Here is a 42556-nt window from a genome sequence, read left to right on the forward strand (position 1 = left end):
ACGGCGCTGGCAATGCGACCAGACCGGCTTGCGGTGTTCGGCTACGCGCACGTTCCTTCCTTCAAGAAGAATCAGCGCCTGATCGACGAGGCAGCGCTGCCAGACAGCCATGCCCGTGCAGAACAAGCAGCCGCGATGGCCAATACACTGACTGCAGCGGGCTACCGCCAGATCGGACTCGACCATTTCGCCTTGCCGCACGATGAGCTCGCGCTGGCGCAGAAAGCCGGTCGCCTGCGGCGGAATTCACTCGGTTACTCGGCCGACACCTGCAATAAAGTGATCGGCTTCGGACCGTCGGCGATCGGCCGGCTTGGCGAGGGCTACGTCCACAACGAAGTTACAGCGGGGTCCTACAGCGGCCAAATCAACGCCGGCCGTCTGGCGACGTCAAAGGGCTACTGTCTCAGCCTTGAAGACCGCGTCCGGGCCGCGATCATTGAGCGGCTAATGTGCGATTTCGAGGTGGACGTGCCGGCAATTTGCGTTGCTCATGGATTTGACCCGGTCGGTTTGCTCGGTTCAGGCGAACGCTTGGCAATGCTGGCTGAGGATGGGATCGTCGAAATGGAAAAGGGATTCCTCCGCGTGAGGCCGGAGCATCGTTTTCTCACCCGGGCTGTGGCAGCCGCATTCGATTGTTTCTTCGCGCCCCCCTCTGTTCATACCAGCCAACGCAATGATTGGATGAAATGAATCACGTTTTGCTGCACGCGCCAGGAAGCCTGAGGAATGCGGTCGCTCACCTGGCACACTCACAACCAGCTCCAAATCGATCAACGACGCCGTGCGAAGCTGTGGGGCGGAGAGCCGCCTGACCGCGCCGCAAAGACAAGCTGGACGCACTACTGCCGGGAAATGGACGCCCCGACAACAACGCTCCTCGCTAAAAGCAGCATGACCATACATCTCGACAAGCTTCATAGCCACGGACCTCGATGGGGACGACGATTGGGTGCGCGACGCCGCCAACCAACTGGAGATCGAGAACGGATCATCTTATGTCGTCGGAGATGATGACATCGTTTAGCGACTTCCGTATCGAAAACCCTCATCGAGCCCGTCCGGGTGGACAAGGACATCTGACCCTTGGCTCCGCCGGTGGCCGCCGAAATCATTCGTGATACGGCGCAAAGGATATTCGAGCGCCACAACTACAACCAGATCCGGCGGGATCACCGTCTTCGAAAAGATCGTTCCCTGTAAGAGCTTCGCGCGACGTGGATTGAAGCGAACGCCTAGAATTCGCCCGCCGACGCTGCGATACCGATCGGCCGTGAACGCCGGGGCTGTGGAGTCGAGCGACACATTAGCCACGATTCACGCAGCGACAGCCGACCTCCCGCTCAGTCAACTACCAAACCTAGCAATTGATGGAGACGACGGACACATGCCAGTCAGTGGCGGTGAAATTCGCTCGGGCCACATAAGAAGTCGCCGCGCGATATAGATTTCATCGATCAATGGAGCTGATGGATGTTTTGCCTCGTCGTCCCCAGGTATCAAACTGTCTCCAATCGTGCCCTCCATCTTCCCATGAGAGCCACTCGAGGGTTTGTGGCGGCGAGCTTACGGGCCGCCAAGGATGTTAGCCCCTTCTGCCTGCCTGTGCTTCAACCCATCGACCGAGCTGCGAGCGGCGTTTCTTGGATCTGGCGTGTTGTTCTGCGAGCTCCGCTATTGCCGCTGCTCTCTGTTGAAAACAATTTTCCTTCGTTTTGGCAGAGGGTTTGTCGCAAGGTCTATGGCCTCCGTGTATCGGCCACCAATCTCTTGCTAGCGAACGCGCACACCGAGCAGCCCGCTAATGTCGACACCCTCCAGCAGAAGCTCGCCTTGATTAGCGATCGAGCGACTGGGTTGTTTTGCGCTGTGTACGCACACGTAGGCCAAGCGGCGCCGCTGTGGTGATAGCGCGCAAGGTTGAGCGGTCTCGCTGACAAAGAGAGGCCGCCTGGTGTCAAGCGTCTCCCACCGCATTGGGGACAAAATTTGACATCCGCTTTAGGCCGTCAGGTGGAAGTGCACTTTATTCAAATCGACGGGCGCGAAAATCACCATGCATCGTTGCGTTATAACGCCGCTATCCACGCAAGCATATCTGGCTGGCGTCGTTGCTTTCATGTCTGGACCAACTGCGAAGCCACGAGGTCGTATTGTCCTTTGTCTGATAGCTAGTCTCGCCAGCAGTTCGGCGGCGCCGAGTCGCGAGATCTCTGGCCCAAGAAGCCCCAGCCCCGATGAGCTCGATGAGGCAACAAGCAGAACAATTTCGGATCCGGCCATGACATTCCGAAGCGGGCGGCCCAAGGGAGCAGCGCGCCTTTCTAGGAGCTCTTTGCCAAAAACAGCTACGACCACAATAAAGCGCGACGTTGCCGTGGCGACGGCCAAGAGCAGAATTGAAAATCCGATCGACCCATTCGCAAAATTCGAGAAGCTTCGCGAAAGAGGTGGCGCTTTCACTGCTCCTGGTCCTGCGGACACGATAGATCAGGATACAGCTTCTGTCAGATCCCAATTTTCGGATCTCGGGATTGGATTTGCTGGCTGGACGCTAAACACGTTTGTCGACAATGAACTCGGCAACGCCGCCAGAAGCACCATCGCCAATCAGCAATATGTCGGCCAGAATCCGACATTCAGTACCGTCAACTCTATGATCGTGACTTATGACCTCGCTCGGTTTGGAATTCCCGATGGTCAGATCGTGGTCGGAGCCGAGCATCAACACTGGACATGGCAGAGCGCTGGGCCAGATCGGCTGGGCCTCAATGCAGTTTCTTACTATCAAACGTTATTCGACAGAAGGATCGAACTCAAAGTGGGCTACCTCAGGAACCAACATGAGTTTGCGGGCGCTGGAGACAAAGTGTTCGGACCCTCATCGAAAATGCTGTTCCAAGCTGGCATGAGCAACAATTGGGCGCCAACGCCGGCTCTTAATCTGAAGTACAATTTTGATGATCGCCTATATAACAAGCTCTCAATCCAGCGCTCGGTCAGTCCAGCAGGACAATATGCGCATGTAAGCGAGAATCCCACTGGCTTGAACTGGAGCACGCGCGACGCAGGCATTCTTTTGCTTGATGAGCTTTCCTACAGGAACAAGCCTACTCCGGGTGTAATGGAGACTTGGCTGCGGGCTGGCGCGGGCTTCAACAACAGCCGCTACACGGACCTGCAGCATCCGACAGAAGCGACGACCAAGGCCAACGGCGTCTACTATGTAGGTGCGGACAGGCAATTCTGGCAGTCTGCCGTCCACGGCTCGGCATCTCGCGGAGTCTATGGCGGGCTCTCTGCAATGTATGCTCCGCCTGACCTAAATAGAGCTAGTCAATACTACGAGATTCGCCTTTATGCGAAGGGCCTATTGGACAGCCGGCCCACAGATCAGATGAGTCTTGTTGTCAGCAATACCATCTGGAGCCATGTCGCGGTGGACGCTGCACTGGCAAAAGAACCGCTGGCGCACCGTGACAGTACTGCTATTTCAGGACTGTACACGGCGCATCTGGCGCCGGGGATATATACAACCGTAGGACTGACCTACATCAATCACCCGACAAGCATTACCTACACACCGCAAACCGGACACGCCCTGAATATGTTAGTATCTACGTCGGTATTCTTCTAAGGGCTCAGGACTGGGCGTGAATTCACCGGCATGTAGTCGAAATCACAATCGTTCCCTTTCAACGGCTTGGGCCGGTCATCGCGGCGTTTTGCTATCTCTGTGCTCCTGGCGCGAGGCCGGGTACCGCGTGAATTTAGGCATGTCCAAGGTAGCCTGCTGTTGGGAATGGTAGCTTGGAGCCTTTGCTGATTCGGTCTACGAGCGATAGACCGGCGCCGTATCGCGCAAAAGTCGTATCCTCTTGCGGAGCGACATTGTTTCACGTTAGCTGCTCCTGCAGCTCGTCAGACTCGCGTCCGAGCTCTTACTCTGCCATGACAACGCCGAAATCGTGCCCTCGGAGATTCCCGCGACGAGACTTGGTAAGTGGAACCGCGACACAGATGCCAAACTTCAGCCAGCTCCGGCAATCGCGCTCTGTCTGTCCGACGGTCGTGCCGTCGTCCGAAAGGCGATGCGCAAGGTCGGCGGAAACGCACCCCCTTCCGTGGGAAAGTCAACCGGACGCGGCCGGATGACTCGCGCCACTCGGCGCTGAATAATTTTCGGCCGGGCGAGATGAGCTTGAGCATCTTACTTCAGCAAGTAGGTCGCCTCCCGGGTCTGCGCGCGCGTTAGCTCCTCCCATCCGATTGCGCGTGGCGTTCTGCTCGGCTTAACTTCTCTTCGCAAACATCTATTCGCGCGAACATGCGACAAGGCCAGTGCAATTATGTGAATTTGCCGCGCACTGCTAGGCAACTTTCGTGGACGGGTGCTTCGTCATCTTGAGGCGCGTCACACTGCATCGACCATCGACACTGACGGGCGCGTCACCATCGAGTGTGGCACGATGTACGACGCGATGCTGGTCACCGTAATCGTTAAGGGCATAATGCTGTGTTGCGCGATTGTCCCAAATCGCGACATCGCCTTCTTTCCAGGTCCAGCGCACGGTATTTTCGGGCGCCGTGATATAGGACTGGAATAGTTGAAACAGCTTCTGGCTGTCGCGTTTTGGGATATCAATAAACCTTTGCACCAGATCGCCGAGCACCAGCGCGCGCTCGCCGGTCTCGGGATGTACACGGACCACCGGATGCTCCGTCTCATAGATTGTTTTGGTAAAGACCTCATCAAAATGCTTCTGATCGATGTCGCGAACACGGCAGGTCCCGGCGTAGTCGAAGGCGTTGCTGTGAACGGTCCAGAGTTCGTCGGCAAGCCGTTGGAGCGGCCGCGGCAGATCGAGGTAGGCCGCCACAGCATTCGACCAAATCGTATCGCCGCCGGACGATGGGATCACAATAGCTCGCAGCACCGCAGCTTTGGGATAAGCCGCTAGAAAGGTTCCATCGGCGTGCCATACATCGGCTCGGCTACCTCCACGCGCGGAATCAAGCTCGAGGATCGAGGTCGTTCCATTGATCGTACCGAGTGTGGGATGCGGCACCAGCTTTCCCAAACAAGCGGCAAAGCGCTCCTGCTCCGCGTCATCAAGATGCCGCTGATCGCGGAAGAAGATCACTTTATGTTCGAGCAGCAGGCTATTGATTGCAGCGACGGTTTGGCTCGGCAAATCACCCGAAAGTTTGATATCTCTGATTTCAACACCGATGCGCGCGGCGCGCTTGACGATGTCGGTCGCTGGAATGACACGCTCGGTCGAAGCCGTTTCTTTCATTGCAATTTTTTCCAAGTTTTGCGGATTGTTCAAGCAGACGAGGGTGCATCTCACTCGCTTTCGATGACGAACCTCGCGCTGCGGGTACTCTTGAGCAAGCACCATGCCAGTCGGACACGAGCTGTGAACGTCAGGTTGATGATCCGAACAGCTTGCCAGGAGCTCGATGGCACCTCCAATCCTCTTGCAATCCGAACCCGCAAATACACCAGAGGTGAAAACTCTGAGGCTAGCGCCCCGGTTCGGGGCGAAAGGCACGCAACACCGAGAGGAATTGTACCGCTCGGTACCCGAACAGAAACGCGCCATACGGCCTTCGTGCAACTTTGAGCAGCGAGCCGTGCGTGCCGTTCTCGTCCAGTATGGCACCTGCCCAACTGTTTGCAGCAATCGGCCAAATACGGGCCGCGTCTGCGAACGAGCCATCACCGGCTCTGAAGGTGTCCGGGACCTGCCCTCGCCGCGATCACTACCGGCTTCATCCGCTGGAAATGGAAGAGGAATAGATGACCTTGGAAGAGACCCAAACGATTGAACTACGGTTCCATCCAGGCGAAAGCCATTGACCCGCGGCACTGGGATCGCGATGTTCTCGATGCACCGACGTCCGAGGGCGGTGAGGCAGATGCTCGGCATTGTCCCGGTGGCTTTGCCTAAGACGGCAAAGATATGTCCACTACCGGTCGTTATAGGTGTTTCAATGTTGTCGAAGTAATTACCCTCGACGAGTGCTTGCACAGATGATCCAGCAACCACTGCATGGAAAACTCCGCAGCTGTGTTGCGCATTCGTGTTGTGGGAAGTAATTGTTAACGAGATGGATAATGGCCTGCGCACCGTCAATGTGCGGCGCCCGCCCCGAGATCTCATGAAAATAGTTATTTGCGATAGTGATCGTCTCCGGGACACCAAGAAACAGGAGGTTCCAATAGTGTTTCCCGTTAGAATAGGAGGAATAGATATCGCTGCCATCGAAGTCGTTCCAGGAAAGCGTAATATTCGTCGTGGGGAAAAAGCCGCCGACAATCATCTGACGCCCGATATTGTGAAATCGGTTGTGATCGATCCACACCAGGTCGGCTCGTGCAATTGCAATAGCATCACCGGCAAATATCACGCCTTCATTGATATCACTGATGGTCAGGTTGCGAATAACGACGTTGCTGACCCCACCCCTTCACTTTGATTGTAGCGGCCGAGCCAATGCCGATCACCGTTTTGTTTGAGCCAATTTCCAGCGGGCGCTTGCCGGCCCTGTCGAATGCGACCGACGTCTTCTCCTTGCCATCGCAATGCGCGTCGTTTCCATCGATAAGAAGAAGGGACTCACGCTTGTAAGGTGCCGAACAGGCACGGCCGTATTGGGACCCCTGCCCTTCGCCTCGCCCCTCCGTACCGGTAAAGTCTATGGTTCCGATTGCCTGGATCTCGCGCGAACTATCGTCATTGCACTGGCCGAAGCTGTACCACCGACATAACTCATAATTCAGAGCCTGGTTGATCTGACTTGAACTATCTCGCCTCCCAGCCCGCCCGTCGCTGCAGAGCCAAAGCCCATGATGGCCTCCGATCGCACATCGTTCGGTCCGAGGAGGGACGAGACGCCGAGGACGGCAGCAAGTCCGCAGAGCACGCGCAACGAACGCTTGATGTGCTCCATCGTGTGTTTCATAGGCATATGATGCTCTCTCTTACCTCCGCAATTCCGCACGACAACCTGAATTTTCGAGCCGAAATGCTGAACTAGACGGGGCCATCAGCATGCGGCGTTAACGCCATTAGATCGTCGTCAATAAGGCAGGCTGGTAACATCGGAAGCATGCTAAACAACGGTCGAGGTGTGCAGCCGCAGGCACCGTGCCAGATGGAATCGACCTGGGTAGCCATTGAGCGGCTCACGAGTGATGAAAACAGCGGTCGATGCTTCGAGAACGCGGTCAGAATGAAAGCAACATCTTATCCCACGTTTCACCGTAACGCGCACGGCTCGAAAGGCAACGGCGGGACCAGCTTGCAACCGCGCTCTTTGATTTGCGCCTTCGACGCTTGATGGGCTAGCTGCCCTAAGGCCCTGGAATGCAACTATCAAACCTGGCTGTTCCTGTGATCCCGAATGAGGCGTACCGCAGTTCAAATCATGAGACGCCCGGCTTCCGTCGGGCTGTCTGGGAGCTTCACTGATGTACACGCCGTCCTGCTTCCAAGTTCTCGATATCGCCGGCCTTCAACAAACAATGCGCGAGGCACGGACAGCGACACTGGTCACCGCCACTCACGAGGGGCTTGTTGGAACGTTGCTGCCCGTAGTACTCGACGAGAGCGCAGGCTCGATGGGCACGATTTACGCGCACGTGGCGCGTGCTAATCCGCAGTGGAAGCTGACACCAACCGGAGAGGCGATGGCAATTTTCGCTGGGGCGGAGGCCTATATCAGCCCTTCATGGTACGTGACCAAGCACGAGAGAGGCGAGGCCGTACCAACGTGGAACTATGTCGCTGTGCATGCCTACGGACAAGTTGAGTTCTTCGAGGATTCCGATCGGCTCCGCGAGGTAGTCACGCGGCTGACCGATGTACATGAGCGCTCAAGCAAAGACCGCTGGGCGGTCTCGGACGCACCTGCCGATTTCATCAAAGCGGAGCTCGAGGGGATTATCGGCCTGCGATTGCAAATTACACGGCTAGATGGCTCACGGAAGATGAGCCAGAACCGCAATGCCGCGGATCGCGCCGGCGTCATCGAGGGCTTATCCAAGAGCAACCGTGAGGAAGACCGTCGTGCGGCTCACCTCATTCCGAAAGGATGACGAACCCGAGCGAGGTATTGTAAACGAACCGGTGTCACGTGGACTTCCTCCACTTCCTCGACTGCTGTCCTTCTGCACAACCACGCGCGGGCGGCGGGTTTCTGCTCGCGGCAGGTGCTTTACACAGCACAGGAACGCGCGGCGTCCGCGAGCGGGACCGCGAACGCCCAAGCCGCTAGGCCAACTCCAGCTTTTATGGCGTGCAAGTCTCAAGAGATTTGCAAGGAGCCCTCCAAGCGTCTGGAATCTGACATTGCGGTCAGATTGCAGACTCTCTGACACTTCACGACAATCTGCGGTCGCGCACACTCCCGACGGGCAGCAAGAAACGCGAATGTCTCACATTTGCAAGGTCGCGCAGCTCACTTCTGTCACAATGATCGGGGCTCCCGGACCACCTGCTCGACCTCGAATTCGGCCTAAGACGTCCAAGAGACCTGTTTCGCCTGCTCGACGCCCTCCGGCGCAACGGGTATGCTGAACTGAAAGAAGGCCCCGTGAGGATCATTGGCGCCCGCCCAGATCCGGCCCCCATGCGCCTCAATAATGGAATGGCAAATGGCCAGCCCCATGCCCATGCCTTCTGACTTGGTGGTGTAGAACGCCTCGAACATACGATCTGCGCTGTTTGGATCGAGTCCTGGACCTGTATCCCGAAAGCTGACCAATACATTATTCGAGCCATCTGTGCGCGTCGTGATCAGTAATTCGCGTTCGCCTTCGTTGATCTCGCTCATAGCCTCGATGGCATTCGTGATCAGATTGAGAATCACCTGCCGTACCTGAACGCGATCTGCCCGAACGAGCGGCAAAGCCTCAGGCCTTCGGGTTTGCACCCACACGTCATTTTGTGCAAGTTCCGCGCGGACTAGGGCCAACACCTCTAAGATCAATTCGTCAATTGCAAGAAGCTCGGTTTGCATGGGCGCTTTGTTCATAAGAGCGCGGATCCGACGGATCACGTTTCCTGCGCGCATACTGTCACGAACAATCAAACCGAAGGTCTGCCGAACCTCTTCCAGATTTGGCGGTTGAGCACCGAGCCAATTTAGCCCCGCCCCCGCATTACTGCTGATCGCGGCAATCGGCTGGTTCACCTCATGCGCGATCGAGGCGGCCAGATGTCCCATTGTCGTGATCCGATTGGCATGTGCAAGGCCCATCAGGGTCTCGCGATAGCGCCGTTCGCTTTCGCGGGCCTCCGCTTCCGCTCTCTTTCGTTCTGTCAGGTCCAGGACGAAGCCAACACCTTGGTCCTCTCGCGCATCGAACACGGCGAGGCCAATGAGCACTGGCACGCGACTGCCATCCTTCCGAACATACTCTTTCTCGAACTGCTGAACAGCTCCGGTCCTTTTTGCTTCTGTGTGAGCATCCATTGTGCGCTCGTGCCATTCCGGAGGCGTCAGATCGAGACCGTTCACTCGGCCTGCGAGGAGATCTTCTTGCTCGTATCCAACCATCGTGAGGAAGGCTTGATTTGCTTCGATGATCTCGCCCCCTTCGTGAATGATAAAGATTCCGATGATGTTAGCGTCGAGCAAGCGCCGGATTTTCGCCTCCCGTTGCTGAACTTCGCTGTACAACCGGCTGTTTTCGAGCGCTGTTGCAGCTTGAGAGGCAAGCATTTTCTGCATTGATGTTCGGGCAGCCGAGAATATGCGCGGGGCGAGATTATTCTCCAGATAAAGTACGCCGATCAGCTTGCCCTGCGTGATGAGTGGCAGGCAAAGAATAGAACGCGCTTTGCGCTCGCGGATATAAGGATCTTCGGCAAATGAAGGCTGGACGACAGCGTCTTCGAGAACCACGTTTTCGCGGACACGTAGCACGAAATGCAGCACGGATTCGGGAAGAGCCATCGGAGTTACGGGCTGTTCATCCACCTTTATAACGAGCGCATCTGCTACCGTTTTGCCTTCCGCTTCGATCCGTGGCTCGTCGCCATGCAGCAGAATCAACACACCTCTTTCGGCGCCGGCCTGCTCAATGGTAGTCCGCATAAGCTTGTCAATTAGCTTCTGAAGCACAATCTCGCCGGAAATCGCCTGCGACACTTTGATCACCGTCGCCAGATCAAGTTGCTCAACCGGAGCTCCGATCGTCATGCCATTCACGGCAAGCGGGGGCTCCTGATGCATGAGATGCGGATGCAGCTCCTCGAGTTGACGCACCTTACCATCCGCTCCCCAACGAAGGTAGCCGCGCCGCGCGTCCTGCAGGTAAACCCGGGAGATCCTGGCAAAACCGCGTGCAGCATAAAAGCGCGCTGCAAGTTCACAAGCGATCCCCTCGTGGTGGGGGAAACCGTTACGTCCTGCGGTTTGGATTGAGTGTTCGTACAGTCGCATTGCGTCTGCATCCCGGCATTCTAACCTCGCAATTTCAGCGCCGACCAAGGCAGCCCGATTCTCGAAGTTGTCGGGGCAATTCGTCGCCCATGTCTGCAGTTGCCTGTAATGAGCATCAATGACATCTCGGTGTGGCTGTTGTTCGCCTTCGCCCAGCCTGTCGCAATAACACGAGTGAGACAGCGCACCATAAAAGTGAAACTCCGCGGTCAAGGGCTCTGTTGGTATGGTCCATAGTTTGGGCTCGGCCTTCGAGCGAGCCTCAACAGCCGCAGCATAATCGCCGGATAGGAAGCGCGCCTGAAGTTTGCGGATCCAGTAAACGGTTTCGCTAGGTGACTCCGGACTTCCTGCCAACGATCGTTCAACGTCTAGCTCGTCAAATTGTTGGTCGTCGAAGCAACCGAGCGAGCGCGTGAGGCCGCGCATGGTTCTGACGATTGCGAGCTGAGCGGCTACCGCCTCAGCAGCAAATTGTACCTTTCTGTTCCGGATCGTAGCAGCGCTTTTCTCTAACTCGTTCTGTACCTCTTTCAGGTGATCTCCGGCCATCATCATACTTCCGGTTAGATGGACCGAACTGTACGCCTCATAGATGACATCACCGCTACTGACCGCGGCTTCGAGGGCTCGCCGGATCAAAACTCGGCCGTCTCTAAGCGGCTTCGTCCACGGGATCACGGTGGCTCCGACGGCCAAATAGACGTGAGCCCGAAAACGAGAGAACTCGCCGCGATCAGCCAGATCGCAAGCAAGACGACCAAATTTATCGGCCGCTTGGTAGTCACCGAAGCGTCCGGCCGAGATTCGGCCTAACCATGCGTAATGGGCGCAGGAAGCATCAGTGTTGCCGTATTCGAGGCTGATGCTGACCGCTCGGCAGATCACTAAAGCGGATAAATTGGCGTCTGTGAAACCTGCAGCCGGAAGAATCCGCGTCAACACGGCGAGCGTGGCAAGCTTGGCCTGGTCTGTCATTCGAGGCAAACCAGCAAGATCCTCGATTGCGTTGGGCAGCTGTGACCACATCCGCTGATATTCGGCCAGCATTTCATGGTCCGTCGGACGCTGCGACCACTCGATCCCGACGTCGCGAAGATATTCGAGACCTATGAGCACTGCCCGGCCGTGCTGACCCAGCGTCAAGTAAATATCGACCCGCAAACATGCGACCGTTGCTCGTTGTGGCCCGTTCAAAGCTCGCTTCGACAGTGCGGACAAGAGACGCTCTGCAATCTCCAGCTGGCCTACCAAGAATTCGCATTCGGCCCGGCTGGTCTCGAGTGCGAACGCGAGCTCGCGGCGCCTTTGCCAAAAATTGGGCGCGAGCAGCGCAGCACCGACGGTGAAATATGCTAGCGCCGAGGCGTAGGCCGCCGAGGCCTTGGCACGCTGCCCTGCGATCAAGTTCAACTCGGCGAGCTGCTCTCGCTCCTGACCGGAAGCGATGAGCGCGACGCCTCGATTGAGCTGACTGACAATGTCGAAGATGGCCTCTTCGCGTTTGTGCGCAGGGATGTGTGCCGCGAGCATCCGACCGATCCGCAGATGGGAAGGAGCGCGCGAGGATTCCGGCATCAGCAAGTAGGCCGCCTCTTGAACGCGATCGTGGACAAAGCGGTAGGCTGTCCCATGCCGCACGATCAGTTCCTGCCGGATTGCCGGCCACACGGTCGCGTGCACTTGCTCCTCTGGAATTTCGAGCACAATCGCAAGCTCCGCCGTCCCGGCGATGTTGCCGAAACAGGCCAGCTGTTGCAGCGCTTCCTGCGTTTCCTTGGGCAGCCGGATGAGCTTGCCGAGCATCAGATCGACGACGTTCTCGGTGTACGCTTTTGCGTGAATTCGCTGCAGATCCCAACGCCAGCGCGCCGACACGTGATCGAACGTCAACAGCTGCTCTCCGGCTAGTTCAGACAAGAATTGAACGGCGAAGAACGGATTGCCCATCGTCTTCTGATGCACCAACTTCGCAAGCGGGGCAGCGCGTTTTGGTCCGCAGCGAAGGGTATGCGCGACCAACTGCCCGACGTCGTCTGCGCTGAGCGGCGATAGCGTGATCTCCTGTAGATTTAGGCCGGCTCTCCCGATGGACTCGAGCTTGCGTTTGAGCGGATGATCTGCATCAACTTCGTTGCTGCGGTAAGCTCCAATAAGCAGCAGGTGCAGATCCGGCTGGGTCAGCAGATCCTCGATCAGGTCGAGTGTGGCGGCGTCATACCACTGCAAATCATCGAGGAAGAGCACCAATGGATGGGTTCGCCGGGCGAACACGCCAATAAAGCGACGAAACACGAGCTGGAAACGGATTTGCGCTTGGCGGGCTGGAAGCTCAGCAACCGCGGGCTGCTCGCCGATAACAAGGCTCAAATCGGGGATCAATTCGACCATCAGCCGTCCATTCCCACCGAGCGCCTCCCGGAACGCCTGCCGCCAAGTCGCGAGTTCGCCCTCACTTTTGCTGAGAAGAGGACGCACAAGGCTCTGAAAGGTCTGCACTAGTGTCGCATATGGCACATCGCGCTTCACTTGGTCGAATTTGCCTGATGCCAAGAGCCCGCGATAGGGCACGAGTACTTTGTGTAGCTCCTGGACGAGCGAAGACTTACCGATGCCGGAATAACCGGCAACCAGCACCAACCTCGGCGCGCCGCTCTTCACCGCTCGATCGAAAGAGCCAAGCAAGGTCTCGATCTCGCGGGCTCTCCCATAGAGCTTCTCGGGGACGATCAACCGATCAGGTGTGTCGTCTGCGCCAAGTTCAAAAGGCTCGATGCGACCATGGTTGGCCCATGCTGCCAGACAGTGTTGCAGATCGTGTTCAAGGCCAGCGGCAGTCTGGTAGCGTTCCTCGGCGGTTTTCGCGAGGAGTTTCATCGCAATTTGAGAGATTGGCTCCGGGACATTTTGCGATTTCTCGAGGGGCGGTGTTGCTTTTCTTGCAATATGACAATGAATCCACTCCAACGGGTCTGAGCCCGTGAACGGCAGCGCGCCGGTCAGCATCTGGTAGAATATCACCCCAAGTGAATAGAGATCACTGCGAGAGTCGACCGAGCGATTCATTCGTCCGGTCTGCTCGGGCGCCATGTAGGGCAGCGAGCCGGCGATGAACTCGGCAGGCTCAAGCGGCACCCGCTCGCGGGAAAGCCGGGACGCCAGCCCGAATCCGGTGAGTCGCACTTGTTCGTCAGGACAATTGACCAGAATGTGACCGGGTTTCAGGTCCTTGTGGATTAAGCCGCGGCGGTGGAGCTTGCCCACGGACCTCGTGACACCAATAGCAAGGCGCAGGAAGCGCTGAGGCTCCATGCCGACTCCAACTAAGTTTAGCAGCGGCTCGCCGCATGGATCCTCCAGGACCAGCATGGTACGACCAGCTTCCCGGATGAGTTCCAGAGGCCGCACCGCCCATGCCTCATCTAGCTCCTCTCTCAGCTCATACTCGTGGGCGAGGCACTCGATCGTGGCGGGGTGTTCCCCGGTGGGCCGCACGAGAAGCACGACAGCCTTGCTGCCGTTGATTTGCCGCCACGCACGGCAGAACACACGACCTCCGTCCCTCCACAGGGGCTGGATGTCGTTGTCGAGATTTGAGCCGAACACATTTCGGCTGGGAGGGGCGCGCGGCATTTGCCTGACCAGACTAAGAAGACGCGCGCCAAATCTGACACATAAGAGGCGCCATTGTGAAGGAACTTCACAAAATTCGCTGCAGGGTCCCGATCATGGCCGCCAAAGAGAGCCCGCAGCAAGCACAATATAACGGACGCAAGCTGTATGTTAGAGCCCGATCGTGTCGATCGAGCGCAGCCCTGCGCGCAGCTCGAGCCCGGGCGGCGGCTCCGGACTACGCAGCGCGCCGGCGCGGAAGGAGTCCTTCGCGATAGAGCGACTCAAGCCGAAGGCTTCCCACGCCAAGGACAGCGGCTCGATTGACGTGTGGCCGAAAATGCCGCCACTAACACTGAAGTTGTTTGGCACGTCTACTTTGAAGAGGAACAACTCGCCCGGCTGGAGCGCCCGAAACTGCGTGGTGCCGCTGGGTTGCCACGAAAAGGTTAAAGATAGCTGGAATACCGGGCCGCCCTCTGATTCGTATTTCAAGGCGGCGGCACGGACAAAGCCTGGCAGCAATCCTCTTGAGGCAAATGTAGGGGACGGTTGTCGCCGGTCCAGCGGCGATCGAACCTCTCAACCACGAGCACACGGTTGCCTTCAAACTCCTCAATCGCGATGGCGGCGCTCGGAAGTCCGAGAGCTGCTGTCAGCTGGCAGAAGAACTCATTCTCGACGCTGTAGGAAAGATTGAGGCCGTTCGGTAGTCGGTCAATCCGCGGTTTGAGAATGTCCGTCGTGGCTGTAGTCGCCAGCGGCTTGTACCAACGCCCTTTCCAGAACAAGAGCGCGGTCTTTTCCTGGGCGCCGGCGATCGAGATCCGAAAGTCCTCGTCCTCACCAAGCTCAAGGAGAGCCGATGCAAAGGTCGCCGAGAAGCCGGGCGATTCTCGTCGTCAACGGGTCTGCCGTCAACAGCCGCGGCAGCGCCCGGGTTCGATGCCGTCCGGCAGGAATTGCAATGGGCCGACGCAGTCCCGTCCGACACCAGTGAGTAGGTCGTAAGCGTCGATGCCCTGAGCGTGGACTCGCTCCGCCATACGATGGCGGATGGGCATGCTGTCGGGCAGGAGATTGTCGGAAACGGCGACGACAGCGGCACCGATATAGCGGTCCCTCACGCAGAGCAGAAATAGCGACACGGGCAGCGCATGCTCCCAGGCAAGCCAGGACGGATCGTGCTGAAAGTCGATTGCGCCGACGAATGGTGTTCTGCAATGCGCGTTCACCGGCTTCGGATGAGGAGAGCACAAGGTTCGCTTTGTGGGCAATCTCGGATCGGCACATACTTTGATCCGTCATCTCCTCGACGAAGATGGGTGCGCTGCCTAAAACCCAGCGACGCTCCTTACAAGCTGGGTTCCAGCGAGCCCTTCTTCGATAGCCCTTTCGAACGGAGACGGCTGCGATCCTGAACGACGTGTTCCTTGCCCTGACCAAGGCCGGCCACCAGCCTTGGATTGGCGAACAACCCCGCAATGTCAGCATGACAGTGGGCCGTTAAGACGATCTCGTTCACGCTCGACCACCCGGGGCCAGGACGCAGGCCAACGGACGACTCCAAACACCGCATGAAGCTTCCGAAACCCTCCGACTGGAGATCCCAGCCACTGGAGAACAGCGGAACGCCTTCTCGTCCCAGTCGCGCTGCGACAGATCTAACTTGCCAACTACGAACTCCACCTAGTCGGCTCGAGAGATGCTAACTCGATCAATCTACAAGACATGTACAACGTGACCCTACGTACGATTCAAGCCTTTCCCGTCTGTGTGAAGTAGCAGGGAGTCACCATCTACTTTGGCTGCTAAACGAGTCTCAGTTTTGCCACGCGGGTCACATCATCTGGGACACCATCACCACGGATGTACTGGCGATGTGGGGCGAACCCGGCACACTTCTTCTCAAAGGAGTGCGCCGGGCCGCCTTAATGAGTTGCGTCGGAAGATTGATGAGCTAGTGGGCGGTTGGCGGCTGCTCCAAGCGGACCGCTCGAGCCAGTTTCAGCCCTATACTGCGGCATTGAGGAGCTAAGCTTCGAATCAGCGTGCTCGATACGCACCTATGGTGCCCGCCAATCCCGCGAATGCGCCCTCTCCATTTGAATTACACACATCATCCTCGGATACGAGCAGCGAAGCAATCGGCAGGACGCACGAACGTGGGCGCCCCCGCAGCTCGAGATGATTACATTTCCTACAAAGCACGACCGAAAGGACTTGAATCGCACCATGCGTCAGGTTGTACGAAACCGATGCAAGGTGCTTTCCCAAGCTCGCTAAAGACGCAACTCACAGGCGCTCTGACGACGCAAAAAAAGAATTTATGTGCTGATGCCGCTGCTACTCGTTCTGATGTCCATTTTCTTTACTGCGGGTGCGATAGTCTACGCCTCATGCCGATCTCAACAACGCCGGCGGGATCGGCGCATGCACAGGCACATTGGCCCCAATTCGCTCAGCTCGCGCCCCCGCGTGCAGCTACCCAGGCGGCGGGCATTTTGATCCGGCCGCTTAACGAGAGTCCGCCGACGCCTCATGCGCCTGAACGGGGATGCCAAGCGGCATCCGCCGCCAGCTAGAGCGAGCGCCTCAACTTGGCTGCTGATTGATTTGATCAATGCCGCCGGGCCGTTCCAACGGGACGGCGGACAGACGGAAGCCAGTTCTCGACCACTCGGGCCCTTTTTGCTAGACTTTCGTGATAATGTCTTACGCACGCAAACGGCTGGCCGTTCGCATACCTGGAAGATCTCAGAGATTTGCACTGCGCGAAAGCTCCTGAGAAGGCCGCCACGAGCAACCTTTGGTCGTGGCTCCACGGAACTTCTACCACGATTGCAAAAGTGAGGCTTTTATCGTGACCAAGCGCTCTGAACCGCGGAAGCAAGCCGCAACTGTCGAAGGGCCGGAGGTGAGACCGAGCGTGTTGGTCGTCGACGACGACCTCTCAATGCGCGAATCGCTCGTCAACCTGTTTCGTTCGATCGGTCTAGACGTTGTTGCTTTCGGATCGGCCCAAGAACTGCTCCAGAGCGAGCTTCCTGATGTTCCCAGCTGCCTTGTGCTTGATATCAGACTGCCGGGCTTGAGCGGGCTGGAGCTCCAGATTGAATTAGCCAAACTGAAGGTTCACATTCCCATTATTTTCATCACCGCTCATGGCGATATTCCGATGACCGTCAAAGCGATGAAGAATGGAGCAATCGATTTTCTCGGCAAGCCGTTTCGCGATCAGGAACTGCTCGATGGAGTGGTCGCAGCGATCGAACAGGATCGCAAGAGACGAGCTATAGACAAGGTTGTCACGAAGCTGCAGTCCTTGTTCGAGGCTCTAAGTCCACGAGAGCAGGATGTCTTGAGACTGGTCGCCACGGGCCTCTTGAACAAACAGGTAGCCGCGGAACTCGGGCTTGCCGAGATTACAGTCAAAATCTACCGGGGGCACGTGATGAAGAAGATGGGTGCTCGATCACTAGCCGATTTGATTAGAATGGCGGAGAGGCTGGGAATTGGGACCGACCGTTTCAGAGTACAAACCTAAGTATGATTTTACAATTTCTTCGTACACGCGCACCCTTCAGCTGGCCGCCATGCTTCGGCCAGTGCCTTCGCCCAACCAGGACGGGTGGTCTTGTCTAACACTATTTCCGTTGTCGACGATGATCCTTCAATTCGTGTCGCGCTGAACAACCTCTTGAAATCACAGGGCCACATCGTTCATACGTTTGCTTCGGCCGAGGAATTCCTGGAGTCGTCTCAATTGAACAGCACGTCCTGTGTAATTGCAGACGTGCAGATGCCCACGATGAGCGGCTTTGAACTTTTAGAACAGATGCGGGCCCAAGGCCACGCTGCGCCATTCATTTTGATTACTGCCTTCGCGGATGATCGCACGCGAGCCCGCGCTTTGAGCGCCGGCGTGACCGGCTTTTTCGCTAAACCGTTTCCCGCTCTGGAGTTGATGGCCTGCGTCGATGAAGTACTCCGCGAGCACCGTCCCGGAACAAACGCCTGAAAGCGGGGCAAGCAATCTGGACCAAGCCGCGCCCGCGCGGCGCTCACGATGTCGGTCAACGCGCGATTGCTCGTGCTTACCCCGCGCCAGTGGCGACCATCACCTTTTGATGTAGCCGCACTCCTGTCGCTGTTGTCGCACTTTCGACGTCTGGTTGAAGCACTTGCTAGTCCGGGCCCCTGACAACATGCCTCCCGTATGATCGCGTAATCCGACGAGGCCGAAGCGCTCGTCGCGTTAATCTCGGCCGCGAGCAGGACCCGATCCGCACCGTCCGCGGCGCCGGTTACGCGCTGGATGATCGGTTTGCCAAGGCGGAGCAGGTCTAGGAGATTTGCGGTGTGATGTTGCCAGACGTGATCTAGCGGGCTGCGGCCGCAATCTCCGAGGTCGTCCCGGCGAAGGCCGGGACCCATAACCACCGAACGTGGTTTGGCAAAGAGTCGGAGTGACCCTTTCGCACGACAATTCCGCGCTCGGAGTACTGGTCCCGGCCCCCGTGCGCAAGTGCGCACTAGGCCGGGACGACATTGAACGCAGGAGCGCGCGATCTTGAGTGCGACAACCATTGCTGAGTTCGGCGCGAAAGTGCCACGGATCCGGCGGCCGAGTTTGGGGGAAAAGGAGGCGGCGATCGCGGCCAACATCACGGAGTTTGTCAGACGTTCGCTGCGGAATTCCGAGAAGCCGCAAAGACGTATGTTGGCAGATCGAATGTTGGCGGATCGAACGGTTTGCACCGCCAGATCCGCTAAATTCGGTTCGATCCCAGCAACTCTTCGGACTGAAGCACCGGAAGCTTACGCATCCGTTGGAATGGCAACACAAGTGCCGCTGGCAGATTCGATCTCAAGCCATGCCTTTGCTGCCGAATCCATCCACGCCGACGACTGCCCGGCGATTGTATCGACCAAGCGCAAGGCCAAAACCGGTCGGGCGGCGGGCCTGTCCTTCTAGTCCCTGAGACCGTGGCCTGAGCATGTCGCTTCGGCTCGCGGTATCCTGACGCAAGGTACCGCACGCATGCGCAACGTCTTCCCGCGCGGCTAGGTAAACCTGTTCGCGAAAGATGACTTAACACGGGGGCCGTCGCTGGATGGGGACGAAGCTACTAGAGATGGTAGCTTTGTTCCGCCTGGTTCTCAGGTAACCCGTTGGAGCTGATTTTTAGATGCGCTACGCGCAACCCAAACGATGCCGAGAGGCGCGGAACCCGCGGTCATGGCCTGCCAGTCCTGCACGATGTTGGCCCGCGTTGTTTCATCGGGCAGATTGTCTGGTCGACGCGACGACCGCATGGTTGGAGTACACAGGGGAGCCGAATGAAGACAATTGAAACGCTAGAGTCCAATGTGCGTGCGTACTCACGTTCCTTTCCTGCTGTCTTCAATGGGGCGCGCGGTTCAATTATGTTCACAGAGGGCGGCCGAAAGGTCATAGACTTTCTGTCTGGCGCTGGAACGCTAAACTATGGCCACAACAATCAGCAGATCAAAGCAGCAATCAGCGACTATCTGGAGTCGGACGGGGTCGTCCACGGCTTGGACATGGCCACTCCAGCAAAAGTCGAATTCATGGAGACCTTTAGCTCTGTTATTCTTCGGGAACGGAATCTTTCCTATCGCTTTCAATTCACCGGGCCTACAGGAGCTAACGCCGTTGAAGCAGCTCTAAAGCTCTCGCGTAAAATCACAGGGCGTCACAACGTCATTTCTTTCACGAACGGATATCACGGCCAAAGCTTGGGAGCCACAGCCGCGAGCGGTAACCGCTTTTACCGTAAAGCCAGCGGGATTCCCTTATCCGGCACAACTTTCATGCCCTATGATGGGTATCTTGGCTCCTCGTACAGTCCGGCGGATTACGTTCGAAAGGTGTTAATGGACGAGAGCAGTGGTACTGATCTTCCAGCCGCCATTCTCGTCGAAACCGTGCAAGGAGAGGGAGGCATTAACGTCGCCGGCAAGGAATGGCTGCAGTCAATGCAGGCTTTGGCAAAAGAGGTCGGAGCTATTTTCATAGTTGACGATATCCAAATGGGCTGTGGTCGCACAGGTGAGTTCTTCAGCTTCGAGTTCGCTGCGTTGTCGCCAGACATTGTCGTGATGTCGAAATCGCTCAGTGGTTACGGCTTGCCATTGTCGATGCTCTTGATCAAGGAAGCGATCGACGCATGGGAACCAGGCGAGCATACGGGAACATTTCGCGGAAACAACCTTGCACTCGTTTCTGGCAAGGCGGCATTGGATCTGTATTGGCGCAACCAGACGTTCTCGCAACAGATCCAACGCTTGGGTGCATTTATGCGGCGTCGACTCGATGCTATCGCGCATCAGCACGGAAACGAGTTTGCCGTTCGTGGACGCGGTATGGTATGCGGATTCGATTGCAAAACGAGCGAGATCGCAGAGGCGACGTCACGGAGAGCATTTGTGAAGGGATTGATTATCGAGCGATGCGGACCGACGGATCAGGTTGTCAAGTTCTTGCCTGCACTTACGATCGCCGAAGAAACGTTGGAACAAGGGCTCGATATATTCGAGGAGTCATTGACTGAAACCTTGAAGTTGACCCGACCAAGCTAACCTGCCGGCACACGAGAGACACTGGTCCTAGCGACAGCATCGCCGCCAACGACACTGGCGTCGGCCCTTGCTTCGCGCCGAAACGGTCAGGGGTTGTGAGGCAATAATGTGGAGCTTACGCCTGAACGCCAGCGCTGTTTGTGATCCGCTGAGTCGCTGGTGCGCGAAGAACGCCTTGCTCCCTGCTTGGTCCGCAACACGTGAGTGTGGAGCCCCCTAGGTCCGCCGAAGGCGACCTCGTTGGCGGAGCGGAGTCGAATGGTGTAGTAGGCCTTCAAAGTGCTGCGCGACGAGTTATTGAATGACGATCGCATCTAAGCCAGTCCACAAGTGAGGAGAGTCCGCCCGCCGCTGCGATCTACCGCCTCATCCCCACGCCAAGCTCAGCTGATATTGATCGAGAAGCCTGCCTCGGCGACGTCGCGCACGCGCATCTGACCGTGCTCTTTCACGCACTCCTGCGTTAGATCTGGGCTCCTTGGAGCATTAGGTCATGTTGCTCGAACGCAGTTGGTCATCCGCCCAAGTACGATCAACCAGGCCTCCCCCGGATGCACATAAGCGACGAGCTTCAGCTAGAGATGGTACTCCACACGCGCAGCCCGTTTCACGCCTGGCCTTCATGAGCACGGGTCCATCACACGGGTGCGGACTTTGTCAGGACCGTAGACATTCCGCAGCTGCGATCCAGCCGAGCCGTTTACACCATAAATGCGGCAGCAATCACTGCGGCGGCGGCTTTACGACAAAAGTCGTCACGGCAAGCGCGGTTCAGGCGTGAGTTGCACGAAGCCGAACGAGCAGCTCAATTCAAAAGCGTTGGTCCTCGGCTTTTGCTCCACAACTCGGAGCACCGATATCCGTGTGCCCCCAGCCCGATGCCATAGCCCCAAGTTGGCGTGATCGAGTTCAGCTATCAGACGCCCCGTTAGCTTGATCACCCCGGCGTCGACGGGACCAAATGTCGACTATGCTGGGCGAACCGAAGAAGCCCGACGCATCTGCCGGGTCCGAGATGCGTCGGGCTGAGTGGGAGACTGAGTGCGACAGTCTTCCTCCCAGAGCCGCGTCTGCAACTAGCATGCCGTGCCCGCACTGCTAGCCCAGCGTCTCAAACCAAATATCGGCTCTCTACCGCACAGTTTGCTGGGGCGTACAGAGATGCTCGGCCCACGGCTAGTTCCTCAAGGCCTAACCAGTTGAGCTTGTTGCCCTTCCAAAAACTCCCACCATCACCTTTCGTCTCAACCAAAAATGAGGCAGAAGAAGCGGACAACGGGCCGCCGGCTCATCAACAACAGATATCTAGATGTTTGATAGATTGCAACGCGTGACTGGAATAATGGCCCCGAGCTCGCGCACGACCGGGGCAAGCGATCGAGATCTGAGCTTAGATTTCGCGAAAGGTGCGCTCATTGGCTTGGTAATCGTTGGGCACCTGATCCAGTATGTCATCTATCGAGACGGCGGCTTTTGGTATTCGCCGTACTACAAAGCAATCTATATGTTTCACATGCCACTCTTTATGGCGATAAGCGGCTATCTTTCTTCTCGATCGTTGCTGCAGAAGTCGTTCACTCAGGCCGCCATCGCCCGTGCGACGCAGCTCTTACTGCCCATGCTGTTTTGGTGGGCGCTCATGGAGACAGCTAAGTCAGCGGCATTGTGGCGCGCGACCAGCCTAACTACCGGACTTTTGGAATTTGTAGACGATCTTGCCGGCACATACTGGTTCATCTGGGCCACGTTTGTTTCTTACCTTCTCATCAAGATACTCACCAGGCTGAGCCACCGATCGTTGGTCATATCTGGCTCAGCGATACTGATTGCACTCGTTCCTCTGACGTTCTCCATATCACCCTTGATCAGGTTCACTTACCCGTTCTTCTGCTTGGGATTCTTGTTTGCTCAATCGAACGAACGATGGACGACTACATCGCGATCTCACAAGCCGCTCTTAATTTTAATTCTCTCGGTCTTGACTTGCGTATGTTTTGTAGCCTGGGGCAAGGACACTTATGTCTACAATAATCTTGGACTAATTCACGATTTTCGGTCGGCCAAAGACGTGCTTCTGATGTTTGTTGGCGCTGCAGCTGCCTCAGCAATCGCCATCGAACTCTTGCTGCAATGCTGGCGCTTTAGCCACTCAACCCGAATCGCCCGCTTTATAGCTATGGAGTTGGGCCAGACCACGCTGCTGCTCTACCTTGTCCAGGGTACCGTGTTCCGTCTAATGGATTTCATACAGCTCGGAGAACTTTGGGATCTCACGAGCCGGTTGATCATCGCGGGTCTGCTCGGGGCGGCAATTGTTGCGATCGCGCTAGTGGTCCGTTCGACTGTTCGCGGCGTTCCATATCTGTCTCAGCTCGTCCTTGGAATGCCACCGCGGTCAGGTCTCCCGCGAGTCAAACCCGCAATGAACTAGCTGTATGCATTTGATCGTCCGAGTACGGCAGGATGTTGCGATGGCATCGCCTTGTGCTGCCGCCGGAATAGCGTTCGAAGCCCGATCGGACGGCGTCGGCGTCCACCGGCCGAGCCGGTCGGCATAGAGTAACGTAACATGCGAGTAACCATCGTCCATTTCGGCACCTTATGGCAAGGCAATCTCAACTCGTTCCGGAAGCCGACGACAACTCAGACTCCCTAGCCTTGCGGAGCCGCGCGCGTCTTCAGGCCAGCGCATCGGCAGCGTCATAGACGCCCGCATATATTTCGTGCAGGTCTCCTGGTGTTACACACAATATGGCGGCATCACATAGATCGTATTGCTGCAGCAAGAGATTGCGCACTTTAAAGAAGGCGTGAAGCTTCGGGCCGACGCCTGCCAATGGCCGGTATCCTTCGTCTTCAGATCGAGTGCACTGTGATGGCGCCGCTACGGCGAACGTTTGCAAAGCGCGGATCGCCGCGGAATGGTTCAATTGCCTGCTCTTGCATGGTTGCGAGCGCAGCAATGCGTCTGACCTGTCTTTCCACAGTTCCAGGTTAGCCTTGGCGGCGGCACAGGCCAGCGGATTTGCCGTGGACGAACTCGAGTGAAGGAATGTGCGTACGGTCTTTCGAGTAATGAGCATCGAAAATCCCTGGCCAGCACAGTGTCACAGCGAGCGGCAGCGCCCCTCCCGTGAGGCCCTTGAATAGCACGCTCTATCTGGCACAACATTGGCCTGCTCACAGGTGAGATTGTTCCGGTGCGGCTCCAGCCCGTCATGACCTCGTCGGCAATGAACAGGACGTCCGACGCCTCGCAGATCCGCTTCATCTCACTTAGCACCCAAGTTGGGTACCTCAGCATTCCACCTGCCTCAACACCAGGCTCGACAATAAGGGCTGCGCGATTTTCGTGCCGACATGCTGATTCAAGCACATCAAGCGTTGCCTGCTCACGACCGCTCGCAGGGAATGGCATTGAGGTCAGGTCGAACAGGAGCGGTCCGTACGCCGCGTTGAAGACACCACGGGCACCAATCGACATCGCGCCGAACGTGTCGCCGCGATAGGAGTGCTTGACAACGATGCGTGTTCCCTGTTTGCCTCTATTGTGCCAATAGCCGAGTGCCATGTTCAAGGGCGACTTCAAGCGGCTGAGCCACTGTCCGAGTAGAACACATGGTCCAAGCCTTGGGTTATGAGTTTCAAAAGGAGCCGAGCGACCTCCTCGGCCGGATCATGCGTGTAGCCGGCGAAAATGACTCGCTTCAATTTGCCGGCCTATTCGTGAATCGCGCTCACGATCTGCGGATGGCAATGGCCGTGAGTGACGACCCCACCAGGATGCGACTGCATCTATGATTCGATGATCATCCGCAGTGTGGAGATAAGCACCGTCGCTACGCACAACCTTGGTCATCTCTTGTGAAGCGCATGCTGCGCGAATGGATGCCAGATGGGCCACCTATTGTTTGGCTTCATGGCTGGAAGTCGCTGGAAATGAACGAGTCTTTGAAGACGACCCGTAGGCTGTCTGCCGTCAGAGGAGAAATCCAGGGCAGCCGGCCTAACCAACGCACCCGCGCGATGTCACAAATTGCGCTTTCAGTTTCAGCATTTCTTTCCCCCGATAATGCGATCCCAAGAATGTCGATCTGGCGCTTTCGCAAGGCCTCAATCGGCAGCAGGGAGTGATTGATGGTCCCGAGTAGCGTGCGGGCGCGGAGCACGACGGGAAGCCGCCACCGCTCGAAGATGTCGATGTAGAGTGGGCTACGGTTCAGCGGCACCATCAGCCCGCCGGCGCCTTCGATGACGAGCGGTCGCTCCCCGGCCTGCGGCCCGATGAGCGAATCCGGGGTCGATGCGAATTCCGTCTATCTCGGCCGAATGATGCGGGGAAGCGGGTATTTTAAGGCGGTAACGCTCCGGAACGATCCGATCGGCCGGAAGACCGCTCAGCCGTGCAACCAGCTGGCTATCGGCCTCCCCTTCAAAACGATTCTCGCCAACGATATAGGGCAGGATCTGCGAATTCGAAGGACTTCTCTCGCCTCGCACAGCCATCTCCCGATGCAAGAACGCGACCAGCTTCGTCAACCATTCTTCGCTCCGGCTCCTCCTGCAGGATCAAGAGAGACTCCCGCACGGCCACCGCCATCAACAGCGACCGAGCGGTCGCGAAGATGAACGGGCGACAGCGATTGATCGTGCGCAGCACGCCAGTGGCGGTGACAAGCGCGCCGGAAGTTCCCAGCGCCTTACCGCAGGTATGAACAACGAGGAGATTCTCGCGTCCTTCATAGGCCGCCGTGAGCCCTCGCCCTTGCTCGCCGTAAACGCCCGTTGCATGAGCTTCGTCGACAACCATGAACGCGTCGTGCAGGTGCGCGATCCCGAGCAGGTCTCCAAGCGGTGCGACTTCGCCATCCATGCTGTAGAGGCTCTCGACTACGATCCAGACCCGCCCGGCTCCTGCGGCCGCGCGCCAGTCGCAAATTGCCGCTTTCGATAGCCTGCGGATTGTTATGGGCACTGATTCGAAACGCTGCTCGGCCCGTTCGCGCTCCTTCATGAATACTGGCGTGAACCGGCGAATCAAGGACGAGCAGGTCGTCTTGTTGCGACAGCCTTGTCAGCACAGCAACATACCCGCAATGACGGAATTCATTCATCACTCGCTGAGCAACGATGGACGCCGCAAAACTCCCAACTGGCCGGACAGGGTCTTCCCGCGTTGGCTTGTGGGTTCAAACTTGCAGGATGGGATCTTCTCGATCAGCCGGCACAATGCGCGGCCTGAAGATGCTCGCATCCTCCTCGTCAAGTGACGCGTATGCAACAATACTTATCTTATCTGCGGGCATTGCCAGTCGCGCCGCCGCACCGTTTACGTCTACGGTGCCGGACCCTTGTGGCGCTTCGGTCACAAACGTTGCAAAGAGTGTTCCCGTCTCGAGGTTGTACAGTTCGACGCGAACGTTAATCTGATACCGGCCGCGTCCAGCAGCGCGCGATCAATCGAGATCGAGCCTTCATAGTGCAGGTCGGATTCAGTGACGAGGTGCAATGAATCGTTCCCTTCAATCAGGACAATCTGCATTTCTTTACCTACGCTGATGGCTTGCGCGCGCCACGCCCATTGTTCTGGATGACTTAAGCGGGTCAGACATAATATCGAGCCGGGCTAGCACACTTGCATCCCGGTCAACTTGCGGATTTTTGGTCGTCAGCAACACATCGCCGACAAAGATGGAATTCGCACCAGCCAAGAAGCATAGGGCCTGGAGTTCATCAGTCATGTACTCACGCCCGGCGGCCAACCGTATGACGCTGTTGGGCATCATGATCCGCGCGGTCGCCACCAGGCGCACCAGTGCAATCGGATCGGGACGCTCCGCCGTGAACCTCACCGGCACGCCATTCACCTCGTTCCAGAGCTTGATCCGGATGCTTTCCGGATGGTTCGGAAGATTGGCGAGCAGTAGCAGCATGCCGAGACGGTCCTCGGCGTCGTCACCGATGCCAATAATTCCGCCGCAGCAGATTTTGATGCCCGCCTGGCGCACGGGCGTAAGAGTGTCGCTTAGCTCTTGCAAGGTCCGGGTCGTGATGATGCTGCGGTAGAACTCAGGCGAGGTGTCCACGTTGTGATTGTAGAAATCGAGGCCGGCGTCGGCGAGCCGTGCGGCGTGCTTTGGCGTGAGCATGCCGAGCATTACGCACGTCTCCATGCCACAATCTTTAACGGCGGCAATCATATCGCAGACCTGATCGAGGTCGCGGTCCTTTGGATTGCGCCAGGCCGCGGCCACGCAGAAGCGGGTCGCCCCTGCGGCCTTGGCCCGTTGCGCGGCGGAGACCACGTCAGACCGATCCATCAAGCGAGCCGCCTTCAGTCCACTGGATACAAGCAACACCCACATGCGCAGCTCCGGAAACGCACTCTTGCCCGGTATTGAAGGAGAAATACCGCCGAGTTGCGCGGGCCATCGCGCGCATATCAGGCTAATAGCCGGCCCGCCTTCCAGGATTTGATCGCAGCATCGAGGCACGCGCAACAACGCTGCCCGACGCGCCTCACCCAGGTCACTAGCCGATGCGTACGTAGTTGCGCCCCGTAGGTCCTTTACTGATGCGAGGATTTGGCCGCCCGCAATGTGTACCGGATCGACCGATCCGCTCTAATTCGTCACCTGGCCGATTCCTCGCTGGCGTTGTTATGCGCGTCATATTGCGCACAATAGACGAGCCGATTCTGCGGCGTGCCTTGCCGCTTTGAGAAGCGCAGCGGCCTTTGGTGCGCAGAGTGGTGCCCGCGGGCCCTTGGCGGGCCTGTGGCCGCCTAGGCTCCAGCGCCACTGCGCTCTCGATTACGTGCCGCCGCTCGACTTGGCATCGATGCGGCCGGGTCCGTTAAGACATGGCACTCATCTGCGCAAACAGAATTGCCGCTTCAGACGGCCCCAGCCCGACGATGCCCACGAAGGCTGACGGAGGCATCGGAATGACCTGACGGGTCGGCCTCCAGAGATGCAGGCAATAGCGACTGTTGTTCACATACTGTGACTGAGGAGGATGCAGCTGCATCACGCATTCCTCCTGATGCCAAAACAGATCTTTGGCGAGACACATCTCCTCCCAATTTGGAGATCGCCGAGGCGTCGACACAGAGACATGCTCCCATCCCGGACGAACGAAGCCGATGATCTTGAGCTGGCAGCCACAAGGCCCCTGCACGAAGAAGAGACCGGAAGGACCAGATCCGGGTGCGGTGGCGAACCGGCCATCGCGCACGCGTCCCGCTTCGAGCCTTTCTACAATTTGCTTCCTCACACCTCCTCCCTCTTTTGACCGATAGGGTCGAATCCGGCACCACTCGTGTTGTCCGACTCATACATTGACCGGCCGCCGCGCCGGCATGGGCAATCCCAACTACTGCGGACCATCTGCACCAAACTTAGTTGGAAGACGAACATCGGCTTTGTCCGGATCGTCCAGCGGAGAGTTTCTCCTGCAGTTTATCTTTCGACATCTGAATCTTTTCCTTGGATTTTCTCGTCATTCGTGCCTTCGGTGCGAACTTGCCTCATGCAGACAATCGGCACAGACATCTACGATGGTTGTCGCGGCAAGCCGGGCCTGCAGGAGCTGCTGCCGCCCCTTCGCCTAAACAAGTCCGCAAGGTATGGCGTTGGGCTAACCGTGCTTGATGCCAGAACCGACTGAAATGCCTCAGAGCAACAATGGCGGCGGAGGCCATTTGGCGCGGCATGATCCGGCGAACCGGCTAGTTTGGCACCAAACAAACGTCATCGGCTTCAGAATGCAAAGCGATGCCAAGTATCGACAGCTCGTCAACGAGAGGCTTTGCTCTTGCGACGATCTGACGGTGGGCTTTCATCTCAGTCCTTTTCATGTCGAGCGGTAGCCGGCTTACCGCCTGAGACACCGTCAATGCGTCATCTATGTGGCCGGTCACAACGGATCCACGGCCAGGGAACGCGTGACGAAGTTTCGCAGTTCAGCCCTAGAGGGCCTCGAGCTCCAACACGGCGAGACTTCGGTGGCCGCAGTCACAGTTCGCTCCGGTAGCGATCAGAACTGCCCGTCAAGCTCGCTTCTTTGCCGCCCCTCCGCGAGGCGAGCCAGCTTGTCATATTCCTCAGCGACCTTGAGGAGCCTGCATCTAGATGTGCCGTCCTCGATCGACTCCGCTTTTAGTCGGGTCGCTTCCGCACGGCCTCGCCAATGTTTGGCGTCTGAGAATAGATTTTTCTGCTTCATGCAAAAGAGGATGCAATGTTTAGATCAAGAAAATGCGACACGGGCCCTACGTAAGATCCCGTAGGCTGGCTTTCGCAAAAGCACCTCATTTGCAGTTAGCGCTGCCACTCGCTTTGTTAATGTCCGACATGGACAAGTCGCTGGCAAGAGACGTAAGCGCGGCGAGTAAGCTTCACTGCAATCCCTCGGTTGAGACGGCCGATTGGAAAGGCCACGCGAACGGAGCATGATCGACGAGATTTGGCTTCACCGGCCGTTCACGCAGAATTCTGCGCGAAATGCGCGGCTCTCGACATAAATGGCTTGAATCGGACGTAGCGTCAGATTGTAGGGTCTTCTTGCGGGCGAGCGTCCACGATCGCCTGCCGATGGCTTGGGAGCGACGGCTTGCAGACGGGACGCACTTGGCCTGTGCAGCAGACATTACGGGCTGAGGGCGCCAGCGCTACCTATCCGCACTCCAGTCAGCTTGCGTGAGCAATGTCGCGATCCGATTGCAGTTCGAGACCCTGGCCAGGGAAGGGTCGACAGATGACGCGCCCTGGACAAGCAGTCTCACTCGACCGGCACCGCTTGGAGCAGCACGTTCGCGCGGAGCACTCAGAGCTACCAAATCGAACGATGGCCACACTCGATGAGCTTCTCGCAACGATCAGCCACGCTTGCCGTTGTCAGGACGTGCGCGCATTCTCAGTTTCACTATTCGACGATTCCAAGCAACTCACGAGATCAAATCGCGCACGCTTCCTGCGAAAGGCCGCGACTGCGTTCAAGATCGCATTTGTTCCACGATTTGAGGAAGACATCCGCCTCAAGCTAGCATCGAAATACGCCACAATATGTGATGCGCTCAGCCGGCAGTCTGGCGGTCAGGCAGGTACCGATCTTTCCAAAGCTCTAGCGGCTCAGCTCTCCCGCTTTAATGACGCACTGATGGAACAAGTCGACTTCACATCACTTTCGCTCTTTGCGTGTTCATTTGGCCGCCATCCTGCGTCTTCCGACTGCCGCGATGGCGTGATCAGAATTGCTGAAGTTTGCCGCGACAAGTGCGAGCCGCTCCAGGACCTAACCGGCCAGCACCTATCATTGCTGATAAGCGGCCTTAGCAAGTGGCCGGATCAACCGGCGGTTCGTGAAGCCGCTCTCAGGATCGCGACTGAGATTTCTTGCCGTACGCGTTCGGATGATCGCCTCTCAGCGCTCACCCCGCGGCATCTATCAATGCTCGTGAACGGCGTCGGAAAATGGCTAGGAGAGGAACGCTTTCACACGGCAGTTGTGATCATCGCAGATGAGCTTGTGCGCCGAAGCGATCGACTCTCCGATTTTACCCAGGAACAGCTGGCGAATCTGATCAGCGTCTTTAGCAAGCGGCCGGAAAATTCCAGTTGTCGCAAGGCAGCGATCGCGATCAGCAACGAACTTCTCCGCCGCTCCGATCAGCTCCCCGATTTCAGTCAGCAGCGTCTGGCTAAGCTTGTAAACGGATTCAGCAGGTGGCCGGGCGAGCTCGCGCCTCGGCAAGCCACCGCCAAGATTGCAGGAGAACTCGTTCGTCGCGGGCTTTCCGTCGATCACCATGAGTTGGCGAGCCTGGTAAACGGCTTCAGCAAATGGACGGCGGAGGTTGCCTGTCTCGCGGCGAGCGTCGCGATCGCGGATCAAGTCATCCGCCACGCTCGCGGTGCCGAGCGCCTCTCTTATTTTCGTTACCAGGAACTCGGGGTGCTGGTAAACGGTTTCAGCAAATGGCGGCAGGACCCGAGCTGCCGCCAAGCCACAATTGAAATTGCCGGTGAAGTGCTCGCCCGCTGTGACCGCGCCGACGGCGTCTCCTGCATTACTGAACAGGCACTGGCGAACCTCGTAAATGGGTTCAGCAAGTGGCCACAACAGCTGTCTCTTCGCGACGCGACGGCTGCGCTCGCCCGGGAGGTCGTTTACCGTGCCCGACGGGCCGGTCAGCTCTGTGATTTTACGCAGCAAGGACTGGCTATTCTGTTGAACGGCTTCAGCAAATGGCCAACGGAAGTTCCGCTGCGCGAAGCTAAGACTGCGATCGCGAACGAGGTCCTTTCTCGGGCCTGCCGTTCCAACCGGCTTTCTCATTTTACGCGTCGAGCACTGGCGATCCTCGCCAACGGCTTCAGCAAATGGCGACAAGAGGAGATCTCTCGCGATGTGACGGTAGCCATCGCGCAGGAGATTCTTCGCCGCACTTTCCAGGTTTGTGATTTTAGCGAGCAGGAGCTTGCTCAGCTCATGCGTGCGTTCAGTCACTGGCCGAAAGAGGTCACCTCTCGCGAAGTCGCCGTCGTAATCTCCCAGGAGGTCCTGCGCCGCCTCACCGGGACTGCGCGTTTCACCGAGCAAGAGCTCGCATACTTGGCGAATGGGTTAGCCAAGTGGCCCGAAGTGGCGATCTGTCATCGAGCCGCTGCGGCTATCGGCAATTGGACAGCGCTAGGTGACCGACGACGAACACCATGTCATGCGGCGTTTTGAAGCAAACGGAACACGGCTGCACACCGCTCGTAAGGCACGAAGGGCTGCGCTGCTCCAAAGGACGATAACTCAATGCAGGATGACGCGAGCAAGCGGCGCGACCAACGGCACCACACTTTTAGGCGCGAGGTGATCGAGATAGGCGACGAGATGGGCTCGCAAGCTCGTTCAGCGGAGCGGATTTCTGGTCGTACTTTCAGCCATCAAAGGCAATGATCCACGCGTAGTGAGTAGGGAGGTTTTGACGGGCGGCACTATGTCGAATGGTGCATTGAACGGCCGCGGCAGATCTCTGCAGGTGCTCGGCGCTCTGCGTTCAACGGATTTTCCAGAAGAGCACGGAGGCGCGTCATCGCCGCCGCTCTCGGCAGAGATGCATCAAGTGTTCGCTCACGCCGCAGCCCTTTCGGGCGGATTGCTCCGGAGCCCGCGTACATCGTGTTTTTCAGGACGGCAACAGCGCCTCCAGAGTGCAGTGGCTTCTGCAGCTTTGGATGCCAAGCAGTCGTTCAACAGACGACCACGTAGCGCGAGCTCAAACCACAAGGAACTCTCTAATTATGCTCTGCCAGAAATGTCACGGAGATAACTGGTGCGAGATCGCAATGCACGACCCCTGGGCCGGCCGACCAGTGATCACCTGCAACATTTGCGGCGAGTATGCCGAGTACGACAGCCTCCAGCGCAAAACGGCTCACGCGATCATGGCAGCTACCTTGGCCTGTAGCGTGAGCATAGAGGACCAGCGCGATCCCCGGGTGGTTGCTGATAGGATCTTGGATGCACTGGAGAATGCCGGCTTAACAGTCGCTCGCGCCTCAAGATGAATGGGGAGGAGCGCCGATCGGCGCCTACGAGGCCCTGCCCGGCGATCCGAGAGCATGGGCTGCGCCGCTCGTTCCAACAGCCGTTTGATTGCCGTCAGACTTTCCGCCTTTTCCGTAGCCGCTCTGGAGTTGCACGCGCCCATAGCAACTGTTGGAGACCAGCCACGATTGTAGCAAACGCACCAATCCGGACTTAAACCGCGATGCTCTGAACGGGACCAGGGCTGAGCACCGCTTGGGCGCCGTCTTCCAACGCATGACGGCCCCCACATGGATCGAACCCGCAATCATCGCTGACCTGACGCGGCCTGCACCTGACGGCGCCTTTCGAGGTCCATCGTCCAAGTTGTCTGGAACGGCAAAGTCACTGCTCAGTGCCTTGACGGGAATTGCACTGATTGACCGGAATAACCGCTGCCGATGGACCTCGTTTCCCATTCTGCCTAGCGACGCCAGCCTCTAGAAATCCCGGGAAGCAGCCCCATCCAGACAGCGTAGCGGGAGAGCTCGGCCGGATAGACGAGGCGCCAATTCGCACAGATGCCACAGAGCATCCTCGCCATGGACGCTTGATTCGGCCGGCGAGCGCGCTCCTATTCCATGGACCTTACAAGAACTTCATTGACACGCGTGATCGCTCATTGCCACGACCAGCAGCCTCACTGCCGCGGCGTGGCTATGCCGGCACACTTGAGCAGACCCTGGCTGCGCAATTCCGCGGAGGACGAATAGCGAAGGCCAGCCGCTTTGGCGCAGCGCCTCCCGCCCTCCTCCCGTCGCGGCTGGCTCCTGGCGTGACATATTCCCGCGATAACCCCCGCAGGGGATTGAATCGTACGTAGCGTCAGATTGTAGAGTGCCCCTGCTAGTTGGCTCCAATCTTCAGTCGCCCTAGAATTCCTGTGGACAAAAGCGGAGCAAGCCGATCGCGTGTCATGAGAGGTGTTCTGCCAAAGCGGCTGAGGATCGCGCTGAGTGCGAAGGACGCTGTTCCTCTTCTGTCTACGCAAATCGCCAAGTCGCATGAGGTCACGATTGCCCAGATGTAAGAAGGACCAATCCAGCATTGGAGACTTCGAAATACGGTTGCGAGCGCCAACTGCCAACGAGCCTCCGCGAGACTGATGCGCTATCCTGGAGCGGTGATGTGAGAAGACCCGATGGATCCAACACGGTGTTGCTCGTCGACCATTGTGAGGGCCAATGTCGGGCAATTGTTGGCTTCAAGAATGGCGATCCTGGAAGAGCGTACATGTGCGGGGAACCAATTGTGACGGGACTGCGCCAAAAGCCGTCATCATGGTGCGCTTATCACCATGTCCGAATGCACGTCATGCCATGGTCGGACGGACGCGCCCGTCCTTAAACGAAAAGCAGACTAGACGACAACGAGTAGTCCGGGACGAGCGCGCGGCATGGTAAGCGGCTGATTGCGGCAGCAAGAGAGCTGCCGCTAGCTCCGCGAGCTGGGCCTGCTCGAGATGCAGGCCTGACGATTGCCCCAGGGCCGAACGCCGATGCAGGAAACGAGCCCCTCAACACCCGACGAACGAGCATTGGAAACCTCATGTGATCGCCTTGGAACGGAAATGATGTGGAAGTTTAGACACGCGAGCGATCGAAGATTGATCTCGGCGGCGTTCAAACCCGATAAGGCAGCGATCCATTTCGATGGCGCGCCTCTAAGCTCACGCCCCTTTTGGCGCATTCGAGCAGGCGGCCCGTGCTTAAACAGCCCGAGTCGGCTCCCTCCACGATCAGCTCATCCCGCGTGTTTCTGCCGTGGGACTGCAATATGCGCGCCTTCACCTATGCTTATCCGACCACCAACACGATCGTCCCGAGATTGATCGATGATACGGACTGCGCGACAGAGAACAACTTTCAAGGCTTTGTTTGCCGGGCTTGCTCGCAGTTGCACTGGATGAACAGCAAGACTCGAAATTTCTAGGCAAGGACAAGAAATGAGGGACACTCCTTGGCTCGACGCGCGAGCTGAGCATGGAGAGACTGCAGAACGCTTCTCGGCCGAACGGCCTGCTTACCTTTTGACTGCGCCGCAATTCATTGAGCGCACTCAAGCAATAGAGAAGCGCCTGACGAAGGCCGAACGAAATCTGCCGGACTACAAACTTTCGTATAGTCCTTCAAAACTCTTTCGAGGTGGGAGGTTTACCTCCGTACAGTTGAGCAATCGACGCAATACCTGTAGAGGTCCACACTTCGGCAGTTCGAGAGCGTGACGCTTCCGCATTTCGAAGAGCCAGCCGCGATTGACGTCGTCGATCGGGGACGACATTAGCCTGCGCAGAGGAATCATTTGTTAAGCCAAGAGAGCAAACGGCGGGTCGCTCTAATCACCGGCGTGACCGGCCAGGACGGCGCCTATCTTTCCGAACATCTGCTGTCGCTCGGCTATGTCGTGCACGGCATCAAGCGGCGCTCGTCCTCGTTCAACACCGCGCGCGTTGATCATCTCTACCAGGATCCGCATGTCGGCGACGTGCCGTTCCTGATGCACTACGGCGATATGACGGATTCGAGCAATCTGATCCGCCTGGTGCAGCAGATCCGGCCGACCGAGATCTACAATCTCGCCGCCCAGAGCCACGTCGCCGTCAGCTTCGAGAGCCCGGAATACACGGCCAATGCCGACGGCATCGGCGTACTCCGCCTGCTGGAAGCGATCCGCATCCTCGGCATAGAGAAGGAGACGCGGTTCTACCAGGCGTCGACTTCGGAGCTCTACGGCCTCGTCCAGGAGATCCCGCAGAAGGAGACCACGCCGTTCTATCCGCGCTCGCCTTACGGCATCGCAAAGCTCTACGGCTACTGGATCACGGTGAATTACCGCGAAGCCTATGGCATGTTCGCGAGCAACGGTATCCTGTTCAATCACGAGAGCCCGATCCGCGGCGAGACGTTTGTGACCCGCAAGATCACGCGCGCTGTCGCCCGTATCGAGGTCGGGCTGGAGGAGACGCTCTATCTCGGCAATCTCGAAGCCAAGCGCGACTGGGGCCATGCGCGCGACTACGTCGAGGGCATGCACAAGATCCTGCAAGCCGACAAGCCCGACGATTTCGTGCTCGCCACCGGCGAGATGCACTCGGTGCGCGAGATGGTCGAGCTATCGTTCGCCCAGCTCGGTCGCCGCATCGCATGGCGCGGGACAGGCGTCGAGGAGACCGGCGTGGACGAGATGAGCGGCAAGACGGTGGTGAAGATCGATCCGACCTATTTCCGGCCCACCGAGGTCGATCTCCTCGTCGGCGACGCCAGCAAGGCGCGCGAGGTGCTTGGCTGGATGCCGAAGCGAAGCTTTGCAGAGCTCGTCGCGGAGATGATGGCGAGCGATCTGGCGGTAGCAAAACGGGACGCGACGAGTGGCAAACGCTCCGTTTGAGCTGACAGGCAAGAGTGTCTACGTAGCCGGCCATCGCGGCATGGTCGGCAGCGCGCTTGCGCGCCGGCTGGCGCGGGAGGACGTCAAGCTCGTCACCGAGGACCGGCGCGAGGTTGATCTGTGCAACCAGGCGGCGGTGTTCGACTGGTTCGCAAGAACGCGGCCGCAGGTGATCTTCCTCGCCGCGGCAAAGGTCGGCGGCATCGCCGCCAACAACACACTGCGTGCAGAATTCATCTACGAGAACATTGCGATCGCGGCTAACGTGATCCAGGCCGCGCACCAGAACGGCGCCGAGAAGCTAATGTTTCTGGGCTCGTCCTGCATCTATCCGAAACTGGCGCCGCAGCCGTTGCGAGAAGATGCGGTCCTGACGGGCCCGCTGGAACCGACCAACGAGCCCTATGCAATTGCAAAAATCGCCGGGATCAAGATGGTGGAGGCCTATCGCAGCCAGTATGGCAGCGACTTCATCAGCGTAATGCCGACCAATCTCTACGGCCCCGGCGACAATTATCATCCCGAACTGAGCCATGTCGTCGCGGCGCTGATCCGGCGCTTCCACGAGGCGAAGGTCGCGGGTGCCAAGAGCGTTGCCGTGTGGGGCACCGGCACGCCACGGCGCGAATTCCTCTATGTCGACGACATGGCAGACGCCTGCGTGTACCTGATGAAGACCTATTCGGGAGCAGAGCTGATCAACATCGGCACCGGCGAGGACGTCACCATCGCCGAGTTCGCGCGCGTCGTCGCAGAGATCGTCGGCTACAGTGGCGAGATCGCCTTCGACACCTCGCGCCCCGACGGCACGCCGCGCAAGCTGCTCGACGTCAGCCGCCTCGCAAAGCTCGGCTGGCGCGCGAGGACATGGCTTACAGATGGAATGCGGCAGACCTATCAGGACTTCTTAGCGGTATCGGCCAAATCGGACAAAGGAGAGAATCATGCAGCTGTTAATTGCTGACGGCGCTCATTGTCCGATTCCCAGAAAGTTGCTTCGGATCGTCTGGCGACTTCGATTGGGTTTCCGGTGTTGCTTTGAGCTCGCGCACGCCGAGTGACGCGTGCGCGATGGAAGGCCGGCACGACTACACCGGTCGATAAATAGCGAGCGAATTGGTCAGGCGCGTCTTGCGAGACGCTCTGTTTTGAAGTTGAGGTAAACTGGTTACCATGTGCGGAATTGTAGGCATCTTGGGGCGCGGTCCGGTCGCGGATCGCCTCATCGATTCACTTAAACGACTGGAATATCGCGGCTACGACTCAGCTGGCATCGGAACGCTCAAAGGAAATCACATCGAGCTTCGACGCGCCGAGGGAAAGCTGAAAAACCTTGAGACACGTGTTCGCTGCCATCCGCTTTCAGGCCATGTCGGGATTGGGCACACGCGCTGGGCTACTCATGGCAAGCCAACCGAACACAACGCTCATCCGCATGCAACGGACAATGTTGCGGTCGTCCATAACGGCATAATCGAGAATTTCCGGGAGCTGCGCGCGGAGCTGAAACAGCATGGCGCCTGTTTCGCCTCTGAAACAGACACGGAGGTGGTGGCACATCTCATCGACTTTTATCTGAAGAATGGCTGCTCGCCGCAGGAGGCAGTAAAAGCGTCGCTGCCGCGGCTAGTGGGCGCGTTTGCGCTTGCAATCCTGTTCAAGGGCCAACACGACCTCATGATCGGTGCGCGCAAGGGCTCACCACTGGCGATCGGGCATGGCGAAGGCGAAATGTATCTCGGATCGGATGCTATCGCGCTCGCGCCCCTTACCGACTTGATCACCTACCTTGAGGATGGCGATTGGGCTGTGCTCAACCGCAACTTCAGCGTGGTCTACGACGCACAAGGCACAGTCGTCCGCCGGGATCTGGTGAACTCTGGCGCGTCGTCGGCTCTCGTCGAGAAAGCGAACTACCGCCACTTCATGGCGAAGGAAATCCACGAACAGCCGGAGGTGATCGGGCATACGCTTGCGCATTACGTCGATATTGCCAGCGAGAGCGTGGCACTGCCGCAGGAGCTTCCGTTCGACTTCAATGAGATCGGACATATCTCGGTCACGGCTTGCGGTACGGCCGGCTACGCCGGCCACATCGCCAAATACTGGTTCGAGCGGCTGGCTCGTATTCCGGTCGAGCTCGATGTCGCCTCCGAATTTCGGTATCGTGAGGCACCGATGCGCCAAGGAGATCTTGCGATCTTCATCTCGCAGTCCGGCGAGACCGCCGATACCCTGGCCGCGCTCCGCTACGCCAAATCGCAAGGTCTGCATACCCTCTCGATCGTGAACGTACTGAGTTCGACCATTGCGCGCGAAAGTGGGACAGTGTTGCCGACATTCGCGGGGCCCGAAATCGGCGTTGCCTCGACCAAGGCGTTCACATGCCAGCTCGTCGTCCTGGCGGCGCTTGCGGTCGCCGCGGGCAATGCGCGCGGTGAATTGTCGGAGGGCGACAGCATCGATCTGGTACGCGAGCTGATCGAAATTCCTCGGCTCGTTTCAGCGGCGCTGGCCAACGAGCCGCAGATCGAGAAGCTCGCACGCGACATCACCAAATCGCGTGACGTGCTATATCTTGGTCGCGGCACCTCGTTTCCACTGGCCATGGAAGGGGCACTGAAGCTGAAGGAGATATCCTATATTCACGCCGAGGGCTATGCGGCCGGGGAGCTCAAGCACGGCCCGATCGCCTTGGTCGACGAGAGTGTTCCCGTAATCGTCATCGCTCCTTCCGACCGGGTGTTCGAAAAGACCATCTCGAACATGCAGGAGGTCGCTGCACGCGGTGGCAAGATTATCTTGATAACCGACGCTAGGGGAGCCGCAGACGTGTCCATGGATTCACTCGCGACCATTATGCTGCCGGAGATGGGTGCGACATTCACCTCGATTGTCTATGCGATTCCGGTGCAGCTCCTAGCCTACCACACGGCCATCCTCATAGGCACAGACGTCGACCAACCCCGAAATCTCGCGAAATCGGTAACCGTCGAATAAGGCAAAGTGATGCGACCTCAGTTGTCGTGGTCAGATTCCGAATGCGCGAGCCGCGGTCAGATCGTATCACGATGTGCCGCCCAGCTCCAGGCCCCGATGCCACCGCGAGACTTGTGCCTGTTCTTGGCCCTGTTTACGGAGACGCCGGGTTTGGACCACATACGAACCGGAGCGCCCCTCGAAGTACGAGGCGCGCCGCGCTCGAAGGACAACGTGGCTGTTTCCAAGCATGGCCATCGGCGCCGCGCTTGATCGCCAGCGCGCTCACAAAATCCTTTCCGGCGAACCTCCGGTTAACTTTGAGCATATCGACATCGCTGGAGATCGGGTGAGATAATAGCGCAGTTCGGCCCCAATCGCAGGCTCGCGAGCTGTTCTAGCACGACATCTCACGGAGCTCCTCGCTGCGGCTCGTATGCCACCGATCTCGTCCTTCCCCTTTCTCTGCATATCGGTACGCTTGATGAGAACTTCGGCCACGCCACAGACACCAACCTTGTCGCCAACCTTGGCGCCGAGAATTGCCCCAGGGTTCAGTAGCTTGAGAGCCACTCCTGCTGCACGAGCGGAATGACGAGCGAAAATTGTGAGGGTTTGCGGCAATTGCCGAAAATATGCCGGAAAGGTCAGGCGCTTACGGCTTGGTCGATAGTGCCCTGATGGCCGATTCGCGGCCATGAAACTGCACGCGGCTGCGGTGAGATTTTCTCCGGAAGCGGCCATTTCAAAATCGAGAGGAAACTCGCCATGTCACCAGCGCCCATTGCGCACGCCTCAAATGCCAAATCGCGCATTGGCGCCATCTTACGTGCCACGAGCGGCAACTTCCTCGAGCAGTTCGATTTCTTCTTGTTCGGGTTCTACGCCAGTGCGATCGGAAACGCGTTCTTTCCATCAGGAAGCGAAACCGCTTCACTGCTTAACACCTTCGGTGTGTTCTGGCTGGGTGCCTTGATGCGACCTGTTGGTGCGATCGTGCTTGGAGCCTATATTGACCAGATTGGCCGTCGGCAAGGCCTGATCATCACGCTTTCGATCATGGCCATTGGCACCATCATCATCGCCTTTTGTCCGGGCTACGCGACGATCGGCATTGCCGCACCTGCGATCGTGCTGTTCGGACGGCTGTTGCAGGGCTTTTCTGCCGGCGTTGAGGTTGGTGGTGTTTCCGTTTACCTGTCCGAGATTGCCACTCCGGGCAACCGCGGCTTTTACACATCTTTCCAGTCCTCGAGCCAGCAGGTTGCGATCTTTGTCGCGGCTCTTATAGGATATTTTTTGAGCGAAGCACTTCCGGCCGAAATGGTTGCCGCTTGGGGCTGGCGGATCCCGTTCTTCCTTGGCTGCTTGATCGTACCGCTTATCTTCTTCCTGCGCCGGACGCTGGAGGAAACTCCGGAGTTTCTGGTCATGAAGAACCACCCAACGGCCCGCGAGGTCTTTGCCTCCACACTTGCGAACTGGCGCATCGTCATTCTCGGCATGATGATCGCGATGCTGACGACCACGACATTCTATTTCGTGACGGTGTACACGCCTACGTTCGGCAGGCACGTATTGCAGTTGTCCACGCAGAACACCCTCTTGGTGACGCTTTTGGTCGCGGTGACGAACTTCATGTGGAACCCAATTGGCGGCGCGATTTCCGACAGAATCGGCCGGAAACCGGTCCTGCTGACCATTGCCGGCCTTGCCTTGGTGACTGCATATCCAGCGTTGTCTTGGCTTGTAACGGACCCAAGCTTTGGCAAGATGCTGATCGTGGAGATGATGTTCTCGTTTTACTTTGGCACCTATAGCGGCGCCATGTTGGGCGCTCTGGTCGAAATCGTGCCGAAGCACATTCGCACAACTTGCTTTTCTTTGGCGTTCGCACTCGCCGCGGCTCTCTTTGGCACCTTTACGCCGCTTGCATCGACTTGGCTGATCGACCGGACAGATGACAAGGCGTCGCCCGGTTTCTGGTTGATGTTTGCGGCTTTGCTCGGCATTATCGCCGCGCTCACGATTTATCCAGGAAACACCAAGAGAGTTGCGAAAGCCGTTGCGACCCGAGCGGCCTAACCCGGCGGTAAGCGCGCAATTTACCACGCGTTAGCACGCGCGCCCGCGGGACGTTGGGGGCCCAAGGCTGAACTGAAGTTGGTGCGCGACTATCCCTGCGGTGATTTTCACGATGGTGCGCGGCCGTTCTGCCGATCACGGTTCTTCCTCTCGATTCCGTCCGGTGGTCGGACGGTGCGCTGCCCGCACTTGCAGTCGCGTGAAACACGGCGGATTTCGCGCGAGGACTGGGATCCCTCGCGCGAGCTCCACGCTCTGATATTCTGTGCGGCCGCCACAACACTCGAACGCGCACATCGTCGGGCTGCGTGAATTCCCCAGCGGACTGATCGTCTCGAAGGTAGCGACAAACGTTAGCGTAGCGGGCCGTCTTGTATCCTGGTCCAATACCGACCTCTCGGCGCTCGGATACGCAGGTTGACGGCTCACCTTCTTGTCGCATCTGGCGGGGAGTGGTCGAGAAGTTTGGTCGCGCCTGTACAACGAGCGACGGGCCAATGCGTAACCAGACCCAGGCTGTTGCTCGCTGCGCTCGATCAGCCGTAACTTCACGCACCGCGAGCTTGCGCAGATGAGGCGAGCTGTGCGAGCTCCGTTTCGAGCATAGGGTTGCGCTTGAACATAGCGTCGATCAATGCTTGGGCCGGCTGCTCGGCCGCCTCCACCCACGTCGCCTTCTCCGCTCGCGCGGAGGGCGCGAACACACGCTTGACCACGGTCGGCGATCCCCTCAGACCGCAATTGGCCATGTCATCCACCCCAGCACTTTGGGCGCTCCATTTTACGATTGTGGTGCGGGCGGCACGCAACGCATCTATCATTGCGCCGCGGCGAATTTGATTTGTTGCCTCTAACATGCTGACGAGACACGGCAGCTTGGAACCCAACACCTGGACGCCCCCTTCGCAGCGCCGTTCGGCCTCGATGGTCCGTAGCTTGAGGTCCAACGCTTTGATCGTGGAAACATAAGTGAGCTGCTGGACCCCGAGCCGCCTTGCAATGCCAGGTCCCACCTGCGCCGTATCGCCGTCGATCGTCTGCTTGCCGGTGAATATGACGTCCGGTGGGCCATATTCCTTTCCGATGTTGCGAATCGCGCTCGCCAACGCGTAACTCGTCGCCAGCGTATCGGAGCCCGCGAAGCTACGGTCGGTGAGCAGGACAGCGCGATCGGCACCAAATGTCAGTGCCTTTCGGAGAGATTCTTCGGCCGACGGCGGTCCCATTGTCAGGACGGTGACTTCGCCGCCGAATTGATCTCTTAGCTCGAGCGCAGCTTCCAATGCGAAGAGATCATAGGGGTTGATGATTGTCGGCACGCCCTGGCGCATGATCGTATTCGTAACAGGGTGCACGCGGATTTGCGCGGAGTCGGGGACTTGTTTGATGCAGACGATGCTGTGCATGTACTTCTCCTAAGATGCCGAGCCGACTCCCGACGCAGCAAATGTCATACCATCCAAGGCATTTCGCCAACGAGGAATGAATGCAGGCTGACGACGAGCCGGTTGTCGCAACTGCGATGGTTTACGCACCGGCGTGATCTCAAGCTGATCGGAGTCAGGGGCGGCAACGGAGCCGCAGCGATCACGCGCCGCTTCGACGCCAATGCCATTTTCAGGGCGCGTACGTTGCAAACAGACGATGGCAAGACTGGCCGAAGCGAAGACGCCCTACGCGTCGCCGGCGAGTAAATCCCAACCCAAGGCACAACGCTAGCATCCCCATCATGCATCCGAGCTGGCGACCGCCTCTTTTCCACGCTTTCCTATCCCAGTCGGCCGAGCGAGAGAGAGAGAGAGAGAGAGAGAGAGAGAGAGAGAGAGAGAGAGAGAGAGAGAGAGAG

General features: G+C 58.0%; 25 protein-coding genes and 3 pseudogenes (1 of these 28 cut by a window edge). 15 read left to right on the forward strand and 13 right to left on the reverse strand.

The genetic code is table 11. The annotated features are described in order from the left end of the window. Together hemN and ACFQX9_RS16990 are read left to right on the forward strand one after the other, a co-directional pair. Positions 1 to 696: the 3' portion of an oxygen-independent coproporphyrinogen III oxidase gene (gene hemN, locus ACFQX9_RS16985; RefSeq protein ID WP_377789674.1), read on the forward strand. 669 nt of this gene lie to the left of the window's left edge; 696 of the gene's 1365 nt are visible here — the last part of the coding sequence; its start codon lies beyond the left edge, outside the window; the stop codon is at positions 694 to 696. 1684 nt (positions 697 to 2380) lie between these two features. Next, entirely contained in the window at positions 2381 to 3640 is a 1260-nt protein-coding gene (locus ACFQX9_RS16990) for a carbohydrate porin (RefSeq protein ID WP_377789675.1), read from the forward strand. A gap of 733 nt (positions 3641 to 4373) precedes the next feature. On the opposite strand, the gene ACFQX9_RS16995 is transcribed toward ACFQX9_RS16990, so the two are convergent. Further along, the gene (locus tag ACFQX9_RS16995; protein WP_377789677.1) at positions 4374 to 5303 is read right to left on the reverse strand and encodes a TauD/TfdA dioxygenase family protein; all 930 of its coding nucleotides are present in this window, start codon (positions 5301 to 5303) and stop codon (positions 4374 to 4376) included. 868 nt (positions 5304 to 6171) lie between these two features. On the opposite strand from ACFQX9_RS16995, the gene ACFQX9_RS17000 reads away from it, so the two are divergent. Together ACFQX9_RS17000 and ACFQX9_RS17005 are read left to right on the forward strand one after the other, a co-directional pair. Next, positions 6172 to 6489 carry a hypothetical protein gene (locus ACFQX9_RS17000; protein ID WP_245285981.1) on the forward strand — a complete coding sequence of 106 codons (318 nt, stop codon included), beginning with the start codon at positions 6172 to 6174 and terminating at the stop codon, positions 6487 to 6489. A 994-nt stretch (positions 6490 to 7483) separates the two neighbouring features. Then, positions 7484 to 8110 (forward strand): FMN-binding negative transcriptional regulator, encoded by a 627-nt coding sequence (locus tag ACFQX9_RS17005; protein ID WP_007600152.1) that lies wholly within the window; start codon positions 7484 to 7486, stop codon positions 8108 to 8110. A 419-nt stretch (positions 8111 to 8529) separates the two neighbouring features. On the opposite strand, the gene ACFQX9_RS17010 is transcribed toward ACFQX9_RS17005, so the two are convergent. The 5 genes from ACFQX9_RS17010 to ACFQX9_RS17030 form a co-directional block, all read right to left on the reverse strand. Then, complete coding sequence (locus ACFQX9_RS17010) at positions 8530 to 14094, reverse strand: AAA family ATPase (RefSeq protein ID WP_377789680.1); 5565 nt, start codon at positions 14092 to 14094, stop codon at positions 8530 to 8532. A gap of 150 nt (positions 14095 to 14244) precedes the next feature. Then, positions 14245 to 14568 carry a hypothetical protein gene (locus ACFQX9_RS17015; protein ID WP_377789682.1) on the reverse strand — a complete coding sequence of 108 codons (324 nt, stop codon included), beginning with the start codon at positions 14566 to 14568 and terminating at the stop codon, positions 14245 to 14247. Beyond that, positions 14565 to 14864, reverse strand: coding sequence for a HipA domain-containing protein (locus ACFQX9_RS17020; protein ID WP_377789684.1), 300 nt, complete (start codon positions 14862 to 14864; stop codon positions 14565 to 14567). The genes ACFQX9_RS17015 and ACFQX9_RS17020 overlap by 4 nt, the downstream gene beginning before the upstream one ends. A 126-nt stretch (positions 14865 to 14990) precedes the next feature. Beyond that, positions 14991 to 15221, reverse strand: a complete 231-nt coding sequence (locus tag ACFQX9_RS17025) for a HipA N-terminal domain-containing protein (RefSeq protein ID WP_245286097.1) — start codon at positions 15219 to 15221, stop codon at positions 14991 to 14993. A 206-nt stretch (positions 15222 to 15427) separates the two neighbouring features. Further along, positions 15428 to 15598 carry a hypothetical protein gene (locus ACFQX9_RS17030; RefSeq protein WP_219682624.1) on the reverse strand — a complete coding sequence of 57 codons (171 nt, stop codon included), beginning with the start codon at positions 15596 to 15598 and terminating at the stop codon, positions 15428 to 15430. Between the two features lie 1338 nt (positions 15599 to 16936). On the opposite strand from ACFQX9_RS17030, the gene ACFQX9_RS17035 reads away from it, so the two are divergent. The 5 genes from ACFQX9_RS17035 to nolL all read left to right on the forward strand — a co-directional run bounded on the left by ACFQX9_RS17035 (position 16937) and on the right by nolL (position 23110). After that, positions 16937 to 17620 carry a response regulator transcription factor gene (locus tag ACFQX9_RS17035; protein WP_085348765.1) on the forward strand — a complete coding sequence of 228 codons (684 nt, stop codon included), beginning with the start codon at positions 16937 to 16939 and terminating at the stop codon, positions 17618 to 17620. 84 nt (positions 17621 to 17704) lie between these two features. Then, complete coding sequence (locus ACFQX9_RS17040; RefSeq protein WP_007600141.1) at positions 17705 to 18094, forward strand: response regulator transcription factor; 390 nt, start codon at positions 17705 to 17707, stop codon at positions 18092 to 18094. Positions 18095 to 18646: 552 nt separating this feature from the next. Then, on the forward strand, positions 18647 to 19051 hold the full coding sequence (locus ACFQX9_RS17045) for a hypothetical protein (protein WP_377789687.1): 405 nt from the start codon (positions 18647 to 18649) through the stop codon (positions 19049 to 19051). Between the two features lie 365 nt (positions 19052 to 19416). Next, positions 19417 to 20679, forward strand: a complete 1263-nt coding sequence (ectB, locus tag ACFQX9_RS17050; RefSeq protein WP_231189061.1) for a diaminobutyrate--2-oxoglutarate transaminase — start codon at positions 19417 to 19419, stop codon at positions 20677 to 20679. Between the two features lie 1309 nt (positions 20680 to 21988). Next, on the forward strand, positions 21989 to 23110 hold the full coding sequence (gene nolL, locus ACFQX9_RS17055; protein WP_377789689.1) for a nodulation factor fucose acetyltransferase NolL: 1122 nt from the start codon (positions 21989 to 21991) through the stop codon (positions 23108 to 23110). Between the two features lie 247 nt (positions 23111 to 23357). Here the strand turns inward: nolL and ACFQX9_RS17060 are convergent. From ACFQX9_RS17060 to ACFQX9_RS17070, 3 genes and pseudogenes are all read right to left on the reverse strand, one after another. Further along, positions 23358 to 24600, reverse strand: a pseudogene (locus ACFQX9_RS17060) (aminotransferase class III-fold pyridoxal phosphate-dependent enzyme). Further along, positions 24597 to 25113: pseudogene (gene bioD / locus ACFQX9_RS17065) on the reverse strand (ATP-dependent dethiobiotin synthetase BioD); the annotation flags it as partial. The pseudogenes ACFQX9_RS17060 and bioD, both read right to left, overlap by 4 nt. Next, a complete protein-coding gene (locus tag ACFQX9_RS17070) occupies positions 25112 to 25693 on the reverse strand; it encodes an aminotransferase class I/II-fold pyridoxal phosphate-dependent enzyme (protein WP_377789691.1) in 582 nt (193 codons plus the stop codon). The pseudogene bioD and the gene ACFQX9_RS17070, both read right to left, overlap by 2 nt. Here ACFQX9_RS17070 and ACFQX9_RS17075 point away from each other — a divergent pair. Then, the gene (locus tag ACFQX9_RS17075) at positions 25692 to 25949 is read left to right on the forward strand and encodes a hypothetical protein (protein WP_377789795.1); all 258 of its coding nucleotides are present in this window, start codon (positions 25692 to 25694) and stop codon (positions 25947 to 25949) included. The genes ACFQX9_RS17070 and ACFQX9_RS17075 overlap by 2 nt on opposite strands. On the opposite strand, the pseudogene ACFQX9_RS17080 reads toward ACFQX9_RS17075, so the two are convergent. From ACFQX9_RS17080 to ACFQX9_RS17090, 3 genes and pseudogenes are all read right to left on the reverse strand, one after another. After that, a pseudogene (locus ACFQX9_RS17080) lies at positions 25869 to 26221 on the reverse strand (aspartate 1-decarboxylase). The gene ACFQX9_RS17075 and the pseudogene ACFQX9_RS17080 sit on opposite strands and share 81 nt — an antisense overlap. A gap of 4 nt (positions 26222 to 26225) precedes the next feature. After that, positions 26226 to 27044: a biotin synthase BioB gene (gene bioB, locus ACFQX9_RS17085; RefSeq protein ID WP_377789693.1), complete on the reverse strand. Its 819-nt coding sequence runs from the start codon at positions 27042 to 27044 to the stop codon at positions 26226 to 26228. A gap of 490 nt (positions 27045 to 27534) precedes the next feature. After that, positions 27535 to 27954, reverse strand: a complete 420-nt coding sequence (locus tag ACFQX9_RS17090) for a hypothetical protein (protein ID WP_094183635.1) — start codon at positions 27952 to 27954, stop codon at positions 27535 to 27537. A gap of 1572 nt (positions 27955 to 29526) precedes the next feature. Here ACFQX9_RS17090 and ACFQX9_RS17095 point away from each other — a divergent pair. From ACFQX9_RS17095 to ACFQX9_RS17115, 5 genes are all read left to right on the forward strand, one after another. Then, entirely contained in the window at positions 29527 to 31413 is a 1887-nt protein-coding gene (locus ACFQX9_RS17095; RefSeq protein ID WP_377789695.1) for a hypothetical protein, read from the forward strand. A 3147-nt stretch (positions 31414 to 34560) separates the two neighbouring features. Then, the gene (gmd, locus tag ACFQX9_RS17100; RefSeq protein WP_377789697.1) at positions 34561 to 35646 is read left to right on the forward strand and encodes a GDP-mannose 4,6-dehydratase; all 1086 of its coding nucleotides are present in this window, start codon (positions 34561 to 34563) and stop codon (positions 35644 to 35646) included. Beyond that, positions 35627 to 36610 (forward strand): GDP-L-fucose synthase family protein, encoded by a 984-nt coding sequence (locus ACFQX9_RS17105; protein WP_377789699.1) that lies wholly within the window; start codon positions 35627 to 35629, stop codon positions 36608 to 36610. Before gmd ends, ACFQX9_RS17105 begins: the two co-directional genes overlap by 20 nt. 209 nt (positions 36611 to 36819) lie before the next feature. Further along, on the forward strand, positions 36820 to 38646 hold the full coding sequence (gene glmS / locus ACFQX9_RS17110) for a glutamine--fructose-6-phosphate transaminase (isomerizing) (RefSeq protein ID WP_377789701.1): 1827 nt from the start codon (positions 36820 to 36822) through the stop codon (positions 38644 to 38646). Between the two features lie 747 nt (positions 38647 to 39393). Further along, positions 39394 to 40710 carry an MFS transporter gene (locus tag ACFQX9_RS17115; RefSeq protein ID WP_085348758.1) on the forward strand — a complete coding sequence of 439 codons (1317 nt, stop codon included), beginning with the start codon at positions 39394 to 39396 and terminating at the stop codon, positions 40708 to 40710. Between the two features lie 548 nt (positions 40711 to 41258). Here ACFQX9_RS17115 and ACFQX9_RS17120 read toward each other — a convergent pair. Then, on the reverse strand, positions 41259 to 42116 hold the full coding sequence (locus ACFQX9_RS17120; protein ID WP_007605808.1) for an electron transfer flavoprotein subunit beta/FixA family protein: 858 nt from the start codon (positions 42114 to 42116) through the stop codon (positions 41259 to 41261). Between the last annotated feature and the right edge of the window lie 440 nt (positions 42117 to 42556).

The sequence above is a fragment of the Bradyrhizobium sp. GCM10028915 genome (genome assembly GCF_042666195.1).
Taxonomy (GTDB): domain Bacteria; phylum Pseudomonadota; class Alphaproteobacteria; order Rhizobiales; family Xanthobacteraceae; genus Bradyrhizobium; species Bradyrhizobium canariense_D.

Coding starts and splice junctions, on each gene's coding strand:
- ACFQX9_RS16995 (WP_377789677.1), bottom strand. CDS start 5,303: ATGAAAGAAACGGCTTCGACCGAGCGTGTCATTCCAGCGACCGACATC.
- ACFQX9_RS17000 (WP_245285981.1), top strand. CDS start 6,172: ATGAAAATAGTTATTTGCGATAGTGATCGTCTCCGGGACACCAAGAAA.
- ACFQX9_RS17005 (WP_007600152.1), top strand. CDS start 7,484: ATGTACACGCCGTCCTGCTTCCAAGTTCTCGATATCGCCGGCCTTCAA.
- ACFQX9_RS17010 (WP_377789680.1), bottom strand. CDS start 14,094: ATGCCGCGCGCCCCTCCCAGCCGAAATGTGTTCGGCTCAAATCTCGAC.
- ectB (WP_231189061.1), top strand. CDS start 19,417: ATGAAGACAATTGAAACGCTAGAGTCCAATGTGCGTGCGTACTCACGT.
- nolL (WP_377789689.1), top strand. CDS start 21,989: ATGTTTGATAGATTGCAACGCGTGACTGGAATAATGGCCCCGAGCTCG.
- ACFQX9_RS17075 (WP_377789795.1), top strand. CDS start 25,692: ATGAATACTGGCGTGAACCGGCGAATCAAGGACGAGCAGGTCGTCTTG.
- ACFQX9_RS17070 (WP_377789691.1), bottom strand. CDS start 25,693: ATGAAGGAGCGCGAACGGGCCGAGCAGCGTTTCGAATCAGTGCCCATA.
- bioB (WP_377789693.1), bottom strand. CDS start 27,044: ATGTGGGTGTTGCTTGTATCCAGTGGACTGAAGGCGGCTCGCTTGATG.
- ACFQX9_RS17095 (WP_377789695.1), top strand. CDS start 29,527: ATGGCCACACTCGATGAGCTTCTCGCAACGATCAGCCACGCTTGCCGT.
- glmS (WP_377789701.1), top strand. CDS start 36,820: ATGTGCGGAATTGTAGGCATCTTGGGGCGCGGTCCGGTCGCGGATCGC.
- ACFQX9_RS17115 (WP_085348758.1), top strand. CDS start 39,394: ATGTCACCAGCGCCCATTGCGCACGCCTCAAATGCCAAATCGCGCATT.
- ACFQX9_RS17120 (WP_007605808.1), bottom strand. CDS start 42,116: ATGCACAGCATCGTCTGCATCAAACAAGTCCCCGACTCCGCGCAAATC.